Annotated in this window: 58 protein-coding genes (2 of these 58 only partly in view); 25 read left to right on the forward strand and 33 right to left on the reverse strand. The window is 58.2% G+C overall.

What is annotated here, in order from left to right; genetic code table 11:
* Positions 1-316, reverse strand: the 5' end (the start) of a protein-coding gene (locus tag OK409_RS05240; protein WP_052271956.1) for an ABC transporter substrate-binding protein. It extends 800 nt beyond the left edge of the window; 316 of the gene's 1,116 nt are visible here — the first part of the coding sequence; the start codon lies at positions 314-316; its stop codon lies beyond the left edge, outside the window.
* A gap of 346 nt (positions 317-662) precedes the next feature.
* Between OK409_RS05240 and OK409_RS05245 the strand changes: the two genes are divergently transcribed.
* The 6 genes from OK409_RS05245 to OK409_RS05270 all read left to right on the forward strand — a co-directional run bounded on the left by OK409_RS05245 (position 663) and on the right by OK409_RS05270 (position 7,114).
* Complete coding sequence (locus OK409_RS05245; RefSeq protein WP_010244993.1) at positions 663-1,817, forward strand: mandelate racemase family protein; 1,155 nt, start codon at positions 663-665, stop codon at positions 1,815-1,817.
* Positions 1,818-1,985: 168 nt separating this feature from the next.
* The gene (locus OK409_RS05250) at positions 1,986-3,572 is read left to right on the forward strand and encodes an ABC transporter substrate-binding protein (RefSeq protein ID WP_264366895.1); all 1,587 of its coding nucleotides are present in this window, start codon (positions 1,986-1,988) and stop codon (positions 3,570-3,572) included.
* A complete protein-coding gene (locus OK409_RS05255; protein WP_010245000.1) occupies positions 3,569-4,600 on the forward strand; it encodes an ABC transporter permease in 1,032 nt (343 codons plus the stop codon). The genes OK409_RS05250 and OK409_RS05255 overlap by 4 nt, the downstream gene beginning before the upstream one ends.
* Complete coding sequence (locus tag OK409_RS05260) at positions 4,597-5,502, forward strand: ABC transporter permease (protein ID WP_010670128.1); 906 nt, start codon at positions 4,597-4,599, stop codon at positions 5,500-5,502. Before OK409_RS05255 ends, OK409_RS05260 begins: the two co-directional genes overlap by 4 nt.
* Positions 5,474-6,340 carry an ABC transporter ATP-binding protein gene (locus tag OK409_RS05265; protein WP_010245006.1) on the forward strand — a complete coding sequence of 289 codons (867 nt, stop codon included), beginning with the start codon at positions 5,474-5,476 and terminating at the stop codon, positions 6,338-6,340. The genes OK409_RS05260 and OK409_RS05265 overlap by 29 nt, the downstream gene beginning before the upstream one ends.
* A 9-nt stretch (positions 6,341-6,349) precedes the next feature.
* Positions 6,350-7,114, forward strand: a complete 765-nt coding sequence (locus tag OK409_RS05270) for an ABC transporter ATP-binding protein (protein WP_010245009.1) — start codon at positions 6,350-6,352, stop codon at positions 7,112-7,114.
* Positions 7,115-7,184: 70 nt separating this feature from the next.
* Here OK409_RS05270 and OK409_RS05275 read toward each other — a convergent pair whose 3' ends face one another.
* Positions 7,185-7,823: an RpiB/LacA/LacB family sugar-phosphate isomerase gene (locus OK409_RS05275; protein ID WP_264353028.1), complete on the reverse strand. Its 639-nt coding sequence runs from the start codon at positions 7,821-7,823 to the stop codon at positions 7,185-7,187.
* Between the two features lie 139 nt (positions 7,824-7,962).
* Here OK409_RS05275 and OK409_RS05280 point away from each other — a divergent pair, with 139 nt between their 5' ends.
* From OK409_RS05280 to OK409_RS05290, 3 genes are all read left to right on the forward strand, one after another.
* On the forward strand, positions 7,963-8,292 hold the full coding sequence (locus tag OK409_RS05280; RefSeq protein WP_010245017.1) for a cupin domain-containing protein: 330 nt from the start codon (positions 7,963-7,965) through the stop codon (positions 8,290-8,292).
* Between the two features lie 265 nt (positions 8,293-8,557).
* Positions 8,558-8,797, forward strand: a complete 240-nt coding sequence (locus tag OK409_RS05285; RefSeq protein ID WP_010245020.1) for a hypothetical protein — start codon at positions 8,558-8,560, stop codon at positions 8,795-8,797.
* A gap of 322 nt (positions 8,798-9,119) precedes the next feature.
* Positions 9,120-9,614, forward strand: coding sequence for an AAA family ATPase (locus OK409_RS05290; protein WP_264366832.1), 495 nt, complete (start codon positions 9,120-9,122; stop codon positions 9,612-9,614).
* Positions 9,615-9,633: 19 nt separating this feature from the next.
* On the opposite strand, the gene OK409_RS05295 is transcribed toward OK409_RS05290, so the two are convergent.
* Complete coding sequence (locus OK409_RS05295; RefSeq protein WP_264366833.1) at positions 9,634-10,527, reverse strand: dihydrodipicolinate synthase family protein; 894 nt, start codon at positions 10,525-10,527, stop codon at positions 9,634-9,636.
* 125 nt (positions 10,528-10,652) lie between these two features.
* Between OK409_RS05295 and OK409_RS05300 the strand changes: the two genes are divergently transcribed.
* The 5 genes from OK409_RS05300 (at position 10,653) to OK409_RS05320 (ending at position 14,518) form a co-directional block, all read left to right on the forward strand.
* The gene (locus tag OK409_RS05300) at positions 10,653-10,967 is read left to right on the forward strand and encodes an antibiotic biosynthesis monooxygenase family protein (protein ID WP_010245030.1); all 315 of its coding nucleotides are present in this window, start codon (positions 10,653-10,655) and stop codon (positions 10,965-10,967) included.
* A 1-nt stretch (position 10,968) separates the two neighbouring features.
* Positions 10,969-11,379 carry an amino acid-binding protein gene (locus tag OK409_RS05305; RefSeq protein ID WP_264366834.1) on the forward strand — a complete coding sequence of 137 codons (411 nt, stop codon included), beginning with the start codon at positions 10,969-10,971 and terminating at the stop codon, positions 11,377-11,379.
* The gene (locus tag OK409_RS05310) at positions 11,357-12,067 is read left to right on the forward strand and encodes an ArsR/SmtB family transcription factor (protein ID WP_264366835.1); all 711 of its coding nucleotides are present in this window, start codon (positions 11,357-11,359) and stop codon (positions 12,065-12,067) included. The genes OK409_RS05305 and OK409_RS05310 overlap by 23 nt, the downstream gene beginning before the upstream one ends.
* Positions 12,068-12,390: 323 nt before the next feature.
* Positions 12,391-13,698 (forward strand): MFS transporter, encoded by a 1,308-nt coding sequence (locus OK409_RS05315; protein WP_122458509.1) that lies wholly within the window; start codon positions 12,391-12,393, stop codon positions 13,696-13,698.
* 10 nt (positions 13,699-13,708) lie between these two features.
* Positions 13,709-14,518, forward strand: a complete 810-nt coding sequence (locus tag OK409_RS05320) for a molybdate ABC transporter substrate-binding protein (protein ID WP_010245039.1) — start codon at positions 13,709-13,711, stop codon at positions 14,516-14,518.
* Here OK409_RS05320 and OK409_RS05325 read toward each other — a convergent pair.
* Both OK409_RS05325 and OK409_RS05330 read right to left on the reverse strand, forming a co-directional pair.
* On the reverse strand, positions 14,493-15,392 hold the full coding sequence (locus tag OK409_RS05325; RefSeq protein WP_033767197.1) for a LysR family transcriptional regulator: 900 nt from the start codon (positions 15,390-15,392) through the stop codon (positions 14,493-14,495). The two genes, OK409_RS05320 and OK409_RS05325, sit on opposite strands and share 26 nt — an antisense overlap.
* A gap of 14 nt (positions 15,393-15,406) precedes the next feature.
* Complete coding sequence (locus OK409_RS05330) at positions 15,407-15,898, reverse strand: MarR family winged helix-turn-helix transcriptional regulator (RefSeq protein WP_010670119.1); 492 nt, start codon at positions 15,896-15,898, stop codon at positions 15,407-15,409.
* Between the two features lie 73 nt (positions 15,899-15,971).
* Here OK409_RS05330 and OK409_RS05335 point away from each other — a divergent pair, with 73 nt between their 5' ends.
* Positions 15,972-16,910: a quinone oxidoreductase family protein gene (locus OK409_RS05335; protein ID WP_010670118.1), complete on the forward strand. Its 939-nt coding sequence runs from the start codon at positions 15,972-15,974 to the stop codon at positions 16,908-16,910.
* Here OK409_RS05335 and OK409_RS05340 read toward each other — a convergent pair.
* From OK409_RS05340 to OK409_RS05415, 16 genes are all read right to left on the reverse strand, one after another.
* Complete coding sequence (locus OK409_RS05340; RefSeq protein WP_033779212.1) at positions 16,897-17,346, reverse strand: thiol-disulfide oxidoreductase DCC family protein; 450 nt, start codon at positions 17,344-17,346, stop codon at positions 16,897-16,899. The genes OK409_RS05335 and OK409_RS05340 overlap by 14 nt on opposite strands.
* A complete protein-coding gene (locus OK409_RS05345) occupies positions 17,315-17,938 on the reverse strand; it encodes an AAA family ATPase (protein ID WP_264366836.1) in 624 nt (207 codons plus the stop codon). Before OK409_RS05345 ends, OK409_RS05340 begins: the two co-directional genes overlap by 32 nt.
* Complete coding sequence (locus OK409_RS05350; RefSeq protein ID WP_010245049.1) at positions 17,935-18,372, reverse strand: PTS sugar transporter subunit IIA; 438 nt, start codon at positions 18,370-18,372, stop codon at positions 17,935-17,937. Before OK409_RS05350 ends, OK409_RS05345 begins: the two co-directional genes overlap by 4 nt.
* A 9-nt stretch (positions 18,373-18,381) precedes the next feature.
* Positions 18,382-18,651, reverse strand: a complete 270-nt coding sequence (locus OK409_RS05355; RefSeq protein WP_033767191.1) for a hypothetical protein — start codon at positions 18,649-18,651, stop codon at positions 18,382-18,384.
* 95 nt (positions 18,652-18,746) lie between these two features.
* A complete protein-coding gene (locus tag OK409_RS05360) occupies positions 18,747-19,589 on the reverse strand; it encodes a class II fructose-bisphosphate aldolase (protein WP_010245055.1) in 843 nt (280 codons plus the stop codon).
* Positions 19,576-20,943: a PTS sugar transporter subunit IIC gene (locus OK409_RS05365; protein WP_008925155.1), complete on the reverse strand. Its 1,368-nt coding sequence runs from the start codon at positions 20,941-20,943 to the stop codon at positions 19,576-19,578. The genes OK409_RS05360 and OK409_RS05365 overlap by 14 nt, the downstream gene beginning before the upstream one ends.
* The gene (locus OK409_RS05370; protein WP_010245062.1) at positions 20,936-21,250 is read right to left on the reverse strand and encodes a PTS sugar transporter subunit IIB; all 315 of its coding nucleotides are present in this window, start codon (positions 21,248-21,250) and stop codon (positions 20,936-20,938) included. Before OK409_RS05370 ends, OK409_RS05365 begins: the two co-directional genes overlap by 8 nt.
* 10 nt (positions 21,251-21,260) lie before the next feature.
* Positions 21,261-22,241 carry a 6-phosphofructokinase gene (locus OK409_RS05375; RefSeq protein WP_010670113.1) on the reverse strand — a complete coding sequence of 327 codons (981 nt, stop codon included), beginning with the start codon at positions 22,239-22,241 and terminating at the stop codon, positions 21,261-21,263.
* A 458-nt stretch (positions 22,242-22,699) separates the two neighbouring features.
* Positions 22,700-23,284, reverse strand: coding sequence for a YceI family protein (locus OK409_RS05380; protein ID WP_010245067.1), 585 nt, complete (start codon positions 23,282-23,284; stop codon positions 22,700-22,702).
* A gap of 114 nt (positions 23,285-23,398) precedes the next feature.
* On the reverse strand, positions 23,399-25,675 hold the full coding sequence (gene pqqF / locus OK409_RS05385) for a pyrroloquinoline quinone biosynthesis protein PqqF (protein ID WP_264366837.1): 2,277 nt from the start codon (positions 25,673-25,675) through the stop codon (positions 23,399-23,401).
* Positions 25,675-26,841, reverse strand: coding sequence for a pyrroloquinoline quinone biosynthesis protein PqqE (gene pqqE, locus OK409_RS05390; protein ID WP_161939645.1), 1,167 nt, complete (start codon positions 26,839-26,841; stop codon positions 25,675-25,677). The genes pqqF and pqqE overlap by 1 nt, the downstream gene beginning before the upstream one ends.
* Positions 26,804-27,082: a pyrroloquinoline quinone biosynthesis peptide chaperone PqqD gene (gene pqqD / locus OK409_RS05395; RefSeq protein WP_010245072.1), complete on the reverse strand. Its 279-nt coding sequence runs from the start codon at positions 27,080-27,082 to the stop codon at positions 26,804-26,806. Before pqqD ends, pqqE begins: the two co-directional genes overlap by 38 nt.
* A 3-nt stretch (positions 27,083-27,085) precedes the next feature.
* The gene (gene pqqC, locus OK409_RS05400; protein ID WP_010245074.1) at positions 27,086-27,841 is read right to left on the reverse strand and encodes a pyrroloquinoline-quinone synthase PqqC; all 756 of its coding nucleotides are present in this window, start codon (positions 27,839-27,841) and stop codon (positions 27,086-27,088) included.
* Between the two features lie 3 nt (positions 27,842-27,844).
* Positions 27,845-28,762 carry a pyrroloquinoline quinone biosynthesis protein PqqB gene (pqqB, locus tag OK409_RS05405; protein WP_264366838.1) on the reverse strand — a complete coding sequence of 306 codons (918 nt, stop codon included), beginning with the start codon at positions 28,760-28,762 and terminating at the stop codon, positions 27,845-27,847.
* Between the two features lie 54 nt (positions 28,763-28,816).
* Positions 28,817-28,888: a pyrroloquinoline quinone precursor peptide PqqA gene (gene pqqA / locus OK409_RS05410; RefSeq protein ID WP_010245082.1), complete on the reverse strand. Its 72-nt coding sequence runs from the start codon at positions 28,886-28,888 to the stop codon at positions 28,817-28,819.
* A 143-nt stretch (positions 28,889-29,031) separates the two neighbouring features.
* Complete coding sequence (locus tag OK409_RS05415; RefSeq protein WP_245116586.1) at positions 29,032-30,048, reverse strand: dipeptidase; 1,017 nt, start codon at positions 30,046-30,048, stop codon at positions 29,032-29,034.
* Positions 30,049-30,125: 77 nt separating this feature from the next.
* Between OK409_RS05415 and OK409_RS05420 the strand changes: the two genes are divergently transcribed.
* Positions 30,126-30,278 carry a hypothetical protein gene (locus OK409_RS05420; protein WP_264366839.1) on the forward strand — a complete coding sequence of 51 codons (153 nt, stop codon included), beginning with the start codon at positions 30,126-30,128 and terminating at the stop codon, positions 30,276-30,278.
* Between the two features lie 18 nt (positions 30,279-30,296).
* Positions 30,297-32,012, forward strand: a complete 1,716-nt coding sequence (gene leuA / locus OK409_RS05425; protein WP_264366840.1) for a 2-isopropylmalate synthase — start codon at positions 30,297-30,299, stop codon at positions 32,010-32,012.
* Here leuA and OK409_RS05430 read toward each other — a convergent pair.
* Both OK409_RS05430 and OK409_RS05435 read right to left on the reverse strand, forming a co-directional pair.
* Complete coding sequence (locus OK409_RS05430; RefSeq protein ID WP_010245094.1) at positions 31,933-32,712, reverse strand: AraC family transcriptional regulator; 780 nt, start codon at positions 32,710-32,712, stop codon at positions 31,933-31,935. The genes leuA and OK409_RS05430 overlap by 80 nt on opposite strands.
* Complete coding sequence (locus OK409_RS05435; protein WP_256844134.1) at positions 32,709-33,695, reverse strand: NAD(P)-dependent oxidoreductase; 987 nt, start codon at positions 33,693-33,695, stop codon at positions 32,709-32,711. The genes OK409_RS05430 and OK409_RS05435 overlap by 4 nt, the downstream gene beginning before the upstream one ends.
* 68 nt (positions 33,696-33,763) lie before the next feature.
* Here OK409_RS05435 and pqqU point away from each other — a divergent pair, with 68 nt between their 5' ends.
* Entirely contained in the window at positions 33,764-35,884 is a 2,121-nt protein-coding gene (pqqU, locus tag OK409_RS05440; RefSeq protein ID WP_187513616.1) for a TonB-dependent receptor PqqU, read from the forward strand.
* Between the two features lie 21 nt (positions 35,885-35,905).
* Entirely contained in the window at positions 35,906-36,247 is a 342-nt protein-coding gene (locus OK409_RS05445) for a contact-dependent growth inhibition system immunity protein (protein ID WP_060680165.1), read from the forward strand.
* A 13-nt stretch (positions 36,248-36,260) separates the two neighbouring features.
* Here OK409_RS05445 and OK409_RS05450 read toward each other — a convergent pair whose 3' ends face one another.
* The 3 genes from OK409_RS05450 to OK409_RS05460 form a co-directional block, all read right to left on the reverse strand.
* The gene (locus OK409_RS05450; RefSeq protein ID WP_033771725.1) at positions 36,261-36,821 is read right to left on the reverse strand and encodes an isochorismatase family protein; all 561 of its coding nucleotides are present in this window, start codon (positions 36,819-36,821) and stop codon (positions 36,261-36,263) included.
* Between the two features lie 15 nt (positions 36,822-36,836).
* The gene (locus tag OK409_RS05455) at positions 36,837-37,262 is read right to left on the reverse strand and encodes a MarR family winged helix-turn-helix transcriptional regulator (protein WP_010245273.1); all 426 of its coding nucleotides are present in this window, start codon (positions 37,260-37,262) and stop codon (positions 36,837-36,839) included.
* Positions 37,263-37,328: 66 nt separating this feature from the next.
* Positions 37,329-37,886: a helix-turn-helix domain-containing protein gene (locus OK409_RS05460; protein ID WP_045140377.1), complete on the reverse strand. Its 558-nt coding sequence runs from the start codon at positions 37,884-37,886 to the stop codon at positions 37,329-37,331.
* 84 nt (positions 37,887-37,970) lie between these two features.
* Between OK409_RS05460 and OK409_RS05465 the strand changes: the two genes are divergently transcribed.
* The 4 genes from OK409_RS05465 (at position 37,971) to OK409_RS05480 (ending at position 46,050) form a co-directional block, all read left to right on the forward strand.
* On the forward strand, positions 37,971-39,182 hold the full coding sequence (locus OK409_RS05465; RefSeq protein ID WP_264366841.1) for a benzoate/H(+) symporter BenE family transporter: 1,212 nt from the start codon (positions 37,971-37,973) through the stop codon (positions 39,180-39,182).
* Positions 39,183-39,353: 171 nt separating this feature from the next.
* The gene (locus tag OK409_RS05470; RefSeq protein ID WP_264366842.1) at positions 39,354-40,721 is read left to right on the forward strand and encodes an SrfA family protein; all 1,368 of its coding nucleotides are present in this window, start codon (positions 39,354-39,356) and stop codon (positions 40,719-40,721) included.
* A gap of 2 nt (positions 40,722-40,723) precedes the next feature.
* Complete coding sequence (locus OK409_RS05475; protein WP_264366843.1) at positions 40,724-43,687, forward strand: virulence factor SrfB; 2,964 nt, start codon at positions 40,724-40,726, stop codon at positions 43,685-43,687.
* Positions 43,684-46,050: a virulence factor SrfC family protein gene (locus OK409_RS05480; protein ID WP_264366844.1), complete on the forward strand. Its 2,367-nt coding sequence runs from the start codon at positions 43,684-43,686 to the stop codon at positions 46,048-46,050. Before OK409_RS05475 ends, OK409_RS05480 begins: the two co-directional genes overlap by 4 nt.
* Here OK409_RS05480 and OK409_RS05485 read toward each other — a convergent pair.
* From OK409_RS05485 to OK409_RS05495, 3 genes are all read right to left on the reverse strand, one after another.
* On the reverse strand, positions 46,047-46,310 hold the full coding sequence (locus tag OK409_RS05485) for a barstar family protein (protein WP_010670099.1): 264 nt from the start codon (positions 46,308-46,310) through the stop codon (positions 46,047-46,049). The two genes, OK409_RS05480 and OK409_RS05485, sit on opposite strands and share 4 nt — an antisense overlap.
* Before the next feature lie 2 nt (positions 46,311-46,312).
* A complete protein-coding gene (locus OK409_RS05490; protein WP_264366845.1) occupies positions 46,313-46,747 on the reverse strand; it encodes a ribonuclease domain-containing protein in 435 nt (144 codons plus the stop codon).
* 86 nt (positions 46,748-46,833) lie between these two features.
* Positions 46,834-47,175, reverse strand: a complete 342-nt coding sequence (locus tag OK409_RS05495) for a helix-turn-helix domain-containing protein (RefSeq protein WP_009090299.1) — start codon at positions 47,173-47,175, stop codon at positions 46,834-46,836.
* Between the two features lie 302 nt (positions 47,176-47,477).
* Here OK409_RS05495 and OK409_RS05500 point away from each other — a divergent pair, with 302 nt between their 5' ends.
* Both OK409_RS05500 and oqxB read left to right on the forward strand, forming a co-directional pair.
* On the forward strand, positions 47,478-48,632 hold the full coding sequence (locus OK409_RS05500; protein ID WP_022625698.1) for an efflux RND transporter periplasmic adaptor subunit: 1,155 nt from the start codon (positions 47,478-47,480) through the stop codon (positions 48,630-48,632).
* A gap of 12 nt (positions 48,633-48,644) precedes the next feature.
* Positions 48,645-51,797 carry a multidrug efflux RND transporter permease subunit OqxB gene (gene oqxB / locus OK409_RS05505; protein ID WP_031593601.1) on the forward strand — a complete coding sequence of 1,051 codons (3,153 nt, stop codon included), beginning with the start codon at positions 48,645-48,647 and terminating at the stop codon, positions 51,795-51,797.
* Positions 51,798-52,164: 367 nt separating this feature from the next.
* On the opposite strand, the gene OK409_RS05510 is transcribed toward oqxB, so the two are convergent.
* The 4 genes from OK409_RS05510 to OK409_RS05525 all read right to left on the reverse strand — a co-directional run.
* Positions 52,165-52,458, reverse strand: coding sequence for a contact-dependent growth inhibition system immunity protein (locus tag OK409_RS05510; protein WP_010670096.1), 294 nt, complete (start codon positions 52,456-52,458; stop codon positions 52,165-52,167).
* A gap of 8 nt (positions 52,459-52,466) precedes the next feature.
* Positions 52,467-53,285 (reverse strand): RNase A-like domain-containing protein, encoded by an 819-nt coding sequence (locus OK409_RS05515; RefSeq protein WP_010670095.1) that lies wholly within the window; start codon positions 53,283-53,285, stop codon positions 52,467-52,469.
* A gap of 271 nt (positions 53,286-53,556) precedes the next feature.
* On the reverse strand, positions 53,557-54,051 hold the full coding sequence (locus OK409_RS05520; RefSeq protein ID WP_010245324.1) for an RrF2 family transcriptional regulator: 495 nt from the start codon (positions 54,049-54,051) through the stop codon (positions 53,557-53,559).
* 207 nt (positions 54,052-54,258) lie between these two features.
* Positions 54,259-55,312: the 3' portion of an MFS transporter gene (locus OK409_RS05525; protein ID WP_264366846.1), read on the reverse strand. The gene runs 131 nt beyond the window's last position; 1,054 of the gene's 1,185 nt are visible here — the last part of the coding sequence; its start codon lies beyond the right edge, outside the window; it ends in the stop codon at positions 54,259-54,261.

Consider the following 55,312-nt stretch of genomic DNA (forward strand, 5'->3'; position numbering starts at 1 on the left):
CCTGCTCGACGTTGAAAGTGCCATCTTTCGCACCGCCAAAGGTCGGTAATTTTTTAATTTCCGGATAGCGTTTTTCATAAGCCTGATAACCGTCCCAGTCCGCTTTCGGGAAATCGTCACGCCAGCCAATCACCCGTTTGAACGGGGCATCGGGTTCAAATGCCGCCAGCAGATACATCTGACGGCCCTCACCCAGAATAATGCGTTTTGCCTCCTGCGGCACCTCGACCTGACGGCCTGCGACATCGGTAATCATTTTGGCCGAAGCCGTCCCTGCCAGCGTGAGCAGCCCCAGCGCTAAAAACCATTTTTTCATTGTAAAAACCCGCACAAATGATAATGAGAATTATTAATGTAAAGCGGCGTTACTATCACCTAAAACAGTGGTCAGGGGAAGTCATCCGGTTAAATGTTTTTTGCGGCGGGGTTAACTGGCGGAGTTTCGCTCAAAGAGATCCCTTGAGAGGAAAAAGCGCAGCGTGTCGCTGCTCACAAAACGGTCAGCTTTCGTGAATATGTTCACAACACCCTGGGCAGTTGCACACATATTAGCCATTAATCGTATCGTTTTGGCTAATGCGTTAATGAATTGTGAAGGCTAGATTGAAAATGAAACAGCGTTTTAATAATTCATCAGGACAGACTGCCACAGGAGCTTAACCGTGAAGATCAGCGCCATTGATGTCACCCTTTTTACCTATCCCACCCAACGCTGCGCCGACAGCGCCGGACACTCCCACCCTGGCCCGGAAAATGATGCGCAGATGGCGCTATTGACCCTGACCAGCGAGGAAGGCGACTGTGGTTACGCCTTTGCGCCGCCGGAAGTGGTGCGATCCCATGTGGTTAATGCCTTTTTCCGCAAAGTGCTGATCGGTCAGAACGCCTTTGACCGGGAGCGTCTTTGGCAGGATCTGGTGCACTGGCAGCGCGGCAGCGCCCATCAGCTCACCGAGCGGGCGCTCTCCGCTGTGGAGCAGGCATTGTGGGATCTGATTGGACGGAAGCTGAAACAGCCTGTCCACAAACTGCTGGGCGGCTATCGCGAGAAGATTCCGGCTTACGGCAGCACCATGTGTGGTGACGAGCTGAGCGGTGGATTATCAACGCCGGATGAGTATGCGCAGTTCGCGGAAAAGCTGGTGGCGCGCGGGTATCAGGCAATCAAGCTGCACACCTGGATGCCGCCGGTCTCCTTCGCACCCAGCCCGGCGATGGATATCAAAGCCTGCGCGGCGGTGCGTGAAGCGGTGGGCCCCGATATCGCGCTGATGCTGGACGGCTATCACTGGTACAGCCGCAGTGACGCGCTGACCATCGGCAAGGCGCTGGAAAAGCTTAATTTCGCCTGGTTCGAGGAGCCGATGGAGGAAGAGAGCATGGCCTCTTACGCCTGGCTGGCCGAAAACCTCTCTATCGACGTGCTTGGTCCGGAGAGCCTGGGCGGTAAACATCACAGCCGCGCCGACTGGGTGCGTGCCGGAGCCTGCGACATTCTGCGAGCCGGAGCCAACGGCGTAGGCGGCATCTCGCCCACCCTGAAAGTGGCGAATCTGGCTGAAGCCTTTGGCATGGATTGCGAAGTGCACGGCAACGGTGCGGCCAGCCTGGCGGTGGTCGGGGCGATCCGTAACTGCCGCTGGTATGAGCGCGGCCTGCTGCATCCCTTCCTGGATTATGAAACACCGCCCGCCTACCTCAACAGCCTGATCGATCCGATGGACGATCAGGGATTTGTCACCCTGCCGACCCGCAGCGGGCTGGGTGAGGATATTAACTTCAGCTGGATTGAGACGCACACGCTGAACCGCTGGTAAATCGCACTACCGAAGTACGGCAAACAATAATAACCCCGTCGCCCGCCTGCTGCCTGCCATCCCGGTGGCCAGCAGCAGGCAGAGTCGTAAACGGGAAAACCTCTGACCTGCTGGACTTTACCTATGACCCTGACACAACGATGTGGCGCGTGGCTGATCACGCTGCTGATGCTGACGGGCAGCGCGTCAATCCAGGCAAAGACCCCGGATGACCAGCTGATCGTCGGCATGAATATGAATAACCTGCTCACCCTGGATCCGGCCGCTATGACCGGCAACGAGGTGGTCGGCATTGTAGTGAATCTCTATGACGGTTTGGTCGAGCTGAACCCGCAGCAACTCACCGAGGTGCGCCCGGCGCTGGCGGAACGCTGGTCAGTCAGCCCGGATAACCGCACCCTGACTTTTCACCTGCGCGACAACGTCAGGTTTCACTCCGGCAATCCGCTGACCAGCGCCGATGCGGTCTGGTCGATGCGGCGGGTGCTGCATCTGAACCTCGCGCAGGCGTCGGTGTGGAAATCGTACGGCTTCAGCCGCGACAATGTTGACCAGATGATTACCGCGCCCGACGACCGCACGCTGGTGATCACCCTGCCCAGACCTAACGATCCGCAACTGGTGATCTACTCGCTGGCGGCGCTGGGCAGCATGGTGGTGCTGGACAGCAAAACTGTGCAGCAGCATGAGGTGGATGGCGACTGGGGCAACCGCTGGCTCACCACCCATGAAGCGGGCTCCGGCCCGTTCCGGCTGGATGTATGGCAGGCAAAAGATGTGCTGCGCATGAGTCGTGCGACCGATTACTGGCGCGGCGAGGCGAAGATGTCGCGGGTGGTGTTCCGCCATCTGCAGGAGTCGCAGACCCTGCGGCTGATGATGGAGAAAGGCGATCTGGATATCGCCAGTAACATGGCGATCCCCGACGTGCGCGCCCTGCGGCACGACCCCGACCTCACCATTGATGCGGTAAGAAAAGGAACGATCTACTACCTGGCGATGAGCATGAAAGATCCGCACTTCGACAATATCAAAGTGCGGGAAGCGGTACGCTACCTGATCGATTATCAGGGCATCAATAAAAGCCTGATGACCGGCTATGGCGAGCTGCATCAGCGCCCGATTCAGGCTGGCATGCCCGCCACGCTGCCCGATCCCGGTTACCGGCTCGATGTGCCGCGCGCCCGCGCACTGCTGGCTGAAGCGGGTTATCCGGACGGCTTCGACACCACGCTGCGGGTGCTGGCCGATCAGCCATTTCTGAACATCGCCATCGCCGTGCAGTCGACGCTGCTCCAGGGCGGGATCCGCGCAAAAATCATCACCGGCACCGGTAACCAGATCTATGGCGCGATGCGCGACCGCCAGTTCAGTCTGCTGGTCGGACGCGGCGGCAGCGGCGTAGAGCCGCATCCCCACTCCAGCCTGCGCGCGCTGGTCTATAACCCGAATAATGCTGACAGCGCCCGGCTGACCAACTTCCAGGGCTGGCGCACCGGTTTCTATGACGCGCAGCTCAACAGCATGATCGATCAGGCGCTGGTGGAGCGCGACAAAACCCGCCAGCAGCAGGCCTATTACGCCATCCAGCAGCGCTATGACCAGCTGGTACCTGCACTGATGCCGATTTCACAAATGCTCGACTCCGTGGTGGTCAGCAACCGGGTGCAGGCTTATCAGCCGCATCCCTCAGCGACCACCTTCCTCCGCGATGTCTGGAAAACCCCTGAAGCCAAAGCGGGAGGCACCCTATGATCCTGACCCTGACCCGAACTCAGTGCCGCCGCATCAGCCATCGCGCGGTGCAGGTAGTGATTACCCTGTTCGGCCTGCTGCTACTGACCTTTTTTATTGGCCGGGTAATGCCGCTGGATCCGGTGCTGGCGATTGTCGGCCCCGACGCCGATCAGGCCACCTATCAGCAGGTTTATCACCAGCTCGGCTTTGATAAACCGCTGTGGGTGCAGTTTGGCATCTACCTTAACGCGCTGCTGCATGGCGATCTCGGCCATGCGCTGCTCACCGGTCAGCCGGTGGTGCATGACATTGTGCGCGTCTTTCCGGCAACCGTAGAGCTGGCCACGCTGGCGATTGTGATTGGCGCAGGACTGGGCGTGCCGCTGGGTGTGCTGGCGGCGGCGCGTCGCAACAGCGTCATCGACTATGTGGTGCGGATGCTCAGCCTGGCCGGTTACTCCACCCCAATCTTCTGGGTCGGCATGATTGGCCTGCTGCTGTTCTATGCCCATCTCGGCTGGGTCGGCGGCGCAGGTCGGGTGGACTTCAGCCTGGATGGCATCGTGCCACGTCGCACCGGCTTTATGCTGATTGACGCCCTGCTGGCGGGCAACAGTCAGGTGTTCTGGAATGCGCTGAATCATCTGGTGCTGCCCGCCTCGCTACTCGGCTTTCACTCCATGGCCTATATCAGCCGCATGACGCGCAGCTTTATGCTCGCGCAACTGTCGCAGGAGTTCATTCTGACCGCGCGGGTCAAAGGCCTGACTGAATGGCAGGTGATCTGGCAGCACGCCTTCCGCAATATCCTGGTGCAGCTGCTGACCGTGGTGGCGCTGGCCTATGGCTCGCTGCTGGAGGGCGCGGTGCTGATTGAAACCGTCTTCTCCTGGCCCGGCTTTGGCTCCTACCTCACCGGCAGTCTGATGCTGGGCGATATGAATGCGGTGATGGGCTGTGTGCTGGTGGTGGGTCTGATTTTTGTGCTGCTTAACCTGATCTCCGACCTGCTCTATCAGGTGTTCGATCCGAGGACCAAAGTATGACGATCTCTTTTGACGCTGCGTCTGTGAGTCATTCCCGTGAGCGGCTGGTGCGCTGTCAGCGTTTTGCTGCCCGCTGCGGCTATTTCCTCTGGCGCATGGCCTGTAATCCCCTGACCGCGATTGGTGGTGGCATTGTGCTGGTGCTCTGCATCGTGGCGCTGTTCGCGCCCTGGATCGCGCCGTATCACCCGCTGGTTCAGGATCTGAACAATGCGCTGACGCCTCCCGGCGCGGCCCACTGGTTCGGCACCGACGAGTTTGGCCGGGATATCTTCAGTCGTCTGGTGTGGGGCGCACGCATCACGCTCTACATCGTGCTGCTGGTATCGGTCACCGTCGGGCCGCTGGGCCTGCTGCTGGGCGTCACCGCCGGTTATTTTGGCGGCAAAGTCGACGGCGTGCTGATGCGCGTCACCGATATCTTTATCTCCTTCCCGAGCCTGGTACTGGCGCTGGCCTTTGTTGCCGCGCTGGGGCCGGGTCTGGAGCATGTGGTGATCGCGATTACACTCACTGCCTGGCCACCCATAGCCCGTCTGGCCCGCGCTGAAACGCTGTCGCTGCGTCAGGCGGACTTTATCTCGGCGGTGCGCTTACAGGGCGCGTCGCCGTTGCGGGTGCTCTGGAAGCACATTATTCCGCTCTGCCTGCCGTCGGTAATTATCCGCATCACCATGAATATGGCGGGCATTATCCTCACCGCCGCCGGGCTGGGGTTTCTTGGGCTGGGCGCGCAGCCGCCGGATCCGGAATGGGGCGCGATGATCGCCAGTGGCCGCACCTACATGCTGGAGTGCTGGTGGGTGGTGACCGTTCCCGGTCTGGCGATCCTGATTAATAGCCTGGCATTTAACTTCTTAGGAGATGGCCTACGTGACCTGCTCGATCCCCGCAGTGAGTAACGCCTCGCCGTTGCTCGACGTGCGCGATTTGCACGTGAACTTTGTTAACGGACGCCAGATTACGCCGGCGGTGCGTGGCGTCTCCTTTCAGCTCGGTCAGGAGAAGCTGGCGATTGTCGGTGAGTCCGGCTCCGGTAAATCGACCGTGGGTCGCGCCCTGCTGCAGCTGCATCCGGCTAAGGCGCGCATTGAGGCGAGCCGGATGCAGTTTGGCGATATCGACCTGTTGCACGCCAGCCCGGCAGAGATGCGCGCTATTCGTGGCAAACGCATCTCGATGATTATGCAGGACCCGAAATATTCGCTGAATCCGGTGATCCGGGTGGGCGAACAGATTGCCGAAGCCTGGCGCAGTCACCATCGCGGCCAGAAATCGGCGGCACGTCAGCGGGCGCTGGCGATGCTGGAGGAGGTGCAGATCCGCGATCCTGAACGGGTATATCAGCTCTATCCCCATGAGATTTCCGGCGGCCAGGGGCAGCGCGTGATGATTGCCATGATGCTGATCACCGAGCCGGAACTGGTGATTGCCGATGAGCCCACCTCTGCGCTGGATGTCTCGGTACGCCTGCAGGTGCTGGCGCTGCTGGATGATCTGGTGAAAGCGCGCGGTCTGGGACTGATTTTTATCAGTCACGATATCAATCTGGTGCGCAGCTTCTGCGATCGGGTGCTGGTGATGTATGCCGGGCGCGTGGTGGAGTCGCTGGCCGCCAGCGAACTTGACCGCGCGCAGCATCCCTATACTCAGGGACTGCTGGCAGCACTGCCCGACCTTGATCGGCGGCGCACGCGTCTGCCGGTGTTACAACGTCACGCCAGCTGGCTAACTGACTAAGGAGTTACGATGATTGAGGTGAAAAATCTCAACCTGAGTTTTGGTGAAGAGGGTCGCCGTAATCAGGTGCTGTTCGACGTCAGCCTGCAGGTTAAACAGGGTGAAATCTTCGGGCTGGTCGGTGAGTCGGGCTCGGGCAAAACCACGGTACTGAAGTGTCTGGCGGGCCTGTTTAATCACTGGCAGGGAGAGCTGACCATTGATGGCCAGCCGCTGGCGCACCGCATCGATCGGGCGCGCTGCCGTCAGGTGCAGATGGTGTTTCAAGACCCTTATGGCTCGCTGCATCCGCGTCACACGCTGGGCGATATCCTTGAAGAGCCATTACAGATTCAGGGTATCGGGCAGCGCCAGCAGCGCGTCGTGGCGATGCTGGATAAGGTCGGGCTGAATCGTGCCTGGCAGACGCGTTATCCGCACCAGCTTTCCGGTGGTCAGCGTCAGCGCGTGGCGATTGCCCGGGCACTGATTTTAGAGCCGCGCGTACTGCTGCTGGATGAGCCGACCTCCGCGCTGGATGTTTCGGTGCAGGCGGAGATCCTCAATCTGCTCAGCGATCTGCAGCAGCAGGAGAACCTGACCTATCTGATGGTGACACACGATCTCGGCGTGGTGGCGCACCTCTGCCATCGCGTGGCGGTTATGCAACAGGGCAAGGTGCTGGAGACGCTGGATGTGCCGACGCTGGTGGCCGACCGCGCCGCGATGCCCTACACCCGGATGCTGGTGGAGGCGAGTCGCCATTACAATCCGGCGCTGGCGCAGCAGAGCTGACGTTCAGCTGATGTCGGGAAAGAGAGAATAAAAAAAGGCCGGTCAGACCGGCCTTATGACCCCGGATGCGTTAGTGGGTCAGCTGACGCACAAAAGCGACGATTTCCTGATTTTTGCCATGCTCAAACAGACACTGCTGGAAGCGTGGGCCACTAACGGCAGTACGCACCAGTTCAGGGTCGATGGCGCGCACCGTGTCGAGGTAGTTCTCTTTGATCACGGCAGCTTTGACCTGATTCAGCAGACCGGCATTACGCACCTGCGGCTCTTTACGCTCTGGCGGATAGCCATTGCCCTTCTCGCCGGTGAAGGCTTTTTCAAAGATAAAGCGCAGGTTAAGTTCAGCGCCCCAGCCAAAGCCTTTGGCGAACGGCAGAGATAAGGCATTACCGTTGTTGATCTGGGCAAACAGGTAGGCATCCGCCGGATCGATACAGTAGCCGCAGACGACGCCCGGGTGAATGTTAAGCGACATCAGCGCGCCCTGCCCGGTGCCGCAGCCCGCGACCACGAAATCCACGGCCTGGCTGTTGAGCAACACGCTGGCCTGAATGCCGAGGTGAATATAGGTCAGGTGGTGATCCTGCTCATCGCTCATACCGACGTTGAAGACCTGATGGCCCAGTGGCTGTGCGACGCCTTCCAGTTCTTTCAGCACGGTAACGTTTTTAGCGGCCTGGCTGTTTTCCATCATTAACGCGATTTTCATGATCTACCCTTATAAATTAATTGAAACACCGTTTCATTTTAGTGAAAAACCACTAAAGTGCATAAACTAATTCACCCGAGCGCTGTGAGATCCATCACAAAACGGTCACCGCAGCAGGGGCAACCGCAGGAGGATTGCGATGTTTATCTACCATAAAGAGCGACCACTGGAAGATCTGGGCAACGGCGTGACCCGCCGCGTGCTGGCGTACGGCGGCACCATGATGGCGGTAGAAGTGATTTTCGAGAAAGAGGCTGTCGGCCCGCTGCATCACCATCCCCACGAGCAGCTGACCTACGTGCTGAGCGGACGTTTTGCCTTCACCATCAATGGTGAAACGCGTGAGGTGGGCGCAGGAGATACGCTCTACAAAGCGCCCAATGTGGTTCATGGCTGTGTCTGTCTTGAGGCGGGCACCTTACTGGATACGTTTACACCGCAGCGCGAAGATTTCCTGACCGCTAAATAATGCATGCGGCCCGGTGGGCCGCCTGTTGAACTGACGCAGGACTGACCTGGTTTTCCCGTCTCCGCATCCTGCTTCAGGCCCGCAGAATTTTTCTGAAATTCCATCTTCCGCTAACTTAATGATTAGCTGACATTTACGCCGCAACCGCGCTGCGCTTAGCTTCGTCCTGAAAATCAATCGGGCAGATTTCTGTACAAATTACGAATCGTTGTATAAGTTTAATAGCAACCGCCGAACATTTTTTAACCCGAAACAGGACAATACTATGCCAATGCAAAACACCCTCACGTTGCCGGTGAATCACAGTGGCCCGGTCAAAAATGAGTTTAGTTCATCCTTTGCCGTGTCTGAACAGGACAAACTCAACTTTCTGATCGAAGAGTTACTGGAAGCGGGCAAGGAAAAAAGCTGTATGGAACTGCTGCGCCACCTGGCATCCGCAGACAGTGCAGAAGAAGAGGCATGCTGCCGCGAACTGCTGACGTTGCTGATGGCACAAAAATGAAGTCAGTTGCCAGCTGTTCAGCGCAGATTCACCCCTTTCTGAAAGCGTATCTGATATCCCACGCTACGCCTGAGCGCACTTCCCCGTTCAGGCGTGTCAACGTGCCCAGCGAAAGCCGCGGTTTTTTCTGAATGCAGTAACACCCGCAGCAGCGAAGGCTGTTACGCGCGGTAAATCCGGGTTTTACTCACCAGCAACTTCCTGCTTCTCATTGCTTATCTCTCCCCTGTTTTGTTAGCCTGAATCCCGCTTCGGCGAGACCTGCTTTACTTTCCCTTCGCGTAATGCGCGCGGTTCACTATCAGGCTGACACAGGAGTGATATGACCATGACTTTTGCCCCCGCCACGCTGCATCTGCTGTGTGGAAAAATTGCCTCCGGGAAATCGACGCTGGCGGCTGAGCTGAGCGCCGCCCCCGGTTGCGTGGTGATCAGCGAGGATCAGTGGCTCGCCGCGCTTTATAAGGAGGAGATGCAGTCGGTGGCCGATTACGTGCGCCATGCAGCAAAACTCAGAAAGGCGATGACGCCTCATCTGGTCGCGCTGCTTAACGCAGGCGTGTCGGTGGTGCTCGATTTTCCTGCCAACACCCGGGCGAATCGCGACTGGATGATGTCGGTGATTCAGGCATCCTCTGCCGACCATCGCCTGCATTATCTGGACGTACCGGATGCGCTGTGTAAATCGCGCCTGCACGCCCGAAATCAGGACGGCGAACACGCCTTTGCCGCAACGGACGAGCAGTTCGCGCTGATTACCCGCTATTTCGAAGCGCCGCAGGAGGAAGAAGGCTTTAACCTGGTGCGCCACGGTTAATGCCTTCTGGCGCGGGATCTTAAGAGAGGTCGAGTGCCGCGAGCACGTCAGCAATCTGCTGGCAGTCCGCCGCAGAGAGCGGTAACAGCGGGCGCGGCAGACAGTCGCGTTCGGTCAGTCCCAGCAGCCCCGCCGCGGCGCTGATCACCCGGAAACTGCCGCCATGCTGGCGGAACAGCGCCCATAACGGCTGCAGGCGATCGGACTGCGCCCTGACGCTCTGATGGTCGCCTGCGGCCGCCGCTTCGGTCATCGCTTTTGCAACGCGCGGAAAGAGCCCACCGCACACCGAATACCAGCCATCACAGCCCGCAATCAGCCCGTTGGCGGCAGAAGCATCGCCACTGACGCCAATCGATACGGCATCTGGCAGCGTGCCGCGCAGTTGAGCGAGGCGATCGTTAGCCGCAGATTGCTCCGCCGGTACACCAGGAATTTTCACTGACCCGACACCGGAAAGTGTGGCGATCCGGCTCAGCAGCGCATCGGAAAACGTAAAATGGGTGGTGCCGGGATTGTCATAGATACAGACTGGCACCGAGGCGTGTCGCGTCACGGTCTCGAAAAGCGTGAACACCTCATCTTCATTCAACGTCTGATAACCCAGCGGCGGCAGCAATAACGCGGCCGCGCCCGCCTGTTGCGCGTCCTCCGCCAGCGACAGCACCTCGTCAGTGCCCACCGCACCAATGCAGATCATCACCGGAATCGACTCTGCATGTTCCACCGCCAGTCCTGCGATGCGCCTGCGCTGCGCGCGGGTGAGATAGGCGTAGCTGCCGGTGGACCCCAGCACGCCAAGGGAATCGACTTTTGCATCAGTCAGCCTGCGCAGCAGCCGCAAAAAAGCCGCTTCATCGGGCTTGCCTGCCGCAAAGGGAGTAAGGGGGAACGCACTGAGTCCGCTGAACATATCATCTGCTCCATTACAAGATTGCACCGGCTGGAGGTCGCCCCTGCAGCCATATTTCGTTACCGGCCGAAGCATCAACCCGCCCCGCCCGCTATTTTTGCGCTATCACCCAAAGGAGAATAGCGATGATTGCCGTACTATTTGAAGCCGAAGCCCGACCCGAACACCAGATGCGTTACCTGCAACTGGCTGCCGACCTTAAACCGCTGCTGATGCAAAACAGCGGGTTTATCTCTCTTGAGCGCTTTCAAAGCCTGACCGATGAGAAAAAAATTCTCTCGCTCTCCTGGTGGCGCGATGAAGAATCGGTGCTGGCCTGGAAGCGCAACCTCTGTCACCAGGCCGCACAGCGTGAAGGCCGCGAGACCCTTTTTGCCGGTTACCGTCTTCGCATCGTTACGCTGATCAGAGAATATGCCTCACAACAGGGAGTAAATTAACATGTTCGATATTCATGTCATCCTGCAAAATAGTCCAGGCACACTTTCCCGGCTCACCACGCTGCTGGGCCGTCATGGGATTGGCCTGGAAGGCGGCGGTCTGTTCTCCTTTGGTGAACAGAGCCACGCTCATTTTCTGGTCGAGGAAGGCGAACGGGCACGGGCCGTGCTGGAAGCCGGGGGTATCGCCGTCGAGGCGGTTAACGTCCCGCTTATACGCAGGTTACCGCAACAGCGTCCCGGCGAGCTGGGGGCGATCACTGCACGCCTTGCCGATGCCGGAATCAACATCCTGGTGCAATACAGCGATCACGCTAACCAGCTGATCCTGATCACCGATAACAATCGATCAGCCGACGGGCTGACCACAGAATGGGCACGCTTATCTGATGGCAACACCACAACCGCATAACGCACCTGACGATAGCGAAGCACTTGAGAATGCGATTGTGGGCGTCGCCGCCGCAATGGCCGATGCGTCACGGGTGAAGATGCTGTCCGCGCTGATGGATGGACGCGCCTGGACCGCGACCGAACTCAGTGCCGTCACCGACGTGGCGCCCTCAACCGCCAGCGCCCATCTGAACCGGTTGATCACCAGCGGCTTGATCGTCTGCGTGGCGCAGGGGCGTCACCGTTATTACCGACTGACCGGCAGTGACATCGCTACGCTGATTGAGAACATGATGGGCGTGTCGTGGGGACGGATTGCCGCGCCGGCGAGCACCACCCCAACATCGCTTCGCTCCGCCCGCACCTGTTACGACCATCTGGCCGGTGATATTGCAGTGCAGATCTATGCCGCAATGGCGCAACAGGGCTGGATCACACCGGAAGGCAGCGCTGTCACCCTGTTGGGTCTGCAGCAGTTTGCGGCGTTGCAGATTGATCTGTCACAGCCCGGACGCCGCAGAGCCTGCTGTGGCTGTCTCGACTGGAGTGAGCGCCGGTTCCATCTCGGCGGCTACGCGGGTGCAGTACTGCTGAGTGCCTTTGAAACGCAAGGCTGGCTAACCCGGCAGCCTGGCTATCGCGAAGTGGTGTTTACCGTGGCGGGCGTCCGACATTTACATCAGATTTTTGGCATAACCTTTCCCTGACGCCTTGCTGCCTGCGTTCTGAACCCTTTTTGCCGCCAGACTCTGCGCTGATGGCCTCAGACAAGCCAGATTCCCCCTATTCGCCTGCAACACGCTTATGAAATCTGTCACATTTCCGCAAACTCCTCTCAGACCCACTAACAGGCACAAAAAAACCACCCCGCCACTTAACCCATTGAATCAAAATAATTTTAAGTGATAACGCCTGGCAATCATGCGGCTGGCACATTAATCGATGCCCTTTTTGCACTTATTTAGCGCCGGGCGCTGATCCACTCTTCAGTCACAGGCGCGGCAAAAAGCGTCATACCTTACTGGAGTTACTGATGCAGACAACCTCACCCATGACTCACCGCGCCAGGATTGGCGCAATATTCCGTGTTACCTCAGGCAACTTTCTCGAACAGTTCGACTTCTTCCTGTTCGGTTTCTATGCCACCTACATCGCCCATACCTTTTTCCCGGCCAGCAGTGAGTTCGCCTCACTGATGATGACCTTTGCCGTATTTGGCGCAGGGTTCCTGATGCGCCCGATTGGCGCGGTAGTGCTGGGCGCGTACATCGATAAGGTCGGTCGTCGTAAAGGGCTGATCGTCACGCTCTCCATCATGGCGGCAGGCACCTTTATGATCGTACTGATCCCCTCTTACCAGAGTATTGGCCTGTGGGCGCCGCTGCTGGTGCTGATCGGTCGGTTGCTGCAGGGCTTCTCCGCCGGTGCAGAGCTGGGCGGCGTGTCGGTCTATCTGGCAGAGATCGCCACACCAGGCCGCAAGGGCTTTTACACCAGCTGGCAGTCGGGCAGTCAGCAGGTCGCGATTATGGTGGCGGCGGCGATGGGCTTTATCCTCAACGCGGTGCTGGAAGAGAGCGCCATCCGTGAATGGGGCTGGCGCATTCCGTTCCTGTTTGGCTGCCTGATTGTGCCGTTTATCTTCCTGCTGCGTCGCAAGCTGGAAGAGACCCAGGAGTTCAACAACCGTCGCAGCCATCCCGATGTGAAGCAGGTGTTCCGCATTCTGCTCGCCAACTGGCAGGTGGTGATTGCCGGGATGCTGATGGTAGCGATGACCACGACAGCGTTTTACCTGATTACGGTTTACGCGCCGACCTTTGGCAAGAAAGTGCTGCTGCTCAGCGCCTCTGACAGCCTGCTGGTGACGTTGCTGGTGGCGGTGTCGAACTTTATCTGGCTGCCGATTGGCGGCGCGATCTCCGACCGCTTTGGCCGTAAGCCTGTGCTGGTCGCCATGACCCTGCTGGCGATCGTCACCACCTATCCGGCTCTGAGCATGCTGGCCGCAGCACCGGGCTTCTCGATGATGCTGGGCGTGCTGCTGTGGCTTTCAATGATCTATGGTCTCTACAACGGCGCGATGATCCCGGCGCTGACCGAAATCATGCCAGCGGAAGTGCGCGTGGCGGGCTTCTCGCTGGCCTATAGCCTGGCAACTGCGCTGTTTGGCGGGTTTACGCCGGTGATGTCAACCGGCCTGATTGAGATGACCGGCGATAAAGCCTCGCCAGGCTACTGGATGAGTTTTGCAGCAGTCTGCGCCCTGGGGGCAACACTTTATCTCTATCGTCGTACACGCAGTGCCGTATCACCTGCCCATGAAACCGTTAGCTGAGGAACGTAAAATGAAACTGAAAACGATGTCGCTTTACGCTGCTCTGCTGTTCAGCGTGGCGGGCAGCGCCACGGCGCAGGCAAAAGAGCTGACGGTGATGATCTCCGGCGGGTTTAAAGCAGCGTGGGATACGCTCTCGCCCCGCTTCGCCCAGCGTGAAGGGATCACTATCAACACCGTCGCCGGTCCGTCTATGGGCAAAACCCCGCAGGCGATTCCGGCCCGACTGGCGCGCGGTGAACCGGCCGATGTGGTGATTATGGTCGGCGATGCGCTAAGCGATCTGCAAAAACAGGGCGAGACGCTGCCGGGTTCACGGGTTGAGCTGGCGGACTCCCGCATCGGCGCGGTGATCAGACAGGGTGCCACGCCGGTTAAGATCGGCAGCGAAAGCGCGCTGCGTACTGCTCTGCTGAACGCCAGCTCCATCGCCTACTCTGACAGCGCCAGCGGTAAATATGTCAGCAGCCAGCTGTTCAGCCGCCTGGGCATTGAAGATCAGGTTAAGGGGAAAGCGGTGAAGGTTGAGCGCATCCCGGTGGCCTCAGAGGTCGCGGCCGGTAAATACGCTATCGGCTTTCAGCAGGTCAGTGAGCTGCTGCCGGTGCCAGGCGTCACTTTTATTGGCGAACTGCCGGACAAACTGCAATACACCACCCGCTTCGCCGGTGCCGTGGTGCGCAAGTCAGCGCAGCCGGATGAGGCGGCTAAGCTGCTGCGCTGGCTCGCCTCCTCTGAGGCACAACAGGCGGTGCACGCCAGCGGACTGCACACCGTGAAAGCGTCAAAACCGGTCAGAGACGCTGATACTGTTCAATAATCAGGTTCTCCAGTTCGCCCGCAATGTGCGACAGCGTCCGGCCATTTTTACGTAGCAGACCCACGGTGCGTTTCACCTGCGGATCGGTCAATGGAACCGCCATCAGCAGGGCGTGATCGTAGCCAGGCATCGACATGGCGGGGACGGCAGCAATGCCCAGCCCCGCCTCAACCATCCCCAGCATGGTGGTGACGTGCCGGGTTTCACAGATACAGGGTTTCTCCGGCATGATCGCCTGCAACGCCTGATCCAGCAGGTTGCGATTGCCGGAGGTTTTATCCAGCCCGACCCATTCATACTGATAAAACGCCTGCCAGCTCAGACTCTTTTTGCCAGCTACAGGATGGTCACGCCGACAGGCCGCCACGTAGGGATCATCCATCAGCGGCTGGAAATGCACATCCGGCTGCGAGCGGCTGGAAAAACTGATGCCAAAGTCGGCCTGACCGCCAATCACCGCGTCATAAACGTTAGCCGCACTGCTGTCGATCAGTTTGACTCGTACGCGGGGATAGCGCGCCTGAAACAGCCGGATAATGTTGGGCATAAAATAGTAGGCGGCTGACGGCACGCAGGCCACGGTGATCAGGCCGGTGCGTGCTAAGCTCACCTCACTGAGATCGGCCATGACCTCTTCAAAATCAGCCAGCAACTTATCCGAGCGCTGAGCAAACGCATGCCCCTTCAGGGTCAGCGTGACGCGGCGCGTGGTACGCTCAAACAGTTTGATCCCCAGCGAGGTTTCCAGCTTATCTATCCGGCGGCTCAGCGCCGACTGTGAGAGACAGATCGATTCTGCCGCCAGGCGAAAATTGCCAAACTCCACCAGCGCGCGAAACGCATAGAGATCGTTGAGATCGAAATTAACCGGCATAAATCCCTCTTCCCTTAAACCGCATCATGCTTGTCATCATTTTCGTCACCTTCCGTGAGGGTAAAATCGGTAACAAATCTGCTGAGCAGTTGCTCCAGCGCCTCGCGATCGCTGTCCGGCCAGTGCCGGAAAACGCGCTGATAGACCTGCACGCGCTGCGCATCGATTTTATCGGTCATCGCCCGGCCATCTGCGGTAATGGCTGCCTCGTTAATCCTTTTGTCCTGCTGATTTTTCTGCCGCACGACCAGCCCGGTTTCCTCCAGTTTCGCCACCTGACGGCTGACCGTGCTGTAGTCACGCCCCACCCGATCGGCCAGTTCGCCTACGCCGATCGGCCCGAACCGGCTGACCTGAACCAGCAGCGGAAACAGCGCCCGATCCAGTTCAATACCCGCCGCTTTAATCATCGCCATATCGCGCTGGGGGCGGTTAAGCGCGCCTGCAATCGTCAGCAGACAATTATGCAGCGCATCGTATTTATGTGTATTTTGCACGCTTTTCATTGACGCCATCCTGAGGCAGGAATAATGTGTGTACTTTACACCTAATAACTCCCAGACAGAAGGCAGACCAACCATGAAAGCAGCGATAATCGATCAGGCAGGCGCAAAACCTCACTACGGTGACAGACCGGAACCCCAGGCCGGTGAGCATCAGCAGCGGATCACCGTCAGAGCCGCAGCACTCAGCCAGCTGGCGAAAGCCCGGGCGGCGGGCAACCACTACAGCGCCGTTTCGCAATTCCCGTTTATTCCGGGCATTGACGGAACGGGCTACCTCGACAACGGCGAGGCTGTCTACTTTCTGGCTTTTGACTCCGCCTCGGGCAGTATGGCCGAGCGGACGGTGGTCAGTAGAGAACACATCATCCCACTGCCTTCTGGCCTTGATCCGGTGCTGGCAGCAGCTCTCGCGAATCCGGGCATGTCCTCCTGGACAGCGCTGACCCGTCGGGCCGCACTTCGCCCCGGCGAGACCGTGCTGATCAATGGCGCGACCGGCACTTCGGGTCGCCTGGCGATCCGCATTGCCCGCGCGCTGGGTGCAGGCAAAATCATTGCCACCGGCCGTAACAGAGAAACGCTGCAGCAGTTGCACAATGAGGGTGCTGATATCACTCTGACGCTGGATGCGCTGCCCACCGAACTCCCCGCCCTGATGGCAGAGGGCGTTGATGTAGTACTGGATTATCTGTGGGGTGAGAGCGCACTGGCAATCATGACTGCGGCGGTTCGGGGTGGCGAAAAAATCGTGCGCTTTGTGCAGATTGGTTCGCTGAGCGGGCAGGAGATTTCCCTGCACAGTAAGCTGCTGCGCTCATCCGGGCTAACACTGATGGGAAGCGGGCTGGGCAGTGTGCCAGACCGTGAACTGATCGCCTCAATAGGGGAAATGCTGCAGGCCGCCGGACCGCACGGTTTTACCATTCCTTTCCGGTCGCGTCCATTAAGTGATATCGCGGAGGAATGGCAGAGCGACGACAGCCGTTGCCGGACGGTATTTACCCTTCCGTGACCGTCTGCTCCACCTCATGCAGAAATCGACCAGGATAATCGGGTTGGATAGCGTGCTGGGCGCTGTAACGCCCAAACAGCTTATAGCGGTTTAACGCGATACGGTCGTAGGCAAAGTTACTGATCGCGTCGGGAAAGTGGCGCAGCACCGCCAGCCCGCGCCAGGGTGCCGGCAGGTGCTGCATCACGCGGAACACCGCCTGCGCCCGCAGCCAGTGCTGGTTATCGGCAATGTAGACAATGGTGCTGATGTTCTCTTCCGGCAGTCCGGCCCAGCGCAGCAGCGCTTTGCCCTGCTCGCTCTGCACCGAGGCAAAACGGACCTGCCGCGCCAGATGGTGACGCAGCAGGAACTGAACCCAGCCGTTGCACAACTTACAGACACCGTCATAGAGCACGGCGCTTTCACCGGTTTGCAGATAAGGGGGCGACGACATCCTGCAACTCCTCACTCCTCTGATGATGAACTGAAGTGTAGCGGGTTCTGGTCAGTTGCTGCTGCAGCCAGTGAATGACGGCAGCGTGATCCTGGGCGCAGGCATCAACCTCATACACCGGGCCCAGCGCCATCGGAGTGGCCTGTTGTGCCAGCTGGCGCAGTTCCGGCAGATACTCAGCCCCTGGATGGCCCGGCAGCCGCTGTGACAGCCGCGCCTGATAGCGCGCCACCGCCGCTTCCGGTTCAATCTTGAGCCATAGCTCCAGCGCCTCTTCCACGCCCGCCTGTTTCAGTCCCTGCTCCAGCAGCGTACGGGGCTGGAACCCAAACCAGGCGTCGATCAGCCAGATCTGACTGGCGGGAGCCTGCGCGACGATGTTCCAGATCGCCTGATAGGCCGCGCAGCCCAGTTGCCGGTTACGCTGGCGATCGACCGGCGCAAAAGCGTGCATAAAGGGTTCTTTCAGGCTATCGAGCGTCAGCACCGGCCAGCCAAAGTGTTGTGACAGCACGCGCGTCAGGGTGCTTTTACCCGAAGCCGGAATACCGTTAACCAGCACCACGCGTTTGGGGGGGATGTTTTGCGTCATAAGATATCGATGACCTCCGCGACACTGCTGGCCTGACGTAACCGGACCAGCGTTTCCTCATCTTCCAGCAGCGACACAATCGCGCGGATCCCCTCTTCTATATGCGCATTGCTGTCACGCGCGCCAAACATGATGACAATGTCCGCTTTGTCACTGCCCTCAAACGAGATCGGCTCATTCAACAGAATCATACTGAAACAGTCGCGGATCACCCCCGCGTCCGGTCGCGCATGGGGAATGGCGATCCCCTCTTCGAACACGTAGTAAGCGCCATGGGCCAGGGTATTGGCGATCACCGCATCAGGATAAGAGGCATCGAGATAGCCGCCACTGACCAGGGGTTCGGCAGCCAGCGCGATAACCTGACGCCAGTCCGTGGCGTCGATACCAATCTGAATAGCGTTTGCCTCTTGCAATAACTGCTTAATCGTCATCAGCTCTCCTTAAATCGACTGGCGAACCACATTGCGTAATTCATCGATTTTGACAAACAGCGCATCAATTTCATTGCGATAGCGACGGCTTTTCGCAAATAAGCTTAATGCCCGGTTATATTCCAGCATTAATTGTTTTTGCGTTTCGCCATTACGCGGATTAATAGCCAGCTGCTGCTCCAGTTGCGTTATTTTCTCGCGACTTAATTCCGCCAGATGATCCTGCTGCTGCTCGCTGGGTTGTTCCACAGCCGGAGACTTTTTTAAGAATCCAAACATAGGCTCTCCTGCCCCGTAGCATGTCGGGGTGGCTCAGATTAATAGGTAATTATAAAAGGTTTGACGCAATAAGCCGGTGATGGCGAAACGGGCGATTACCGGAATAACTGCATCTTCTCTACCAGCACACTGGTTACCGCATCATTGGCCGGCACCAGGAAATTACGCACGCTGTCATTGACCTTGCCTTTTTCAAAGGTCGATTTGCACTGCGCCACCCACTGAACATTCATTTCGGTGCCGACATTGACCTTCTCAATACCGCTGCTGACCGCCAGCCGCATATCTTCATCGCTGACGCCGGTGCCGCCGTGCAGCACCAGTGGCGTGTGGGTTGCCGCCGTGATATCTGCCAGCCGCTGATGCTGAATATGCGCTTTACCGGTGTAAAGCCCATGCACGGTGCCGATGGAGATCGCCAGCATATCGACGCCGGTCTCTTCGACAAAGCGGCGCGCATCTTCCACCGGCGTAAACGCAATCGCCTCCATCTCCACACATTTACCATCTTCCGAGCCGCCAATCGCACCCAGTTCGGCTTCTACCGAAACATTGTGCGGGCGCGCCATATCAATCACCCGGCGGGTATTGGCAATATTCTCCTCAATTGACAGATGGGAACCGTCATACATCACGGAACTGAATCCGGCATCAATCGCTGTCTGAATCGCCGCTAAATCGGAACAGTGATCGAGATGCAGACAGGTCGGGACATTTTTGCTCTCTGACAGCGATTTAATGGCATCGACCAGTAATTTATGGCCGAGATATTTCGCCGTGCCGGTGGAGATCTGAATCATTAACGGACTATTGGTTTTCTCTGCCGCTTTAAAATAGGCGGGCAGCATCTCCAGGCAGTGAAGATTAAAAGAACCCACCGCTTTAAAGTCGCGCTGTTTAGCCAGCTGTAACAGATCGGCGAAGTTATAAAGTTTCATGAATTTTTTCCTCTTGAGGTTTTGTGGATTTGCCATTAACAAACCAGGCAAGCGCGGTAACAAAGGCAATAAACAGGGCGACGAACAGCCAGTTATTCTGGAAGGCGTGGCCCAGCACCAGGCCGGTACTGATGACATCTGAGTCACTGAAGGTCACACCGGTGAAGCCATAGCTCTCCAGCATCGGCACCAGGATGGCGGGCAGAATGGTGATAAAGAGGCCGTGGACGAAGCCGCCGATCATCGCGCCGCGCCGTCCGCCCATGGCATTACCAAATACCCCGGCGGTGCCACCGGCAAAGAAGTTGGTCAGCAGGCCAGGCAGGATCATCGCCAGACCAAACATCGGGAAGACGAGCATGCCGACAATTGAGCCGAGCGTGGTGGCGAGAAAGCCAACAATCACCGCGTTCGGGGCATAGGGAAACATCACCGGGCAGTCCAGCGCCGGTTTGGCATCCGGCACGACACGCATGGCGATACCACGGAAGGCAGGCACCAGCTCGTTAAGCAGCAGGCGGACGCCGCTGTAGAGCACAAAGACTCCGGCCACGAACTGAATCGACTGCATAAAGGCGTACATCAGGTAGTTCATACCGTTGCTGTACTGGGCGATAAACGCCGGACCGGCCGCCACGGCGGGGATCAGGTACATCGGCACCATCACCAGCGCCATCGACAGATAGGTATCCTGCAGAAACTTGAAGTTATCGGGCAGCTTCAGATCTTCAGTGGATCGCGATCCTTTGCCGACCACTTTGGCGACCGCCGCAGTGACCAGATAACCAATGGTGCAGAAGTGACCCAGGGCAACGTCGTCCGAATCGGTAATACGTCGTACCACCGGCTGCGCCAGCGCAGGCATCACCACGGCCATGATCCCGCCAAAGATACCGCCGGTCAGGATCAGCGGCAGACCGGTCAGCCCCGCTTTATAGCCAATCACCGCGCCAATTGTCGCCATCCACAGCAGGGCCTGGCCGGTCAGGAAGATGTACTTAAAGGGCGTCAGTCGCGCGATAATGATATTGACGATAAAGATCACCAGCAGCGTCAGTGCCACTTCAGACCCCAGCTCACGGTTAGCCAGCCCGGCAATGGCGGCAACATCGGTGATATAGCCGCGCATGCCAAAGCCGTGGGTAAAAATGGTATTGAGGAACGTCAGGGTTCCCACAATAATATTGATACCCGCCATCATAATTAAAAAGCCGAGCAGGGTTTTAAAGGTGCCTTCCACCACCTTGCCTGCGGATTTCTTTTGCAGCAGCAGACCGATCAGGGCAATAAAGGCGATCAGAATAGACGCCTGCCCCAGCAGATCTTTTACCAGGAAGTCGATCACACTATTCATGGGCGGCGACCTTTACGTTGCGTTCTTTTAAAAAGGCCAGGATCTTCTGCTCTATTTCCGCTTTATCGGTGAGCCGGTTAAGAATAATGACCCGCTTAATCTGTTCCGGACTGGCGTCGGCATTTAACACATCGGCAAAGGCTTTTTGCGTCAGAATCATGTCCGACTTAAAGGCATTCGCTTCTGAAATGGTGGTGTGATCGATATCGGCCTCAATCTCCAGTTTTTTTAAAACCGCTTTTGCGCTCATCTCAATCGCAAAACTGGATCCTAAGCCACAACCACAGACACATAATATTTTCAGCATGGTTTTCTCCTCACAATATATTGAGTTGTTTAGCGAGTTTGTAATGGTGCCCGTCAATATCGACCAGGCGTTTTTGCATGCTTATTAAATCAATCGGAATCGGTTTGTTGCTGCCGTTAATAATGACCGCTTTATTCCGCATGCCTGACTGAATACAACGCACCACTTCACTGGCCATAATGGTGCCCTGATAAATCTCTTCGCAGGTGGGATCACCATTCCGCAGCCCGTAACCGAGGATAGTTTTACGGACGCGTACGCCAATAAGCGGCTCAAGCTGTTTGATTAAGGTGTCGATAGCCCCCTGAAAACCCGGCGAATATTCGCGGGTGTAGCCTTCTGAACAGAGAATGATCACGCTGTTCTGCTCTGCCAGCCGCCGGGTGATGCGCTGCGCCAGCTGTGGCAAAGGAATCTGGCACTCCGGGATCAGCGCAATGTCCGCATTGGATTTAATCGCCGACTGCAGGGTTAATTCGCCGCAGTAGCCGCCGAGTAACTCCAGCATAAATACCCGGCCAGGTAAGGCGCGCCCGGTATTCCGCAGTTTCGCGACCTCTTTTAATACCTGCTCGCAGGCGGTGGAAAAACCCAGGGTGTAATCACTGCCGAAGACATCATTATCGATGGTCATGCCGACGCCGAAACAATTAACGCCAGACTCCGACAGGGTATGGAGAAATTGCAGCGACCCGTCTCCGCCCGCCATAATTAACACTTCAATACGGGCGCTTTTCAGCTGGCGGGCAATACATTCATATTCGCTGCGCACCAGTTTCTTTTGCGTGCGTCCCGATTGCATAACCGGAATTGAGGCGATGGAAAAGTCGAGCAGATCACGCTGGCTGATATCACGATGGTTATTTGCCAGCAGGCCGGGAATGCCACCATCAAATATCACGATCTCCGCCTGCGTCAGACGCCCTAACTGGAAGACAAAATTATTAATGCCGGTTACATCACCGCCACTGATCACCATTCCAATTCGCATTTCCCTCACCTCGCTGTCTTAATCTGCTGAGGGCCATTCTTCCGGTTCGTGGGGTTGCTATTTGCAGAGGAGATCACAGTTACGAGCGGTATTTTTTGGGCGGAGTTATTGACAGAGGTGTCTGAACGGCGGTTTTTGAGATCAAAATCACACTATTTGCGGGAAGGCCGATTAGAGTGAAACGATATAAATCAATGAGTTAGTTCAGAAGGCATCTGAATTTTATTTCGCCACACAGCGGCACAGAGTGGCTTATTCCGTGCTGTTGCAAATTTGTGACTTTCGCCTCATTTTTCCCGGTTCCGGGCCAGATAAAGCGTTCAGAAGATAATTGATGAGGAGATATCTGGATTATTTTATGGCAGATAAACAGGCGGGCAGAATAGATTTCAGAGGGGAAGAAGGCGCAGAAAAAACGAATAAGGGGCGTAGCTGCAAGCCGCTACGCCCCAAAAAGCTTACTTCGCGTAGGCTTCAGTAGACAGAGTCAGAGTGACCTCGTCGCTTACCGCTGGGACATATTTGTCCAGCTTGAAGTCAGAACGCTTGATGGTGCCGGTGGCATCAAAACCAATCGCCTGCTTTTTCACCATCGGATGCTCGCCCTGCTTGTTCAGCGTCGCGTGCAGCGTTACTGGCTTGGTGATCCCTTTCAGGGTCAGGTTGCCTTCAACATCAAATTTGTTGTCGCCCTTCGCCACCACTTTGGTGCTGTGGAAGGTCGCAGTCGGATATTTAGCGGTGTCGAAGTACTCAGCGCCTTTGAATTCTTTGGTCAGCGCAGCCACGTGGCTGTCGATTTTGCTGACTGGCAGGGTCACGTCAACGCGTGATGCCTCTGGATGATCTTTATCAAACACCAGGTTACCGGTTGCATCAGGGATATCAGCGGTAGGGTTTGAGAAGCCGAAGTGGTTCCAGGCAACAATCACCGACGTATGCTCAGGATTCAGCTGGTAGTGCATCGCCTCAGCCTGAGACAACGGGGCGTAGAGGGTGGCAGCGGCTAACAGGGGCAGTGCAATACGTTTGAAGTTTTTCACGGTCAATTCCTTATGCGGACAAAGTGAATTGAGTGTGGTCCAGTTCGCCCGGAATAGACAGTGAAGAGATTTGTCGGTAATTTTCAAATAAATTCAGCAACTTTATACCGGGCGCTACACATATTCACCGCCGGTGAACAGCACCCGCCAGCGGCGGCGATCCTGAATCAGCGTGCGGTGAAGCTGTTGCAGATCCGCAAGTGTCAGCGCCTCAATCTGCGCCGCATCCGGTTCTGCCAGGCCATTGTCAGCGCGTAAGCACGCCAGTGGCTGCTCCACTTCCCGGCTCAGAAGACGCGCTTTCAGTGCCGCCAGATCGTAACCCGCCAGCGTCTCGTTCAGTGACCGCAGGAAGTTGCGGCAGTAGCGCAGCAGTGACAGCGCGCTGTAATCGGGCGACTGCAGCGCAAACAGTACCCCATCTTCATCGGCACAGCGCATATAGCGGCTGCTGACCACATAACCGATAGGCTGCTCAACGCGATAGCGCTGGAAAAAGCGCGGCTCGTAGATCAGCGCCAGCGCACGTAGCGCCGCCAGCTGTTCAGGTCGATGCAGCGGGATAAACAGCAGCAGAGCATTGTCCGCGCTGCTGTGTGGCAGGCGCGTCATACCGGTTTGTGTCGTCATGCGCTTTGGCGGCGTGTCAGGATTAACCGGTAGCGACAGTGCGCTCAGCCGCCGGGCAATCAGTGAATGCAGTGCCGCGTTGCCGCCTTTCAGCGCCGCCCGCCAGCAATGTGGCGTAATGGTGGCGGCCAGCTGCCAGGGCAACTGCCGCAACAGTGCACGAATCGCGATGCTTTCACCCGAAGAAGGCTGCGCCGCCTCAACCGGCAGCGTCAGTGCGGCGACAATCTGGCTCAGCGCCCGGTCAGCCACCGCCTCATCCGGCGTCAGTTGTAGCGTCAGTTGCCACACGCCCTCCACTTCCTGCCAGCTGCCGTTGCCGCCCTGATGACGCAACGCGGCAAACAGCGGACGTAACCGCCGCCCCAGCGCTTCGCCTGCCGCTTCGCTGAACGTTGACCAGAACTCTGGTCGCAGGATCAGCGTCGCCTGCAGGTCATCAGGCTGATGATGCGGCAATGCCACCGCCTGTGCGGGCAGCGGCTCAGACGTTAAGGCGGTCTCGAACGGATAGAATGTGAAATGCGCCGGAGGTAGCGCCTCAGACGGGGCTGGCTGCCAGGCGGTCAGCGCAAGGCTGAATCCCTGCGTCTGAAGGGTTTCCTCAGCCGGGTGCGACGTGCAGAACAGCAGCGTGCCCGGCGCGTCGGTGAGACGCGCCAGCAGCGGCTGTAACGCAGGCACGGCTTCATCTGGCGCAAAGCCGATTGCGCGCTGGCGTAACTGCTCCATTGGTGACAGTGTCACAAATCGCTGCTGTGCCAGATGGTGATAGTGTTGATGTTGTGGCTCATTTGTCTGGCGAAGTGCATCCAGATAACGGTCGATCAAGACATTAACGGTTTCGGGTTGATGCGTTTCAACGCCCAGCGCCAGCCAGAGCGCGCCTCCCGCCTGATAGATCCACTTCAGCTCCAGCGACTCTGCCAGCCCCTGCTCACGAAGGGTAGCCAGCAGCGATCCGGGTGCTTCATCCAGCAGAAATTCACGCCATAACGTGACACCGTCACTGTTATCCAGTATCCAGCTGCGCCATAGCGCCCCAGGTGCGGTCTCTGCCAGCTGCCAGCAGGTATCGCTGGTCAGCTGCGGCGGTGGCAGATCCTGTCGCCACTGACCGGAGGGCAGCGCGGCAGCAACGTTACGCGCCAGCAGCTCCAGCTCATCCAGTGAGTGTGGCCCCTGCAGCCAGAGCCGCATATTGCTGGCGAAGTAGTAGCGCTGGTGGAACTGGCGCAACGCCCGCTGCAGCGCAGAGAGCTCGTCGCCAAAACTCGCCCGGCTGCCAATATGGAACCGGTGGAATTCCGCAGGTGACGCGGCGGCGTGCAGCAGTGCCGCTTCAATGCGTGACGGCTGATGACGCTGCAATAGCTGATATTCCGCATCAATCACCGCCACTTCCTGGCCGATCGCCTGATTATCAAGCAGCGGATGGCAGACCATATCCTGCAGCCGCGCCAGCCCGTCAGCCAGCAGCGACGGCGTAACCTCAAAAAAGAACGCGCTGCGCCGGGCCAGCGTGGTGGCGTTAACCCTGCCACCCTGCGTCTGAATCCAGCTCATCAAACGGCCCTCATCAGGCCAGCCGGTGCTGCCGGTGAACAGCAGATGTTCAAGCAGATGCGCCAGTCCGGGCCAGCGATCGGGTTCGTCGTGACTCCCCGCGCTCACCTGAATCAGGGCGGCGGCCTGGCTGGCATCGGGCTGATGCACCAGTTCAACCATCAGACCGTTTATCTCCAGGCAACGCGTTTTCATCAGAGGTTCCGTGTTTTATAGATCAGTTGTGAGTTGCTGCGGTTACGGAACTGCAGCTGACCAATTTTAATGTCGCTGCAATCCGCCTCACGCCGGGCGTCAAGGATTTTGCCGTGATGCGGTGATTTGCTGCAAACCGGATCGGTGTTGTCGGCATTGCCGGTCAGCATGTAAGCCTGACAGCGACAGCCGCCAAAATCTTTCTCTTTCTCATCACAGGAGCGGCATGGCTCTGGCATCCAGTCAAAACCGCGATAACGGTTGAAGCCGAATGAGTTATACCAGATATCGTCCAGACTTTGCGTCAGCACTGAGGGAAATTCTATCGGGAGCTGACGCGCACTGTGGCACGGCAGCGCGGTGCCCTCTGGCGTAACGCTGAGGAAGATGGCGCCCCAGCCACCCATGCAGGGCTTAGGGCGCTCTTCGTAGTAGTCTGGCGTCACAAACAGCAGGTTGGTCAGATTGCCGGTGGTGCTCATCCGCTCGCGGTAGGTTTTCACCACCGCCTCTGCGCGGGCTATCTGCTCGCGGGTGGGCAGCAGGCCTTCACGGTTAAGCTGCGCCCAGCCGTAGAACTGACAGGTCGCCAGTTCCACGTCATCCGCTTCCAGCTCAATGCAGAGATCGATGATCCTGTCGATCTGGTCGATGTTATGGCGATGCAGTACAAAGTTCAGCACCATCGGATAGCCGTGGGCTTTCACCGCTTTCGCCATCTCCAGCTTCTGCTGAAACGCTTTTTTCGAACCGGCCAGCGCCGCATTCAGGGTTTCGTCACTCGCCTGGAAGCTGATCTGGATATGATCCAGCCCCGCCTCGCTGAACGCATCCAGCTTCTTCTCCGTCAGGCCGATGCCAGAGGTGATCAGGTTGGTGTAGAAGCCGAGATCGCGCGCCGCTTTGATCAGCTCCGGCAGATCTTTACGAACCAGCGGCTCGCCGCCCGAGAATCCGAGCTGCACGCTGCCCATCGCCCGCGCCTGACGAAACACCTCAATCCACTGTTCGGTGGTCAGCTCCTTCTCCTGCTGGGCGAAATCCAGCGGGTTGGAGCAGTAGGGACACTGCAGCGGACAGCGATAGGTCAGCTCGGCCAGCAGCCAGAGCGGCGGATTCACGTCAGGTTTATGCGGGGTCACGGAACTGTATCCACTTCTGTTCATAGGCTGATTGCAGGAACTCTAAAACATCTGCACCCACGCCGCCCGCTTCCGGAAAACGGCTATCCAGCGTTGCGATAATCGCGGCGATATCCTGCTTGCCATCCACCAGTTCAAGGATGGCGGCCGCGGTTTCGTTCAGCTTCGCCATGCCTTCGGGATAGAGCACCACATGAGTATCCTGGGCGGCTTCCCACTGCATACGGTAGCCGCGACGAAACGCGGCAATCGAGTTTTCATTCATCTGTTATACCAGTCGGGTGGTGTGCCACGCCGCTTTATCAGTAACGGTGTGATAAGGCGGACGTTTCAGCTCGTATGCCATGGTCATGGCGTCCAGCATGCTCCATAAAATATCGAGCTTAAACTGCAAAATTTCCAGCATGCGGTTTTGCGTCTCAGCGGTGGTGAAATATTCCAGCGCCAGCGCCAGGCCATGTTCCACATCGCGGTTCGCCTGACCCAGGCGACTGCGGAAGTAGAAATAGCCCTCTTCTTTGATCCACGGATAGTGCTGCGGCCAGCTGTCGAGCCGTGACTGGTGGATCTGCGGGGCGAACAGCTCGGTGAGTGAGCTGCAGGCCGCCTCCTGCCAGTTGGCGCGGCGGGCAAAGTTAATATACGCATCCACCGCGAAGCGCACGCCCGGCAGCACATGCTGCTCTGAAAGTAGTTCTTCGCGCGTCAGCCCGACCGCCTCGCCCAGCCGCAGCCAGGCCTCAATGCCGCCTTCTTCGCCGTTGCTGCCGTCGTGGTCGAGGATGCGCTGCACCCACTTACGACGGGTAGCCGGATCGGGGCAGTTGGCCATGATCGCCGCATCTTTCAGCGGAATGGTGGTCTGGTAATAGAAGCGATTCGCCACCCAGCCCTGAATCTGCTCGCGCGTGGCCTGACCGTTATGCATCGCGATGTGATACGGGTGATGGATATGGTAGTAAGCGCCTTTGTCGCGCAGGGCCTGTTCAAAAGCCTGCGGCGACAGCGTGTCAGTGATCTGCATGTTTTAGCCCTGAAGGTGGATCGCCATTCCGTCCCAGCTCACCTCTATTCCCTGCTCAGTCAGAAACTGACGCTGTGGTGACTGCTCGTTAAGGATCGGATTGGTGTTGTTAATGTGGATCAGAATTTTGCGTTTTGCCGGCAGCGATGCCAGCAGCGCCATCAGCCCCTGCTCTTCCGCCAGCGCCAGATGGCCCATCGCCTTGCCGGTGTTGTGTCCCACGCCGGTGGTCAGCAGCTCATCATCCTGCCAGACGGTGCCATCAATCAGCAGGCAATCCGCTTTTTGCAGCCACGGCAGGATCACCGCATCCGGCTCGCCCAGGCCTGGCGCGTAGAGCAGCGTCTGGCCATTCGCGCGGTTTTCAATAAACAGCGCCACGTTATGGCCCGGCAGCGGCCGGTCGCGATACGGCGAGTAAGGCGGTGCATTACTGATAATCGGAATCGCGGTGAACTGAAGATCATCAAAGACATCGACGCTGAACGGCGTCAGTGGCGCAATGGGACGGTGCTGTAAGCCTCCATTCCAGTGGGTGAGCATAGGAAATATCGGGAAGCCGGTGCTGAGGTCACCATGCACTTCCGGCGTGCACCACACCTGATGCGGACAGCCCTCACGCAGGCTCAGCAGCCCGGTGGTGTGATCGATCTGGCTGTCGGTAAGGATAATCGCGCCGATCGCCGTGCCGCGTAACACCCCTTTGCGGGTCAGTTCTGGCGTATGCAGGATCTGCTGGCTGATGTCGGGTGAAGCGTTGCATAACACCCAATCTTCGCCGTTATCGCTGAGGATAATCGACGATTGCGTGCGTGCCTGGGCCTGAATCGTGCCGTTACGCACGCCGTGGCAGTTGGCGCAGTTACAGTTCCACTGCGGAAACCCGCCGCCCGCGGCTGAACCGAGGATTTTGATAAACATAGAGGAAAACCAGAAGTTGAAAAAAAATGCCCGCTCAGAGGGCGGGCAGAACGATTAACGGTTGGAGATGTAGAGAGTCACTTCCAGACCGAGACGCATATCAACGAAAGTTGGTTTTTTCCACATGAGTTACTTCCTCTTGGTTAACAGTAAATGAGCTGCCTGAAATCAGTGTGACCGGCATTGAATGAGACCGCCGTCACAATTTCCAGGCAGATGTTGCGCCAATGGCGCGTCGGGATCAAGCCCGGAACATCAGGAAATTGTTATCACAGCCCGGTCAGATGTAAAACCCGCTGCCAGTTTCCCCATGCCAGTTTCTCTGTCAGTGTCTGATCATAGCCCGCTTCCTGAAAAGCGGCGAGCAATCGCGGCAATCCGCTGACATCGCCCAGCGCAGCCGGTGGGGTAATCCCGTCGAAATCAGAGCCAAAGGCTACATGGTCGCTGCCCATTATCTTCAACAAGTGATCACAATGCTTAACAATTTCTGTTAATGGCGTGTCAGCGTCGCGTTTACCGTCGGCGCGCAGAAAAGCGTTGCCGAAATTAATGCCGGCCAGACCGCCGCTGTCGCGGATCGCCACCAGCTGGTCATCCGTCAGATTACGCGGCTGCGGACAGAGAGCATGCGCGTTGGAGTGGCTGGCGACCAGCGGCGCGCTGGAGAGCCGGGCGGTGTCCCAAAAGGCTTTTGCGTTCATATGCGACACGTCAATCATCATCTTCAGGTCACTCGCCTGCTGAATCAGCCTTTCTCCGGCGCGGGTCAGGCCTGGCCCGGTGTCGGGCGAACCGGGAAAAGTGCCGCTGACCCCTTCACCAAAGCGGCTGGCCAGGTTCCAGAATGGCCCGATGCTGCGCACCCCCGCCTGCCAGAAGGCGTGCAGTTGCTCGCCCTCCTCATCCAGCGCATCAGCACCTTCGATGTGTGCCACCATCGCCAGTACGCCTGCGGCGCGGCAGGCGGCGATCTCGTCATGGCTGCGGCAGAGTCGTGCCCGCCCGCCTGACGCATCAGCCAGCTGCTGCAGGATCTCAAGCTGTTGCCACATGATCTGAAGCGGTTGAAACGGCTCGTCGGCACGTGCCGGAACGGTGCGGGCAATGTACTCCTGCGGGGGCACAAAGATCGCAAACAGCCCGCCGCCGAGCCCGCCCTGCTGAATGCGCGGAAAATCGAGGTGGCCCCGTTCAATCCCCTGATAAAACGCCTGCGCGGGCGCATCACGATGATGCAGCCAGAGGTTAAGCAACAGATCGTTGTGACCGTCAAAAATCAGCATAAGAGTCCACCCAAATAAACAGGCGACCATGCTAACCCTGCCAGGCGGATTCACCAAACCAGAGCGCACGCAGGGCCATGCAGGTCATGCAGGTCATGCAGGTCATGCAGGTCATGCAGGTCATGCAGGTCATGCAGGTCATGCAGGTCATGCAGGGTATTGTCACTTTTGCGCGTCAGGTTGTCAGCCCTGCGCGCGCGGACCCGGAGGCGTGTCGGCAGACTGGTTAAAAACCACAGGAGACTCCTATGCTGACCCGACCCGCTGATAAATATCGTCCCTCCCCGCTGATCACCCTGCCCGATCGCCAGTGGCCCTCACGCCAGCTGACCCAGGCGCCGCGCTGGCTCTCCACCGATTTGCGTGACGGCAATCAGGCACTGGCAGAACCGATGGATCGGGAACGCAAAATGGCCTTCTGGGATCTGCTGCTGCGCTGCGGGTTTCGGGAGATCGAGGTCGCCTTTCCCTCTGCGTCGCAGACCGATTTCGATTTCGTCCGCGACCTGATTGAGCAGCAGCGTATCCCGGAGGATGTGACGTTACAGGTGCTGACTCAGGCGCGGGAAGACCTGATTGCCCGCACGTTTGTGGCGCTGCAGGGTGTGCCCCGCGCCATCGTACATCTCTATAACGCCACCGCGCCGCTGTTTCGCGAGCGGGTATTTAAACAGAGCAAAGCGGAAATCGTGGCGCTGGCCACCGCTGGTGCACGGCAGATCCGCGCCGAATGCGAGGCGCAGCCGGAAACCTACTGGACCTTTGAATATTCGCCAGAGACCTTCTGCTTTACCGAGCCAGAGTTTGTGCTGGAGATCTGCGAGGCGGTAGCCGATGTCTGGCAACCGGACGCCCAGCGCCCGATGATCATTAACCTTCCTGCCACGGTAGAGGTGAATACCCCCAACGTTTATGCCGATCAGATTGAGTTTTTCTGCCGTCACTTCAGCCGCCGTGATGCCGTCTGCATCAGCGTGCATCCGCACAACGATCGCGGCACCGGCGTCGCCTGCGCAGAACTGGCGCTGCTGGCGGGCGCTGACCGGGTCGAGGGCTGTCTGTTTGGTAACGGTGAACGCACCGGCAATGTGGACCTGGTGACGCTGGCGCTGAATCTCTATACCCAGGGCGTTTCGCCCCAGCTCGATTTCAGCCAGATGCATGAGGTAATTGAAGTGGTAACCCGCTGCAACCAGCTGCCGGTTCATCCGCGCCATCCCTATGCGGGCGAGCTGGTCTTCACCGCCTTCTCTGGTTCTCATCAGGATGCAATTAAAAAAGGGTTTGCCATCCGCGCTCAGCAGCAGGAGACAGAGTGGCAGATGCCTTACCTGCCGCTGGACCCGGCCGACATTGGCTGTAGCTATGAGGCGGTGATCCGCGTTAACAGCCAGTCGGGAAAAAGCGGGGCCGCCTGGCTGCTGGAGCAGAATCACGGGTTACAAATGCCGCGAGCGCTGCAGCAGGATTTCAGCCGCTGTGTTCAGCAGGAGACTGACCGGCACGGCGGAGAGATGACGCACTACGCGCTGTGGCAGCTCTTCTGCCGCCAGTATGGCGTCACGCAGCCCGCGGTGGCCTTACAGCGGGCTGACAGCCAGAGTGACAGCGGCGGGCAGACGCAGATTAGCGCCAGCGTGGTGTATCAGACGCAATCGCTGATGCTGACCGGCAGCGGCAACGGCTGGCTGTCGGCGGCGGTCAATGCCCTGCGCAGCGCGTTTGATCTGCATCTGACCATTGAGGACTATCACGAGCATACGCTGGGACGACGCAGTGACAGCCGCTCGGTGGCCTATATCAGCTGCGTGGATGCCCGTGGCGCGCGAGCCTGGGGAGTAAGTATCGACAATGACACCGCCCGCGCAGCCCTGCAGGCGCTGCTCAGCGCGGCAGGCCAGTTTCTGCAGGCGGAAAGTAGTCAGTCGGAGAGACGCCCAGCAGACGACGAAACATCGCACTAAACGCGCTGGGGCTTTCATAGCCCAGTTCCAGCGCCACCCGCAGCACGGAGTCGCCCTGAGCCAGTCGCGTCAGGGCGATAGCCAGTCGGGCGCGCCGCACCCAGTCGCTGAACTGCAGGCCGGTTTCGCGCATAAAATGGCGGGCCAGAGTGCGGCCCGAGACATTCAGGTGGGCACTGGCCCGCAGCAGCGTCCAGCTCTCACCGGGCGTCTGCTGAATCAGCTCGCACAGCGCCTGTAAACGGGGACTGTCGGGCGTTGGCAGCGCAAAGGGCAGCACATCCATGCCCCGAATCTCATCCAGAATTAACTCCATCACCCGCTCGGCCCGACTGCCTGCGGCGTAACGCTCTGGCAGGCTCAGCGCCGTGACAATCAGCTCGCGCAGCAGCGGTGAGATTTGCACCACCTGACAACTGGCGGGCAGATCGGCGCGCGCCAGCGGATCGATAAACAGCGTGCGCGCCGCCACACTGCCGGTAATCTGCAACGCATGACGGGTAAATGCGGGCAGCCAGACGCCACGACTCGGCGGCACAATCCAGCTGCCATACTCCGTCTCTACCCGTACCACGCCGCTCAGGGTGTGGATCAGCTGGGCACAGGCGTGCTGGTGCCAGGGTTCGCTGGCACCGTGCAGGTAATCGTGCGCCAGCGGCACCAGCGGACGCGTGCTGAAGTCAAAATGCTGCTGACTCATTGCGCTTTCAGATAGCGGTAGATCACCGCCAGATCCTCTTCACCGTGTCCGGCCTCCACCGCCTGCTGCCAGAGCTGGGCGATATTCTCCAGCGCCGGCAGTGGCGTCTCTGCGGCATCCAGCGCCAGGCGGGCATCTTTCAGCGCCCAGACCAGATGCATCTGCGGCGTGAAGTCGTCGCTGGCGATCATCCCGAGCTTCATTTTCGCATACGGTGCGGCCAGCGGACCGCCCTCCAGCACCTGCCAGAGATCGTCGGTGGAAAAGCCGAACTGCTCTGCCAGCCGGGTACTCTCCGCCAGGCTTTGCATCATGCCAATCAGCCAGCTGTTGATCACCAGCTTCATCCGGGTGCTTTTTCCCGCCTCGCCCAGCCACTGAGTGCCTTTACTGATGGCAGCAAATACCGCTTCTGCGGCCTGCGCCCGGCTCTGATCGCCGCTGGCCAGCACCAGAATCTGCGCATTCTCTGCTGGTGCTTTGGTGCCGGAGACTGGCGCATCGATCAGTAACAAATCGGGGCGTTTTTCTGCGAAAAAGGCGATCAGCGCGTCGGTTTTTTCTACGCCGATGGTGCCCATCTGGCAGAGCGTCGCGCCCTGCTTAAACGCCTCTTTGACCTGATGCAGCACCTGCTCAGTGGTGTCGCCATCAGACAGCATGGCGATCACGACATCTGCTTCACGCACCGCCTCGGCTGGCGAGTCAGCCAGCTGCAAACCCGCATCCAGCAGATCTTCGCCGCGCGCGCGGGTGCGGTTCCAGCCATGAACGCGAAAGCCTTTTTTCAGCAGGTTTGCGGCAAATGCGTGCCCCATTGCGCCTAATCCCAGAACCGCCACTTCAGGTTGTTTCATGCTGACTCCCGTGAGTTTTTTGTCTGCATCCGGGTGAATCGGACGTCTGATCACTGCAAAAGATGGATTCCAGCCTGGCGGTAAACAGAGAAAAAATCCAGCCCGAAACGATGTACCCCAGCGCATCAAACCCTTACCATATGCGGAAATTGTTCCACCTGGTTCATATCCTCTCTTTTTTCAGGCCACATATAATGAAAATAATCTCTCTGCGCCAGGCGACGCTGTTGATGTTGCCTGCCATTTTGCCACTGCCGCTGCTGGCGGCGGATAATGACAATACCCTGGTCGTCACGGCCGCACCGCCGGAAACGGGCCTTAACGAACTCGATACGCCTGCGGCCCTGAGCGTGGTCAGTGGCGACGATATGCGCCAGGCAGCGCCGCGCGTTAACCTGTCGGAAAACCTCAGCAGCGTGCCGGGTCTGCAGATCCAGAACAGGCAAAATTACGCACAAGACCTGCAGCTGTCGATGCGTGGCTTTGGCTCCCGCTCAACCTACGGCGTACGCGGTCTGCGCATCTATGTGGATGGCATCCCGGCCACCATGCCGGATGGTCAGGCGCAGACCTCCAATATTGATATCGGCTCGATTGATCATGTCGAGGTGCTGCGCGGCCCGTTTTCTGCGCTGTATGGCAACGCTTCGGGTGGCGTGATCAATGTCACCACTCAGCAGGGTCAGCAGCCGACCACGCTTGAAGCCAGCAGCTGGTACGGCAGCTACGGCAGCTGGCGAAACAGCGTCAAAGCCAGCGGCGCGACCGGTGACGGCAGCCATGCCGGGGATGTGAACTACACCGTCTCCGCCTCACGCTTCACCACTCACGGCTATCGTGATCACAGTGCTGCGCAGAAAAACCTTGGCAACGCCCGACTGGGCGTGCGTATTGATGATGTCAGCACCCTGACGCTGCTGTTTAACAGCGTTCACATTGACGCGCAGGATCCCGGCGGCTTAACCGAGGCGCAGTGGCGTGAGAATCCACGTCAGGTGGTCAGCAACGTCCCGCTTTATAACACCCGTAAGACTGTCGATCAGACTCAGGGCGGCCTGCGTTATCAGCGCCAGATGAGTGAAAATGACGACCTCAGCGTGATGCTCTATGCGGGCATGCGCGAAACTACCCAGTTCCAGTCGATCCCTGCAGCCGTGCAGCGCAACCCGTCTCATCCCGGTGGCGTAATCGCCCTGACCCGCCACTATCAGGGCGTCGATACCCGCTGGACCCATCGCGACACGCTGCTGTCGATTCCGGTGGCGCTGACCGGCGGACTCGACTACGAAACCATGACCGAGCGCCGCAAGGGCTATGAAAACTTCACGGTCAGCAACGGGGTGACGCAACTGGGCGAACAGGGCAATCTTCGCCGCAACGAGCGCAACCTGATGTGGACGCTCGATCCCTATCTGCAGACCGCCTGGCAACTGACCGATAAGCTGTCGCTGGATGCGGGTGTGCGGTTCAGCACCGTTAACTTTGACTCTAATGACTTCTATATTCAGCCCGGTAACGGCGACGACAGCGGTGATGCGCGCTATCACAAATGGCTGCCCGCTGCGGCACTGAAGTATGCCTTTGACCCAGGCTGGAACGCGTGGATCTCCGCCGGTCGCGGCTTTGAAACCCCGACCATTAATGAGCTCTCTTACCGTTCAGACGGCGCGACCGGTCTGAATCTGGGGCTGAAACCGGCCACCAGCGATACGCTGGAGATTGGTAGTAAGAAACGCATCGGCAATGGCTTGATCAGCGCGGCGTTGTTCCAGACCGATACCCAGGATGAGATTGTGGCGGATGCCAGCAGTGGCGGACGCACTACCTATAAAAATGCCGGTCAGACCCGCCGTCGCGGTCTGGAGTTAAGCCTGGATCAGCAGTTTGCCTGGGACTGGCGGCTGAAGATGGCCTACACCCTGCTGGATGCGCGCTATCGCACTAACGCCTGCGGCAGCGACAGCTGTGACGGCAACCGCATTCCTGGTATTGCCCGTAACATGGCTTACGCCGGACTCGGTTATCTGCCGGAACAGGGCTTTTATGCAGGCAGTGAGGTACGTTATCTGAGCCAGATCGCCGCTGAAGATCAGAATAGCGTGAACACCCCGTCCTACACCGTTGCAGCGGTTAACAGTGGCTATAAGTGGCTGGTTGAGAACTGGACACTGGATCTGTTTGGCCGGGTCGATAACCTGTTTGACCGGCACTATGTGGGTTCAGTGATTGTGAATGAGAGTAATGGACGCTACTTCGAATCCGCGCCGGGCCGCAATTACAGCGTCGGTTTAACGCTGGGTTATGCCTTCCGCTAAATTATAACGGGTAACGTCATTATGTTCTCACGTCTTATCCGTGGATGGGGTGATAAACCCGTGAAACAATACCCGGCGCTAACCGGCATGTTAAGAGTGTTTTTAAGCTGCCACCATGACGACTATGGCAATACCCTCGAAGAAATGCTTCAGAGCTATATTGATCATGACATGCCTGTTATCGAAGCGCGGAATGAAATAAACATCCTGCTTCAGAATGAGGATGATGATTTGAATGTCATTATGTCAGCGATTGCTGGTGAAGAGTTTCGTCCGGCCCCCTGGGGAGAAACGTGGCGCAGTTTTTTGATAAGAGCTGTGGCTGCCCTCAACGGGCCACCGTCGCGGTGGCCCGACGCTTAACGTCACACGCCAATCATGCGCGCGAATTCAGCTGCGCCTTAATATCCTCACAGCTGCCGGTTTCACCCAGGCGCGGGAAGATCAGGTTCACGCTATTGTTGTGCGTATCCAGGTTGAGATCGGTCATCGCATCGGTCGCCAGCGTGACGTTGTAACCCAGCTCATACGCCTGTCGTGCGGTAGATTCCACGCCGATACTGGTCGCGATACCACAAATCACTACCTGAGTAATGCCGCGCTTTTGCAGCTCATCGTGCAACGCTGTGGCGTGAAACGCACCCCAGGTTTTCTTGGTGACCGTAAGGTCATTTTGCTGTGGGGTCATCGCCGGAACCAGCGTGGCCCAGTCGGCGGGCAATTCGCCGCTGTGACGTGCCTGCTCATTGCGGCCCGGCGCCCCACCAGCCACGTTAACCAGCACAACCGGCAGATCGTACGCGCGAAACGCCTCAGCCAGTCCGGCACAGCGTTCGATCACCGGCTGCGGTTCATGAACCAGCGGCAGCGCCACAATGCCATGTTGCAGGTCGATAACAATCAGCGCAGTTTTTGCATCCAGTGTGGTTACAGCCATGTTGAATCCTCAGATTTAATAGTCAGTGAGTCGTTGCAGCAGAGGGAGAACGTCGGTCAGTTGCTGCTGTTCTGCCGGACTCAGTCGCGCTTCCAGCGTCCGGACCAGCCAGTCATCGCGCATCGCGCGACTCGACGTAATCACCGCCAGGCTGGACGTCGTGGGAAGATAGCGGGTTTTACGGCCATCATGGGGATCCGGCTCGCCCGTCACCAGTTCCGCCGCCAGTAACCCGGCGACGGTCGCGCCCATTGACTGGGTGCGTACGCCCTCGGCCGCCGCCAGTTGTGTTACCGTCATCGCCCCATCGCGAACCAGATGACCCAGCACCGCGACCTGCGACCAGGTCAATTCACCAGGCGGCGCTGACTCGCGCAACCGGCGGCCCAGCTTGCCCACCAGCATACGCAGCATTGCAGCGGATTCAGTCAGATCGCTCATTACCCGTCTCCATCGATAAGCGAAAGTATAAAGATACGAAGGTAAACTGTGTAGTTTGCTCAGGTATCAATTTGTAACGTCCGGGCGCTGCAGATAGTGGATCAGACTGTGGAAGCGCAGCGGCGTGCTGAGCGGGTTACGGTAGCTGTGCAGCACATCGGCCCTGAACTGGAACGCCTCCCCGGCGAGCAGACGTCGCCAGAGGTCACCGACGCCCAGCAATAGTTCGCCCTCGATGATCACCACCTGCTCCACACAGCCCGCTTCATGGGGCGAAGAATGACTCTGCGCGCCCGCTGCCAGCTCCACCGCCAGCAGATCAAAACGCAGTTGCGGATCGTAAGGCAGCAGCGACCGTACCGACATGTCGGCATTGGGCTGACTGAATCCAGGCGCGGCGCCTGAAGGCAACACGCTGCCGTCGATAAAAAAGGAAAACGGAACGTTGAAACCGGTGGCAATCTTCCACAGCGTCGCCACGGTGGGACTCGATTCGCCGCGCTCAATCTGGCCCAGCATCGCTTTACTGACGCCGGTTCGCTCCGCCGTCAGCGTCAGGCTCCAGCCATTGGCCTGCCGCAACTGTCTGAGCGCGCTGCTCAGGTGTTGCTGAAAATCCGCCATTTTTTCTCCTGCTTTCTCGTCATCCTGGTGAGTGACGTTATGGCAATAGTGTAACACTTGTGCGTTATAGCGCATCATGCGACCATGTGCGCTATAACGCACAACCTCATAAAGAGTCTGACCATGACGAGAGCGGAACCTCCCCGTTTTACCCTGCCGATGCTGGTCTCCGGCTTCGTGGCTGTGCTGGTGGGCTACAGCAGCAGTGGCGCGATTATCTATCAGATGTTTCAGGCGGCGGGCGCCACGCCCGCGCAGATTGGCGGCTGGCTGTCGGTGCTGGGCATTGCGCAGGGGATCGCTTCGCTGAGCCTGTCACTGCGCTACCGCATGCCGGTGCTGGCTGCCTGGTCAACGCCCGGCGCTGCGCTGCTGGCGACCAGTTTTCACGGCATTTCGCTGAATGAGGCGGCAGGCGTCTTTGTTTTCGCCAACCTGCTGATCGTATTGTGCGGCGTCACCGGCCTGTTTGCCCGGCTGATGAACTACATTCCTGCCTCGCTGGCAGCGGCGATGCTGGCAGGTATTCTGCTGCGCTTCGGGCTGCAGACCTTTGCCGATTTGCAAAGTAACTTTGTACTGTGCGGCAGCATGTGCCTGGCCTGGCTGCTGGCCCGCCGCTGGCTGGCCCGCTATGCAATTCTGGTCACGCTGCTGGTGGGTGTTGCCGTCGCGCTGGCACAGCACGCCATCCACTTTCCGCCGCAGCCGATTAGGCTGACAATGCCGGAAGTCGTGATGCCGCACTTTACCCTCACCACGCTGCTGGGGATCGGCGTGCCCTATTTCCTGGTGACGATGGCGTCACAGAACGCCCCCGGCATCGCCACGCTGCAGGCGCACGGCTACCGTCCACCCGTCTCTTCACTGATGAGCTGGACCGGATTAATTGCGCTGCTGCTGTCGCCATTAGGGGGGTTTTCGGTCTGCGTGGCGGCGATTACGGCGGCCATCTGCATGAGCGATGAGGTCGACCCAAATCCTCAGCAACGCTGGCGTGCGGCGGCGCTGGCGGGGATCTTCTATCTGCTGGCGGGCGCGTCCGGTGCGCTGATCGCCGTGCTGTTCAGTGCCCTGCCTGTGGTGCTGATTGAGGCGCTGGCGGGTCTGGCACTCCTTGCCACGCTGGGTGGCAGCCTCCACCGCGCACTGGATCTGCCTGCCGAACGCGACAGCGCGCTGATCACCTTTCTGATCACCGCATCCGGCGTTTCGCTGCTGGGCATTGGTCCGGCCTTCTGGGGACTGGCGGGCGGCGTCATCGCCCACCTGCTGCTGGTGCGCAAATCCGGCTGATTGCGTCATACTCTCTGAAATAGCGGTGGTTTTTCCGTCAGCCGGTGAAAAAAACAGTGGATTTACCCCCTTTTCTGCCGTTTGATTTGTCCTTGCCCCGCGTAAAATCAACCTAATCGTCGATAACACGCGATTTTCTGCCTCAGACAACGACCGATAAGGGCCCAACAGGTGGCAAAAACTTTTCTGCGCAGCGGTAATTTAGATGCAGTTCTGGCGTTAGGTGAAAATGGCCAGCCGGTCTACGCCTCAGCATTGCAAATTCGTGAAACCCTGCGCCTGCGCCGTCAGAGCGCACTGGCAGATTGCCTGGCCATTCCTCAGGCCAATGAACGGGGCGATCGCCTCGACTGGTATGCCCCTTTTAGCGGCCGGGTCAAATCCTGGCTGGGTGCCAGCGATCATGAACGTCGCGCGGCGCTGCAACAGCTCACCGCCTGTCAGCAGGATATGCAGGATCTCAGTACGCGCGCGCGCGCGGCAGAGAACCCATCGATGCGGCTGTTTGGTGCGCTGCTGAGCAAAACCCTGCAATTCCCCGACCAGCAGTATGTCTATCTGGTTGATGGCAAACCGGTCATCACCTTCTGGGGCTTTGTCGATGCCCAGGCGCGTAGCCGCGATGACGCGCTGGCCTGCCTGCGTGACACGCTGGAAGAGAACCTGCCGGTGGCGCTGGTTGAACCGCTGCCTGAGCTGCCTGCCGCGCCGGTCATCGCTGAACCAGTGATGATCGCTGAGCCCGAACCTGAACCTGAACCTGTGGCTGAACCGCTGCCGGTTGCAGCACCCGTTGAAGCTCAGCCGGCGACGCCTGTAGCGGCTCGCCGCCGTTTCCGCGTCTGGTATCTGTTACCGCCGGTGGCGATTGCTGCCGCCGTGACGGTGGCCGTGTTGCTGCATCGTTCAGAACCCGTAAAAACACCGGTTGCCACTGCGAAGCCAGCGTCAGCCCCGGCGACGGTATCCACTCCGGCCCCGGCTGCGACTCCGGCACCGGTTGCGGCGACACCGTCTGTCACCCCACCTGCCGAGCAGGCAGCACCGGAAAAACTTCCCGAATCGCAGCCGCAGAAACCGGCCAACACCACCACCGATACCGCACCGGCAACCTCATCTGCTACCCTTGCCACAACGGTGACGGCGCCGGTTCCGGCCAAACCCGATGACCTGATCGTGACGCCGGATGCGGTGCGCGATGGCCAGGTACGGGTGATTGATGGCCGCTGGCGTGTCACTATCGACCAGATGCCGACGCCAACCGGTAAGCCTCCGGTAATGCGCTTCCAGTTTAAAAACGGCAAAGGCAGCGTGCAGATCGCCCAGGGCAATACTACCTGTAAAGCGGATGTCAGCGCGGCCATGACCAGCGCCGGTAACCTGGTGATTGAGAGCCGCTACACGGCGAAGTGCCAGAACAGTTCGCGCTACCGTATGCCACTGCTGGTCTGCCATGCGAGTATCGGCGCCGCAGTGTGTGAAGCGCAGTATGCTGATGACCGGGTCTTCCCGATGACGATTAAGCGTGAGAGTAAATAACGATGCTGGCTCCCCTGATCGATGACAAACAAAAAATTTCGCTGATTGAAAACAGCGGCGTGCAGTTTCTGGATTTTGGCCTGCAACTCTCAGATACCCCTGCGCGCCGCCAGTTTGTGCGCCAGACCGCCAACGGCCCGCTGCTGCGCCTGAACGTCGATGGCAACAGCGGTAAGTTCCTGCTCTATCCGGAAGATGGCGGCGCTGCGGAAGTGGTGCGCCCGGAGTCTGATATCGCGCTGGCGGACTCGCTCTCCCTGCTGTCAGCCTGCTGGCTGCCGCTGCCGATGCTGCGCTGTGCCAGCGGACGTCGTTTTATCGGCGGTCCTGAAAACTGGGCGCGGATGCGTCTGGTTGCGCTGCCCGCGCCCGATGCAGCAGGCAATACCCATCGCGTCAGCCTGGCCTTTGATACCCGCTGCGTGGCGGAACAGGATGGCGGTGAACAGCTCGGCCTCAGCACGGCTGATGCTCAGAACGGTGTGACCTTTGCGCTCGCCTGGCACAACTACGAGTTGGGTGATTTTCTTGACCTGACCTGGGTTGACGGCTGGCTGCGCGAATCCTTTACCGACCGCGTCTCCGATCGCCGCGAACAGGCGATTAATCAGGCGCTGCGCGAGTTTGAGTATCAGGCGCACTACCTCAATCTGCTGGAACTGCTGGGCGAACAGCTCGACCTCAGCGAGATCCATATTCAGGCCGCCACGCTGCAGACCCCGGCGGTCAATGTCGATATCATTCTGGATGTCGGTAACTCCCATACCTGCGGCATTCTGGTGGAAGATCATCCGGAAGAGAGCAACGGCCTGAAGCAGACCTATGAGCTGCAGCTGCGCGATCTGTCGCAGCCGCATCAGGTTTACAACGAGCTGTTTGATAGCCGTCTGGAGTTTGCCGAGACCCGTTTTGGCAAAGCGAACTTCTCGCTGGAGAGCGGTCGTGAGCAGGCCTTTATGTGGCCTTCTCTGACCCGCGTCGGCCGTGAAGCGAGCCGTCTGGCCCTGCAGCGTGTGGGACTGGAAGGCAGCACCGGCCTCTCCAGCCCGCGCCGTTATCTGTGGGATGAGGCGCGCTATCAGCCAGGCTGGCGTTTTAACACGCCCGGCGAACAGGCTGAACCGCTGGCCTATGCCGCGCCCTTTACCACCCTGCTCAACGACGAAGGCCAGCCGCTCTCGACGCTGGCACCGGACGATCGTCTGCCGGTCTTTTCTCCGCACTACAGCCGCAGTTCGCTGATGACCTTTATGCTGTGTGAGCTGCTGGCTCAGGCGCTGATGCAGATGAACAGCGCGGCACAGCGTCAGCGGATGCCGCAGAGCCACGCGCCGCGTCAGCTGCGCCATGTGATCCTGACGCTGCCGTCAGCGATGCCGAAGCCGGAGCGTGAAATTTTCCGCCGCCGGATGCAGGAGGCGCTGGCGCTGGTCTGGAAAGCGGAAGGCTGGCTGGCTGACGAAGATGACCTTTCACCATCACTGCCACGTCAGAACCCGAAACCGCTGCCGGATGTGCAGATGGAGTGGGATGAAGCGACCTGTGGTCAGATGGTCTGGCTGTTTAATGAAACCCAGGTCAACTTTGCCGGTCGCGCCGAAGACTTTTTCAGCAGCATGACCCGTCCGGATCGCCCGCGCGATGCTGACGAACTGCCAGGCAAGAGCCTGCGCATCGCCTCGATTGATATCGGCGGCGGCACTACTGACCTCGCCATCACCCAGTATCGTCTGGATGATGGTCAGGGCAACAACGTCAAAATCACGCCGCGACTGCTGTTCCGCGAAGGCTTTAAAGTCGCGGGCGACGATATCCTGCTGGACGTGATTCAGCTGTGGATTTTACCGGCGCTGCAGCAGCATCTGCAGAAAGCGGGCCTGACGCTGGCGGAACCGCTGATGAACAAGCTGTTTGGTCACGACAGCCGCATGGACGGTCAGGCCACGCTGCGTCAGCAGATCACCTTACAACTGTTTATTCCGCTGGCGCAGGCGGTACTGGAACGCTACGAAAACTGGGATCCGCTGGAGAGCCACGCGGAGATCAACGCACTGTTTGGCGAGCTGGTCGATCAGCCTCCGGGCGAAGCGGTACTGGCGTTCGTCAACGGCGAGATTCAGCGCGAGCTGGGCGGTAACAGCCGCTTTGACCTGCTGCAGGTGCCGCTGGTGGTGAGCCTGTCCCAGCTGCACGGTGAATTTATGCAGCACCGGATGGCGATTATCCCGGCGCTGCGCTCAATGTGTGAAGTGGTGTCGCTCTATCAGTGTGACGTGCTGCTGCTGACCGGTCGCCCGTCGCGCTTCCCGGGCATTCAGGCGCTGGTGCGTCATCTGCAACCGCTGCCGGGCAGCCGTATTTTGTCGCTGGAAGGCTATCACACCAGCGACTGGTATCCGTTTAACAAACATGGCCGCATCGACAACCCGAAATCGACCGCGGCGGTCGGCGCGATGCTCTGCCTGCTGGCGCTGGATCTGCGCCTCAGCAGCTTCTGGTTCCGCGCAGGCGATTTTGAACCCTACTCGACGATTCGCTATCTTGGCATGCTCGACGAAAACCAGGCGCTGACGGACGAGAACCTCTGCTACAGCGAAATTGACCTCGACGATCCCGGCTATGTGCTGGATAAAAAGCGCAGTTTCCGTATTCGCGGCAACGTCTGTCTCGGCTTCCGCCAGCTTGATAACGATCGCTGGCCCGCCTCGCCGCTCTATAGCCTGACGCTGAACGACGCCACCCTGGCGCGTAAAGTGGCCGGTGAGAGCGTGCTGCGCATCCGGCTGGCGGTAAAAGCCGGACCCGACGCGTCCGGCCCGGAAAGTCTGGTGCTGAGCGATGCCCGTCTGGATGATGGCACCCGCGTGCCGCTGGAGCAGTTGAGTCTTAAGCTGAATACCCTGTCGGCGACCGGCAATGCCAATGCGCAATACTGGATTGACAGCGGGAGCGTATGTAAACGATGAAAGCCCTGAAACCCCGTCAGCCGCAAACGCTGGCAAAACGTCTTGGCCTGTTGCAGGACGCCCTGAATAACAGTCTGGCCTGGATTGAGAGCAGCCGTGAGCAGTCGCCGCGTCTGGCGCTGGAAGCAGAAACCCTGACGCTGCAACTGCGCCAGGCGCGCGTGCAGACTCAGGCGCTGGCGCAACAGGTGGCGCGTCCGGTGACGCTGGCGCTGTTTGGCCAGTCGCAGGCGGGTAAGGCCTGGCTGCTGAACGAAATGGTGGCCGATGCACAGGGCCAGTTAGTGACCCGCATGGGTGATAAACTGCTGAACTGGTTTCAGCATATCAATCCCGGCAACCTCGATTTTGCTACCGCCACCCGTTTCAGCCATCAGCGCGAGCCGCTTTCAAACGAGTGGCCGGTTGAACTGATGCTGCTGAGTGAAGCGGAGATCGTACGGCTGATGGTCGCCTGTGCCGGCGCGACAACGCCCGACACCGCACAGATCGACAGCGCACTGCAGCGCCTGCAGCGTCATCGCCTCGCCACGCCGCTGGCGGGTCTGGAAGGCGATGCGCTGGTGACACTCTGGTCCTGGTGCCGTCGCCGTGCGCACCACGATGCGCGGCTTGATCGTCATTTCTGGCCGCAGGCGGTTGAGCTGGCGCCCTGGCTCAGCGTTGACGACCGGGTACAGCTTTTTTCACTGCTGTGGCCTGGTCAGCCTGAACTGAATGAGATGCTGCGCACCCTGCTGCATCTGCGTCACCAGTTGCGTAACAGCAGCCGGGTGCTTGCTCCACTGAGCCTGCTGACCGACACATCACTGCTGCCGGCCGAGCAGCTGATTGTGCCGGCCAGTGAGCAGGATCAGCAGCAGCTGGTGGAAGTCTGCCCGCTGAATGGTAACCGCATCGGTAAGGCGCAGAACGTGCCACTGGGATTACTGGCGCTGCTGACGCTGGAAGTGCTGGTCCCGCTGAGTTCCACACCGCGAACCGCACTCTATGATGATGCTGATATGCTGGAACTGCCCGCGCCAGGCCAGTCCGGTGACGCGGCAATCCAGGAAGATCGTCAGCGCCTGCAGCAGCAGGATCCGCTGCGTGCCCAACTGCTGGAACAGAAACGTGCCCTGCTGCCCGGTTTTTACGCCGCGCGTCAGGCAATTGATCTGCTGCTGGTCTGTACCGCAGCCAGCCAGCGTCAGGATGCCGACCTCGCCAGCGAAACGCTGCGCGAATGGCAGCGTCAGCAGCCCGCACAGGAATCTGCAGAGAAACCGCGCCTGATCTGGGCGATTACCCCTTTCGATGCCCGCCATCAGCAGGTCAATGTGGATGAAGCGGTGCAGCGTCAGATGGGACAGCCCGGTCAGCACTGGGGATCGATGCTGGCACTGGATCGCGCGGGCGTCGACCGCATGGCGAGCTGGTTGCAGGATGAGATGCAGCCGGAAGCCCGCCGCGACATGCTGCTGGCTCAGCTGGCGCAGATTCAGCACACTGTGGTGGAGCGGCGTTTATTGCCCTGGACCGAAGCGGGTGCCAGCCCGGAACAGGCGGCACGCAAACAGAATATCGCCGATACGCTACTGAAGTGTTTACAGCATCGGACCGGCCTGCATGGCGAGCTGCTGGAACGCCTGCAGCCGCCGCGTGAGGCGCTGCGTCAGCTGTGGCTCAATCAGTCCGCCTTACAAGGCAGCAAACCGGCCAGTATTCAGGCCCCGGAAAATCAGTTTGGCATCGGGTTTGAATTTGACCTGTTCAGTGAGAGCCCGGCTGAAGCGCCGGTTCAGCCGCGTCAGAGTCTGCAGAGCGCGCAGCACTATCCGCGTCAGGTGCTGCTGCTGTGGCTGGATCATCTGCGTCAGCTGCCGGAAAACCGCAGCCTGCTGGCGTTGCTGAACGTGGATAAGCCAACGATGGAGTGGCTGGTTGAAGAGCTGATCACGGCCGGATTCCGCACCGATATCGCGCAAAAGCTGCAGCAGGCGCTGCATGAGCCCGATACGCAGAGCGTCAGCCATGAATCACGCGCGGATCGTCAGGTGACGCGGGCGATGACGGTGCTGGGGGATTTTGTGGCCTGGCTCGGCTTTTTACAGCGTCCTGAAAATGAACGCCCTGCCAGCCGCGTTAACCGGGGTCAGGTGATTTTCTCGCGGCCTCCGGCTCCCAGCGTCAGCTTCAGTTCCGGTCAGCGTCTGACCAGACTCTCTGCCGCCCCGGCCAACCACACGGCCTACTATATCTACGACTGGCTGGTGGGGCTGAACCAGGTCATCATTGAGAATAATGGTTACACCGGCGGCGGCGATCTGCCGCTGGCAGCCCGCGAAGCGCTGGTTGCGCTGCTCAAGCCGCTACGCGCTTAATCAATGATCAGGCGCAGTTCGCCCTCCAGCGACTGCGCCGCCTCTTCCAGCAGCGCCAGCACCGGCGCTAAATCGGCCTGATGCGCGGCATAGTGCTGCAACCACATTGTCGCAGGCAGCGCCATCCCGCCCGTCAGCCAGTCCCATAACGCATCCAGATTATGTCCAAAGGTCTGCGGACAGCCGCTCTGCTCAGCAAACTGCTGATAAAACGCCGCGCGCGTGGTGAGCTGACGCAGGTCAAAGGTCAGATTAAGCATGATCAGGGCACCTGCCTGAAACTGCGGTAGTGATCGGTGGAGAGAAACACCAGCCCGTCAGAGGAGTAAACCAGGCGATCGGCGTCGCGATGCCCGCAGCGATAATTCACATCCGCTTCATACCACTGACGGCCCGCACGCGCGGGCAGACGCTTCTCACGGTTCGTAAAGCGATCGCCGCCAATGGCTCTGCCTGGCAACACGTCACACAGGTTGCCTTTGGCCGGATTCCAGCCACGCTGGCGCGCGTCGTTTTTGGTGAGGTAGTAGTCCGGCAGTTGCTGATGCTGCAGCACCCAGCGCGCCACGGTATGGGCGTCAGTCAGGGTGGCGATATCGGCCTGGGCAGGGGCTGAAACGGAATTCAGATAGGGTTTAAGGCCGTAGAAACAGGCCGCGAGGACGAGAAAAAGTCCAATCCAGAGTTTTTTTGACATGATGGCATCCGTGACGACAGGACGCAGATGATACCAGTTTTGCGCGCAGAGAAAAGCGCGGGCCAGACAAGCTGGCCCTGGCGAGGTTATGCTGCGTGCGAATCCCCGCTGTGCCGACGCCATGCACCCGGCGCGACGCCATACTGGCGTTTGAAGCTGCGGTTAAAGGATTGCTGAGAGTCGAAACCTAACGATATCGCCACATTGAGAATCGGTTCATCAGTGCTGGTCAGGCGGTCGGCTGATTTCTTCAGCTTCTTAACCCGGATGTATTCACCCAGTGGATAACCGGTGTGCTCTTTAAACATGCGCTGCAGGTGCCATTTGGAGTAGCCCGCGCGCTCTGAAACGGTATCCAGATCCAGACGTGCTTCGATGTTGTTATCAATCCAGTCGATTAAATCGTGAATAAAAGCATCACTCATCATTCCAGTCTCTCCTGTCGCCGTGGCGAAAAGTATTAGTATCAGTTGCAGTTACACTTAAGGGTGGCTGACTATGCCATTTAATGCAAGTTTTATTAGTACATTAAATGCCGCACTATTTGTGGGGTTTTAGCTAAGTTGTTCAGGCTTTCATCGCCCTGCCCTAAACCGCACATAAAGTGTATCTGTTATTCTTGCAGTTGCCAGCCACGCAAGCCTACACTCACCGCGATTAATTGCAATCTTAAAAGTTGCAAATATTGGCCTGCAGGCCGCCTGTTTATATCTATCGCGGAATAACAACAATGATTACGAACCGGGTTCGTCAGGGTTTAACCCTCTTAGGGATGGTACTGCTCATCACGCAACTGAGCGGCTGCGATAAGGGTGTGGCGCAAAACGCCGCTCCCCCGCCGCCTGAAGTGAGTGCCGCACCCGTGCTGATCAAACCGGTCAGTCAATGGGACAATTTCAATGGCCGGGTTGAAGCGGTGCAGAGCGTGCAGTTGCGTCCGCGCGTCTCTGGCTACATTGATGCCGTTAACTATCGTGAAGGCGATGAGGTCAGAAAAGGTCAGGTACTGTTTACCATTGATGACCGGAGTTACCGCGCGGCGCTGGAGCAGGCCAAAGCGGAACTGGCCCGGGCGCGCAGTCAGGCGAGTCTGGCCCGCAGCGAATCGGGCCGCAGCGAGAAGCTGATCGGCACGCAGGCGATTTCCCGCGAAGCGTGGGAGCAGCGTCGTTCTGCAGCCAGTCAGGCGCAGGCGGATGTGCTGGCCGCAGAGGCCGCGGTCGATATGGCGCAGCTGAACCTCGACTTCACCCGCGTCACCGCGCCGATTGATGGCCGCGCCAGCCGGGCGATGATCACCGCCGGTAACCTGGTGACCGCCGGCGACAGCGCCAGTGTGTTAACCACGCTAGTGTCGCAGCAGCAGATGTATGTCTATTTCGATGTCGATGAGAACACCTTCCTGAACTATCAGGCGATGGCGCGTCAGGGCCAGCAGCGCCATGCGCTGCCGGTTGAGATTGCGCTGGTCGGCGAACAGGGTTTCCCGCACCAGGGCAAAATTGACTTCCTGGATAACCAGCTGACCGCCAGCACCGGCACCATTCGTATGCGCGCCCTGCTCGACAATCAACAGCGGCAGTTTACGCCTGGCCTGTTTGCCCGCGTGCGTCTGCCCGGCAGCGCGCAGTTCGAGGCGGTGCTGATCGATGATAAAGCGGTATTGACCGACCAGGATCGCAAATATGTCTACGTGGTGGATGGCGAAGGTAAAGCGCAGCGGCGCGATATCCAGCCTGGCGCGATGGTGGATGGTTTGCGCATCGTTAAATCGGGTCTGCAATCCGGCGACAAGGTCATCATCGCCGGTCTGCAAAAAGTATTTATGCCCGGCATGCCGGTCACTGCTCAGCCGGTCGCCATGCGTGCGGCAGTCGCTCAATAACCCGAGGCCGCTATGGACTTTTCCCGCTTTTTTATCGACCGGCCCATTTTTGCTGCGGTGCTGTCGATCCTGATTTTTGTGACCGGGGTGATTGCCATCCCACTGCTGCCAGTCAGTGAATATCCCGACGTGGTGCCACCCAGCGTACAGGTGCGCGCCGAGTATCCAGGCGCTAACCCGAAAGTGATTGCGGATTCCGTGGCGACGCCGCTGGAAGAGGCAATCAACGGCGTCGAAAACATGATGTACATGAAGTCAGTGGCCGGTTCTGACGGCGTGCTGGTGACCACCGTCACCTTCCGTCCAGGCACCGATCCTGATCAGGCGCAGGTGCAGGTGCAGAACCGCGTAGCGCAGGCGGAAGCCCGTCTGCCGGAAGATGTGCGTCGGCTGGGGATCACCACCCAGAAGATGTCGCCGACCCTGACGCTGGTCGTCCACATGTTCTCACCGAACAATACCTACGATTCGCTCTACCTGCGTAACTACGCCACCCTCAAGGTGAAAGATGAGCTGGCCCGCCTGCCGGGTGTCGGTCAGATCCAGATTTTCGGCGCAGGCGAGTATGCGATGCGCGTCTGGCTTGATCCCAATAAAGTGGCGGCGCGTGGTCTGACCGCCTCTGACGTGGTAACGGCGATGCAGGAGCAGAACGTGCAGGTCTCTGCCGGTCAGCTGGGTGCCGAGCCGCTGAAAAAACAGAGCGATTTTCTGCTGTCAATCAACACCCAGGGACGACTGGAGAGCGAGCAGCAGTTTGGCGATATCATCCTGAAAACCTCGGAAGATGGTTCGCTGGTGCGGCTGCGCGATGTGGCGCGGATTGAGATGGGCTCGGGCAGCTATGCCCTGCGCTCGCAGCTGAATAACAAAGATGCGGTCGGTATCGGCATCTTCCAGGCGCCTGGCGCCAACGCCATCGACCTCTCCAATGCGGTTCGCGCCAAAATGGATGAGCTGGCGACCCGCTTTCCCAACGACGTGAAATGGGCCGCGCCTTACGATCCGACGGTGTTTGTCCGCGACTCGATTAAAGCCGTGGTGCAGACCCTGCTGGAAGCGGTCATTCTGGTCGTGCTGGTGGTGATTCTGTTCCTCCAGACCTGGCGCGCCTCGATCATTCCCCTGCTGGCGGTGCCGGTTTCGATAGTCGGTACCTTTAGCGTGCTCTATCTGCTTGGCTTCTCGCTGAATACGCTGAGCCTGTTCGGGCTGGTGCTGGCGATTGGTATCGTGGTGGATGACGCCATTGTGGTGGTGGAGAACGTCGAACGTAACATTGAGATGGGGCTGTCGCCACGCGCCGCTGCGCATCAGGCGATGCGTGAGGTCTCCGGGCCGATCATCGCCATTGCGCTGGTGCTGTGCGCGGTGTTTGTGCCGATGGCGTTTCTCTCTGGCGTCACCGGGCAGTTCTACAAGCAGTTCGCCACTACCATCGCCATCTCTACAGTGATCTCTGCCATTAACTCGCTGACGCTCTCGCCTGCGCTGGCGGCGATGCTGCTGAAAGATCATCACGCGCCGAAAGACCGGCTGACGCGGATCATTGATGCGCTGTTTGGCTGGCTTTTCCGGCCGTTTAACCGCTTCTTCCAGCGCAGTGCCCATGGTTATGAATCGCTGGTGGGCCGTACGCTGCGTCGCCGTGGCGCCGTGTTTGGCGTCTATATTCTGCTGCTGGCGGGTGCCGGATTTATGTTCCACACCGTGCCGGGTGGATTTATTCCGACGCAGGATAAGCTCTACCTGATTGGTGGCGTGAAGATGCCGGAAGGTTCCTCTCTGGCGCGCACGGATGAAGTGATTCGTAAGATGAGCGAAATCGGTATGCAGACCGAAGGCGTCGCCTATGCGGTCGCGTTCCCTGGCCTGAATGCATTGCAGTTCACCAATACGCCGAACAGCGGCACGGTGTTCTTCGGTCTGAAGCCGTTTAATGAGCGCAAACATACGGCGGCGGAGATCAACGCTGAGATCAATGCGAAGATCGCTCAAATCCAGCAGGGCTTTGGCTTCTCGATTATGCCACCGCCGATTCTGGGGCTGGGCCAGGGCTCGGGCTATTCGCTCTATGTGCAGGACCGCGCGGGTCTGGGTTATGGCGCACTGCAGACGGCGATTAATACGCTGTCGGGCAGCATCATGCAGACGCCAGGGATGCACTTCCCCATCTCCTCTTATCAGGCCAACGTTCCGCAGCTTGATGTGAAGGTAGACCGGGATAAAGCCAAAGCGCAGGGAGTATCGCTGACCGCGCTGTTCAGCACGCTCCAGACCTATCTTGGCTCGTCATATGTGAATGACTTTAACCGCTTTGGCCGCACCTGGCGGGTGATGGCGCAGGCTGACGGGGATTTCCGCGACAGCATCGAAGATATCGCTAACCTGCGAACCCGAAACGATCGCGGTGAGATGGTGCCGATTGGCAGCATGGTCAACATTACCACCACCTACGGTCCCGACCCGGTGATCCGCTATAACGGCTATCCGGCGGCGGATTTGATTGGTGATGCCGACCCACGCGTGCTCTCCTCGGCGCAGGCGATGAGTCAGCTCGAAGCGATGTCCGGTCAGCTATTGCCAAACGGCATGAACATCGAGTGGACCGATCTGAGTTATCAGCAGTCAACGCAGGGCAATACCGCGCTGATTGTCTTCCCGATGGCCGTGTTGCTGGCGTTCCTGGTGCTGGCCGCGCTGTATGAGAGCTGGACGCTGCCGCTGGCGGTGATCCTGATTGTGCCGATGACCATGCTCTCTGCGCTGTTTGGCGTCTGGCTGACTGGCGGTGACAACAACGTCTTCGTCCAGGTCGGACTGGTGGTGCTGATGGGGCTGGCCTGTAAGAACGCGATTCTGATCGTCGAGTTTGCGCGGGAGCTGGAGATTCAGGGCAAAGGGATTGTGGAAGCGGCGCTGGAAGCGTGTCGCCTGCGTCTGCGTCCGATTGTGATGACCTCCATCGCCTTTATCGCCGGTACAATACCGTTGATTCTGGGTGAAGGCGCGGGTGCAGAGGTGCGCGGCGTTACCGGTATTACGGTCTTCTCCGGCATGCTCGGCGTGACGCTGTTCGGCCTGTTCCTGACGCCGGTGTTCTATGTGGCCCTGCGCAAGCTGGTGACGCGCCGGTCAGGTAGTGCATCGTCCGTGACGGCGTAAACCGTAAAAGTTAAAAGGGGCGACCATATGATCGCCCCTTTCTTTGCCTGTGATTCACTGATTTCAGCAGACCCCGCCTCGCAGGTTAGCGCCGCTTCAATCTTTCATTCAGCGTTTCTCTGAATCATTATTCATCTTTGATCTTCAGCGTTCTGCTTATCTGCTTATCTGGATATCAGGAATGAATTTTCCAAATAATAAATTGATTAATAATATAAAATTTAAAATTCATACCACATACATCGGTACTCTTCAGTGAAAGCGAAGCTGGCCCTGACACGTCTTACGCTCCCTCTCTTCATCTGCTATTCACTAAGCCAAAACTCCACTCACAGTCATTAACCGTATGACCCTTTAATCCTTTAAGTTAAAGTCTGGCACTTAAATGACTTTTTATCTTTTCCAAAAAAGTCCGTACTGTTTCTCCCCAGGGTTCAGGATAGAACTCTCCCTGACTGATGGATTCAAACGCCTCTGTAAGTGCTTGATCATTTAAGGACAGTAAATACTCTGCTTCCTGACAGACCTTTGCTGCTGTTTTTGGGTTCTCAGTTTCTAAATAACTGTCCAGTACTTCTTCTACCGTTTCCCCAAAAAGATCATAATCCTGACCAAAAAAAACCCGAATAAGCGTTCCAGTATTTTTATAACTTTTATTCATTGATAGCCTCAGAAAGAAGGATATGAAGTCAGAAGATAATAGGGTTTGCCGTTAAACACTTTACGGTGCAAAACAATCCTGACAGCATACGCTTCCAGACGAGTTGTACTGCCTTGCCTGAAACCATAACCGACTACGGTTCGGGACTGCCAGCTTAATTCCAGTATGCTTTCGCTTTTGGCGGCAGCCCAATAGATGATCTTCCAGCGGTTCGCTTTCAAACCGGCGCTTATGAATCGCTCTGCCTGCTCAATATTAACAAATGAACTTGCAAGCGGCGTTTTAGGACTTCGTGCAAGACGCGCGAGCAAATCCGCTTCGGAAATATTTACATGCTTAGCAATAGTATGTCCGCCAGCCTTAATACCTTTAACGGCTTCATGCTCAGCCAGCTTTAACTTACCGAAGCGTACAGAGGCGACACGTGCCGCTCCGGCAGCAAAGGCAAAGGCCGTCGGAACAGAAATATCGACCATTAAACCTATATTCATTGCGCTCTTATTATCGGCGCCAAGCTTTTTAGCCGTCGCTGTGGCCAACTGGAAAGTTGCTGTACGCGTATTTCTGCCTGTCAGTACCTGATTAGCCGCAGCATGAATGCTATCCAGACTATGTACGCCAACGACAACGCATGCCGCTTTTGTCAGTCCGGATGGATCTGGCGCTATGCACAGCGCGGTTGCTCCGGTTAATTCAAGTGTCCCTAATGCAAGATTCAACCCACCGTATAAGCGGTTACTGAGTGATTCACCTTCAGTAACCGTTTCATCCGAGAGAGCAGCAGTGAGCTGAACCGGGGACATCATGATTTTTATATCATCATCCATAATGAAGCCTCATGTGAGCAGTAGATACGTGGCTAAATAGTCTCTTCTTTTCAGATTTTAGATCCACTAAAAACCAGAAAATAGATTTTACATGAATGTGTTCACCTGTCATTTCAGAAAACGAAAAAAACATTAATGTTGTTAAGGATGCTGAATTTTCAAATGTTTATCAGATTCAGCGTGATAACCGACCCCAGGAAAGTGAGTTATTGGCTTATGGCAGATTTAAGGCAGGAAGTTAGTGACCAGCAGGCATAAAAAAAGCCGCTAATCAGCGGCTTTTTTTGCAGAGATCATCAATCTCTTCGGGTTCAGGTTCCGGCACGGCGGTGCAGTTGCTGGTGTCGCGTTTCTTCAGTTCGTTCAGTGCGTCTGCCACGGTGCGTTTTGCCAGCACATCCAGCGACGCCTGCTCGGCTTCATCGGCTATCGACTTGAAGTACCAGCAGAGGTTGGCACTGACCAGACAGCGCGGCGCGACGTCAGGACGCGCGGCCCAGATTTTTTTGTCTTCGATCACGGAGACATAGATATCCCGCAGGGTAATTTCTGCAGCAGGACGGCCCAGATGAATCGAACCGGTACGGCCCAGCGTGGAGACGATAATGCCGTCACGGGTCAGCGGGACCATTAATTTTCGTATGAAACTGGGATTCGCTTCCAGCCCGTAGGCCAGAATCGCGCTGGTAGAGCGTTTTCCCATTTGCTCCGCCATCGCTACGCTCAGAACCATTTGCAAAGCTGTCGGGAAGCGGTAATCAAGCATTTCTTTATCCTGAGTTGCGGTGCATCTTATTGTTTTATTGCCGCATAAGTGAACAATCAATGAGCAATAAATATAACAAACACTGTTGCTTTTTTGAAGCAAACCGGCGGTGACAAGGCACGTATTCACCAAAGCCTGAGGCCCGATAGCACAAGGTGCTTAGCCTGCTAACGGCCCTCTTCCTGCGGAGCAAGGAGAACCGTTCCGTTATGCCGTGGTGGCCGATGTCGCCGGCAATCGCTGCTTCAGCGCCATAACCAGTACCACGTTAAAGATTGCCAGGGCGCAAAGCAACCACAGCGTCGCCGATGCTCCCATCTTTTCAAACACATATCCACCTATCAGCGGCGTCAGTGCCTGCCCCATCAACGCCGGGCGGGCCATTTTACCCACCACAATCGCATAGGACTCTGGTTTGACCATCGCCAGCGGTAAAGTTCCCCGCACGATGGCACGTAAGCCATTTCCTGCGCCATACAACACCATGCTCAGCAACGCCATCTGCGGAAACAATGCCAGCAACAGCAAGCCCAGTGCCACCAGCCCGACGGAAAAAAAGGTGGTACGGATGGGATGACTGCGTTTAAAGGCGATATCGACGAGTCGGGATCCTACCTGACACGGGCCAAGTACGGCGCTGATCGCCAGCGCCGAGGTCAGCGTATGGCCACTGGCCTGCAACAAGGCGATAAGCTGCACGGAAATAGCCGTCATGATCACTGACGCCAGGGTAAAAATGGCACACAGCAGCCAGAACAGCGCAGGCGCAATCTCCGCCGTGCCAGGCTGTGGACTCAGTTTTTTCACAGGCCGCTTAGCATGGCTATCGGGTAAGGCAAACAGATAGGCGGGCAGCACGCAGACGACCATCAGTGCCGCAATTATCAGCGACGCGTTTCGCCAGCCGAATCCGTGGATTAACAACGCCGTTCCCGGCCAGACTAGCGTGGTGCAGAAGCCAGATATCAGGGTGATACCGGTGATCGCTGCACGCGCCTGACCGCCATAGCAGGTGCCGAGCGTGGCAAACAGTGCGTCATAAAGACCCATCGCCATACCGATGCCAATAATTACCCAGGCAAACAGAAACAGCGGCAGAGAGTGGCTATAAGCCATGATCACCAGCCCTACCGCCATCACCATGCCACTCAGTGCCAGCAACAGGCGGCCACCGGTGCGGGCGATAATCCTGCCTGCCAGCGGTGACAGCAGGCCCGATACCAGAATCCCGGTCGAGAGTGCGCCATAAATCCACTGCTGT

It is taken from the genome of Pantoea sp. RG18 (assembly GCF_025910075.1).
Taxonomy (GTDB): Bacteria; Pseudomonadota; Gammaproteobacteria; order Enterobacterales; family Enterobacteriaceae; genus Pantoea; species Pantoea agglomerans.

What these genes read in the sequence shown, in the direction of transcription:
- OK409_RS05350 (WP_010245049.1), bottom strand. Translation starts at nt 18,372, where the DNA reads ATGACGATTAAGCAGTTATTGCAAGAGGCAAACGCTATTCAGATTGGT.
- OK409_RS05515 (WP_010670095.1), bottom strand. Translation starts at nt 53,285, where the DNA reads ATGGATGATGATATAAAAATCATGATGTCCCCGGTTCAGCTCACTGCT.
- OK409_RS05345 (WP_264366836.1), bottom strand. Translation starts at nt 17,938, where the DNA reads ATGACGCAAAACATCCCCCCCAAACGCGTGGTGCTGGTTAACGGTATT.
- OK409_RS05455 (WP_010245273.1), bottom strand. Translation starts at nt 37,262, where the DNA reads ATGAGCGATCTGACTGAATCCGCTGCAATGCTGCGTATGCTGGTGGGC.
- pqqD (WP_010245072.1), bottom strand. Translation starts at nt 27,082, where the DNA reads ATGAATGAAAACTCGATTGCCGCGTTTCGTCGCGGCTACCGTATGCAG.
- OK409_RS05295 (WP_264366833.1), bottom strand. Translation starts at nt 10,527, where the DNA reads ATGTTCAGCGGACTCAGTGCGTTCCCCCTTACTCCCTTTGCGGCAGGC.
- OK409_RS05430 (WP_010245094.1), bottom strand. Translation starts at nt 32,712, where the DNA reads ATGAGTCAGCAGCATTTTGACTTCAGCACGCGTCCGCTGGTGCCGCTG.
- OK409_RS05520 (WP_010245324.1), bottom strand. Translation starts at nt 54,051, where the DNA reads ATGCTTGATTACCGCTTCCCGACAGCTTTGCAAATGGTTCTGAGCGTA.
- pqqE (WP_161939645.1), bottom strand. Translation starts at nt 26,841, where the DNA reads ATGAACAGAAGTGGATACAGTTCCGTGACCCCGCATAAACCTGACGTG.
- OK409_RS05330 (WP_010670119.1), bottom strand. Translation starts at nt 15,898, where the DNA reads ATGAAAAGCGTGCAAAATACACATAAATACGATGCGCTGCATAATTGT.
- OK409_RS05490 (WP_264366845.1), bottom strand. Translation starts at nt 46,747, where the DNA reads ATGTCAAAAAAACTCTGGATTGGACTTTTTCTCGTCCTCGCGGCCTGT.
- OK409_RS05420 (WP_264366839.1), top strand. Translation starts at nt 30,126, where the DNA reads ATGCAGGTCATGCAGGTCATGCAGGTCATGCAGGTCATGCAGGTCATG.
- OK409_RS05435 (WP_256844134.1), bottom strand. Translation starts at nt 33,695, where the DNA reads ATGCGCTGGGGTACATCGTTTCGGGCTGGATTTTTTCTCTGTTTACCG.
- OK409_RS05375 (WP_010670113.1), bottom strand. Translation starts at nt 22,241, where the DNA reads ATGCGAATTGGAATGGTGATCAGTGGCGGTGATGTAACCGGCATTAAT.
- pqqF (WP_264366837.1), bottom strand. Translation starts at nt 25,675, where the DNA reads ATGAAAACGCGTTGCCTGGAGATAAACGGTCTGATGGTTGAACTGGTG.
- OK409_RS05445 (WP_060680165.1), top strand. Translation starts at nt 35,906, where the DNA reads ATGTTCTCACGTCTTATCCGTGGATGGGGTGATAAACCCGTGAAACAA.
- OK409_RS05480 (WP_264366844.1), top strand. Translation starts at nt 43,684, where the DNA reads ATGAAAGCCCTGAAACCCCGTCAGCCGCAAACGCTGGCAAAACGTCTT.
- OK409_RS05335 (WP_010670118.1), top strand. Translation starts at nt 15,972, where the DNA reads ATGAAAGCAGCGATAATCGATCAGGCAGGCGCAAAACCTCACTACGGT.
- OK409_RS05310 (WP_264366835.1), top strand. Translation starts at nt 11,357, where the DNA reads ATGGCAACACCACAACCGCATAACGCACCTGACGATAGCGAAGCACTT.
- leuA (WP_264366840.1), top strand. Translation starts at nt 30,297, where the DNA reads ATGCTGACCCGACCCGCTGATAAATATCGTCCCTCCCCGCTGATCACC.
- OK409_RS05450 (WP_033771725.1), bottom strand. Translation starts at nt 36,821, where the DNA reads ATGGCTGTAACCACACTGGATGCAAAAACTGCGCTGATTGTTATCGAC.
- OK409_RS05360 (WP_010245055.1), bottom strand. Translation starts at nt 19,589, where the DNA reads ATGAAACTTTATAACTTCGCCGATCTGTTACAGCTGGCTAAACAGCGC.
- pqqU (WP_187513616.1), top strand. Translation starts at nt 33,764, where the DNA reads ATGAAAATAATCTCTCTGCGCCAGGCGACGCTGTTGATGTTGCCTGCC.
- OK409_RS05365 (WP_008925155.1), bottom strand. Translation starts at nt 20,943, where the DNA reads ATGAATAGTGTGATCGACTTCCTGGTAAAAGATCTGCTGGGGCAGGCG.
- OK409_RS05340 (WP_033779212.1), bottom strand. Translation starts at nt 17,346, where the DNA reads ATGTCGTCGCCCCCTTATCTGCAAACCGGTGAAAGCGCCGTGCTCTAT.
- OK409_RS05285 (WP_010245020.1), top strand. Translation starts at nt 8,558, where the DNA reads ATGCCAATGCAAAACACCCTCACGTTGCCGGTGAATCACAGTGGCCCG.
- OK409_RS05355 (WP_033767191.1), bottom strand. Translation starts at nt 18,651, where the DNA reads ATGTTTGGATTCTTAAAAAAGTCTCCGGCTGTGGAACAACCCAGCGAG.
- OK409_RS05275 (WP_264353028.1), bottom strand. Translation starts at nt 7,823, where the DNA reads ATGAAAATCGCGTTAATGATGGAAAACAGCCAGGCCGCTAAAAACGTT.
- OK409_RS05460 (WP_045140377.1), bottom strand. Translation starts at nt 37,886, where the DNA reads ATGGCGGATTTTCAGCAACACCTGAGCAGCGCGCTCAGACAGTTGCGG.
- OK409_RS05475 (WP_264366843.1), top strand. Translation starts at nt 40,724, where the DNA reads ATGCTGGCTCCCCTGATCGATGACAAACAAAAAATTTCGCTGATTGAA.
- pqqC (WP_010245074.1), bottom strand. Translation starts at nt 27,841, where the DNA reads ATGCAGATCACTGACACGCTGTCGCCGCAGGCTTTTGAACAGGCCCTG.
- OK409_RS05250 (WP_264366895.1), top strand. Translation starts at nt 1,986, where the DNA reads ATGCTGACGGGCAGCGCGTCAATCCAGGCAAAGACCCCGGATGACCAG.
- OK409_RS05300 (WP_010245030.1), top strand. Translation starts at nt 10,653, where the DNA reads ATGATTGCCGTACTATTTGAAGCCGAAGCCCGACCCGAACACCAGATG.
- OK409_RS05415 (WP_245116586.1), bottom strand. Translation starts at nt 30,048, where the DNA reads ATGCTGATTTTTGACGGTCACAACGATCTGTTGCTTAACCTCTGGCTG.
- OK409_RS05465 (WP_264366841.1), top strand. Translation starts at nt 37,971, where the DNA reads ATGTGCGCTATAACGCACAACCTCATAAAGAGTCTGACCATGACGAGA.
- OK409_RS05485 (WP_010670099.1), bottom strand. Translation starts at nt 46,310, where the DNA reads ATGCTTAATCTGACCTTTGACCTGCGTCAGCTCACCACGCGCGCGGCG.
- OK409_RS05260 (WP_010670128.1), top strand. Translation starts at nt 4,597, where the DNA reads ATGACGATCTCTTTTGACGCTGCGTCTGTGAGTCATTCCCGTGAGCGG.
- OK409_RS05280 (WP_010245017.1), top strand. Translation starts at nt 7,963, where the DNA reads ATGTTTATCTACCATAAAGAGCGACCACTGGAAGATCTGGGCAACGGC.
- OK409_RS05370 (WP_010245062.1), bottom strand. Translation starts at nt 21,250, where the DNA reads ATGCTGAAAATATTATGTGTCTGTGGTTGTGGCTTAGGATCCAGTTTT.
- OK409_RS05270 (WP_010245009.1), top strand. Translation starts at nt 6,350, where the DNA reads ATGATTGAGGTGAAAAATCTCAACCTGAGTTTTGGTGAAGAGGGTCGC.
- oqxB (WP_031593601.1), top strand. Translation starts at nt 48,645, where the DNA reads ATGGACTTTTCCCGCTTTTTTATCGACCGGCCCATTTTTGCTGCGGTG.
- OK409_RS05320 (WP_010245039.1), top strand. Translation starts at nt 13,709, where the DNA reads ATGAAACTGAAAACGATGTCGCTTTACGCTGCTCTGCTGTTCAGCGTG.
- OK409_RS05325 (WP_033767197.1), bottom strand. Translation starts at nt 15,392, where the DNA reads ATGCCGGTTAATTTCGATCTCAACGATCTCTATGCGTTTCGCGCGCTG.
- OK409_RS05305 (WP_264366834.1), top strand. Translation starts at nt 10,969, where the DNA reads ATGTTCGATATTCATGTCATCCTGCAAAATAGTCCAGGCACACTTTCC.
- pqqB (WP_264366838.1), bottom strand. Translation starts at nt 28,762, where the DNA reads ATGTTTATCAAAATCCTCGGTTCAGCCGCGGGCGGCGGGTTTCCGCAG.
- OK409_RS05495 (WP_009090299.1), bottom strand. Translation starts at nt 47,175, where the DNA reads ATGATGAGTGATGCTTTTATTCACGATTTAATCGACTGGATTGATAAC.
- OK409_RS05510 (WP_010670096.1), bottom strand. Translation starts at nt 52,458, where the DNA reads ATGAATAAAAGTTATAAAAATACTGGAACGCTTATTCGGGTTTTTTTT.
- OK409_RS05500 (WP_022625698.1), top strand. Translation starts at nt 47,478, where the DNA reads ATGATTACGAACCGGGTTCGTCAGGGTTTAACCCTCTTAGGGATGGTA.
- OK409_RS05255 (WP_010245000.1), top strand. Translation starts at nt 3,569, where the DNA reads ATGATCCTGACCCTGACCCGAACTCAGTGCCGCCGCATCAGCCATCGC.
- OK409_RS05290 (WP_264366832.1), top strand. Translation starts at nt 9,120, where the DNA reads ATGACCATGACTTTTGCCCCCGCCACGCTGCATCTGCTGTGTGGAAAA.